Source organism: Streptomyces alfalfae (genome assembly GCF_004127445.1).
Taxonomy (GTDB): domain Bacteria; phylum Actinomycetota; class Actinomycetes; order Streptomycetales; family Streptomycetaceae; genus Streptomyces; species Streptomyces alfalfae.
In genome coordinates this window covers 57,672-115,342 of sequence record NZ_QEXM01000015.1, presented here as the reverse complement: position 1 = coordinate 115,342, position 57,671 = coordinate 57,672, and the positions used below count along the sequence as shown (strand labels likewise).

43 protein-coding genes, 1 tRNA gene and 1 pseudogene (2 of these 45 cut by a window edge) are annotated in these 57,671 nt (G+C 72.9%); 27 read left to right on the top strand and 18 right to left on the bottom strand.

The genetic code is table 11. The features are described from left to right. Both DCW30_RS05420 and DCW30_RS05415 read left to right on the top strand, forming a co-directional pair. Positions 1–72: the 3' end of a hypothetical protein gene (locus DCW30_RS05420; protein ID WP_062778209.1), read on the top strand. 336 nt of this gene lie to the left of the window's left edge; only the last 72 of its 408 coding nucleotides appear in the window; its start codon lies beyond the left edge, outside the window; its stop codon occupies positions 70–72. 176 nt (positions 73–248) lie between these two features. Continuing rightward, positions 249–1,691 (top strand): alpha/beta hydrolase family protein, encoded by a 1,443-nt coding sequence (locus DCW30_RS05415; protein WP_076686258.1) that lies wholly within the window; start codon positions 249–251, stop codon positions 1,689–1,691. Here DCW30_RS05415 and DCW30_RS05410 read toward each other — a convergent pair. From DCW30_RS05410 to DCW30_RS05400, 3 genes are all read right to left on the bottom strand, one after another. Next, positions 1,663–2,325 (bottom strand): hypothetical protein, encoded by a 663-nt coding sequence (locus tag DCW30_RS05410; RefSeq protein WP_237283435.1) that lies wholly within the window; start codon positions 2,323–2,325, stop codon positions 1,663–1,665. The genes DCW30_RS05415 and DCW30_RS05410 overlap by 29 nt on opposite strands. A 114-nt stretch (positions 2,326–2,439) precedes the next feature. Then, positions 2,440–4,209: a glycoside hydrolase family 3 protein gene (locus DCW30_RS05405; protein WP_079250405.1), complete on the bottom strand. Its 1,770-nt coding sequence runs from the start codon at positions 4,207–4,209 to the stop codon at positions 2,440–2,442. Between the two features lie 356 nt (positions 4,210–4,565). Next, on the bottom strand, positions 4,566–5,462 hold the full coding sequence (locus tag DCW30_RS05400; protein ID WP_076686261.1) for a LysR family transcriptional regulator: 897 nt from the start codon (positions 5,460–5,462) through the stop codon (positions 4,566–4,568). 135 nt (positions 5,463–5,597) lie between these two features. Here DCW30_RS05400 and DCW30_RS05395 point away from each other — a divergent pair, with 135 nt between their 5' ends. Further along, complete coding sequence (locus tag DCW30_RS05395; RefSeq protein WP_076686262.1) at positions 5,598–6,590, top strand: EamA family transporter; 993 nt, start codon at positions 5,598–5,600, stop codon at positions 6,588–6,590. On the opposite strand, the pseudogene DCW30_RS05390 reads toward DCW30_RS05395, so the two are convergent. From DCW30_RS05390 to DCW30_RS05380, 3 genes and pseudogenes are all read right to left on the bottom strand, one after another. Further along, positions 6,571–7,257 (bottom strand): annotated as a pseudogene (locus DCW30_RS05390) (sugar phosphate isomerase/epimerase family protein); the annotation flags it as partial. The gene DCW30_RS05395 and the pseudogene DCW30_RS05390 overlap by 20 nt on opposite strands. A gap of 47 nt (positions 7,258–7,304) precedes the next feature. After that, positions 7,305–8,282: a bifunctional helix-turn-helix transcriptional regulator/GNAT family N-acetyltransferase gene (locus DCW30_RS05385; protein ID WP_076686264.1), complete on the bottom strand. Its 978-nt coding sequence runs from the start codon at positions 8,280–8,282 to the stop codon at positions 7,305–7,307. Positions 8,283–8,357: 75 nt separating this feature from the next. Then, complete coding sequence (locus DCW30_RS05380) at positions 8,358–8,957, bottom strand: LysE family translocator (RefSeq protein WP_076686265.1); 600 nt, start codon at positions 8,955–8,957, stop codon at positions 8,358–8,360. Between the two features lie 28 nt (positions 8,958–8,985). Here DCW30_RS05380 and pdxR point away from each other — a divergent pair, with 28 nt between their 5' ends. Next, the gene (gene pdxR / locus DCW30_RS05375; RefSeq protein ID WP_076686266.1) at positions 8,986–10,662 is read left to right on the top strand and encodes a MocR-like pyridoxine biosynthesis transcription factor PdxR; all 1,677 of its coding nucleotides are present in this window, start codon (positions 8,986–8,988) and stop codon (positions 10,660–10,662) included. Positions 10,663–10,695: 33 nt separating this feature from the next. On the opposite strand, the gene DCW30_RS05370 is transcribed toward pdxR, so the two are convergent. Next, positions 10,696–11,739: a LacI family DNA-binding transcriptional regulator gene (locus DCW30_RS05370; RefSeq protein WP_076686267.1), complete on the bottom strand. Its 1,044-nt coding sequence runs from the start codon at positions 11,737–11,739 to the stop codon at positions 10,696–10,698. A 184-nt stretch (positions 11,740–11,923) separates the two neighbouring features. On the opposite strand from DCW30_RS05370, the gene DCW30_RS05365 reads away from it, so the two are divergent. The 5 genes from DCW30_RS05365 to DCW30_RS05345 all read left to right on the top strand — a co-directional run bounded on the left by DCW30_RS05365 (position 11,924) and on the right by DCW30_RS05345 (position 19,044). Next, the gene (locus tag DCW30_RS05365) at positions 11,924–13,075 is read left to right on the top strand and encodes a Gfo/Idh/MocA family protein (RefSeq protein ID WP_076686268.1); all 1,152 of its coding nucleotides are present in this window, start codon (positions 11,924–11,926) and stop codon (positions 13,073–13,075) included. After that, positions 13,072–14,232: a dihydrodipicolinate synthase family protein gene (locus DCW30_RS05360; protein WP_076686269.1), complete on the top strand. Its 1,161-nt coding sequence runs from the start codon at positions 13,072–13,074 to the stop codon at positions 14,230–14,232. Before DCW30_RS05365 ends, DCW30_RS05360 begins: the two co-directional genes overlap by 4 nt. Further along, on the top strand, positions 14,229–15,065 hold the full coding sequence (locus DCW30_RS05355; RefSeq protein ID WP_076686270.1) for a sugar phosphate isomerase/epimerase family protein: 837 nt from the start codon (positions 14,229–14,231) through the stop codon (positions 15,063–15,065). Before DCW30_RS05360 ends, DCW30_RS05355 begins: the two co-directional genes overlap by 4 nt. Positions 15,066–15,305: 240 nt before the next feature. Further along, a complete protein-coding gene (gene recD2, locus DCW30_RS05350) occupies positions 15,306–17,543 on the top strand; it encodes an SF1B family DNA helicase RecD2 (RefSeq protein ID WP_076686271.1) in 2,238 nt (745 codons plus the stop codon). A 202-nt stretch (positions 17,544–17,745) separates the two neighbouring features. Next, complete coding sequence (locus DCW30_RS05345) at positions 17,746–19,044, top strand: citrate synthase (protein ID WP_062778233.1); 1,299 nt, start codon at positions 17,746–17,748, stop codon at positions 19,042–19,044. Positions 19,045–19,494: 450 nt separating this feature from the next. On the opposite strand, the gene DCW30_RS05340 is transcribed toward DCW30_RS05345, so the two are convergent. The 4 genes from DCW30_RS05340 to DCW30_RS05325 all read right to left on the bottom strand — a co-directional run bounded on the left by DCW30_RS05340 (position 19,495) and on the right by DCW30_RS05325 (position 23,803). Next, complete coding sequence (locus DCW30_RS05340; protein WP_237283571.1) at positions 19,495–21,732, bottom strand: heavy metal translocating P-type ATPase; 2,238 nt, start codon at positions 21,730–21,732, stop codon at positions 19,495–19,497. Between the two features lie 223 nt (positions 21,733–21,955). Then, positions 21,956–22,285, bottom strand: coding sequence for a heavy-metal-associated domain-containing protein (locus DCW30_RS05335; RefSeq protein WP_076686274.1), 330 nt, complete (start codon positions 22,283–22,285; stop codon positions 21,956–21,958). Between the two features lie 145 nt (positions 22,286–22,430). Next, the gene (locus DCW30_RS05330) at positions 22,431–22,628 is read right to left on the bottom strand and encodes a MerR family transcriptional regulator (protein ID WP_062778237.1); all 198 of its coding nucleotides are present in this window, start codon (positions 22,626–22,628) and stop codon (positions 22,431–22,433) included. 275 nt (positions 22,629–22,903) lie between these two features. Beyond that, positions 22,904–23,803 carry a sugar phosphate isomerase/epimerase family protein gene (locus tag DCW30_RS05325; protein ID WP_076686275.1) on the bottom strand — a complete coding sequence of 300 codons (900 nt, stop codon included), beginning with the start codon at positions 23,801–23,803 and terminating at the stop codon, positions 22,904–22,906. Between the two features lie 137 nt (positions 23,804–23,940). On the opposite strand from DCW30_RS05325, the gene iolC reads away from it, so the two are divergent. The 6 genes from iolC to DCW30_RS05295 all read left to right on the top strand — a co-directional run bounded on the left by iolC (position 23,941) and on the right by DCW30_RS05295 (position 31,970). Further along, on the top strand, positions 23,941–24,894 hold the full coding sequence (iolC, locus tag DCW30_RS05320) for a 5-dehydro-2-deoxygluconokinase (RefSeq protein ID WP_257788607.1): 954 nt from the start codon (positions 23,941–23,943) through the stop codon (positions 24,892–24,894). Between the two features lie 107 nt (positions 24,895–25,001). Beyond that, positions 25,002–25,925 carry a Cgl0159 family (beta/alpha)8-fold protein gene (locus DCW30_RS05315; RefSeq protein WP_076686276.1) on the top strand — a complete coding sequence of 308 codons (924 nt, stop codon included), beginning with the start codon at positions 25,002–25,004 and terminating at the stop codon, positions 25,923–25,925. A 27-nt stretch (positions 25,926–25,952) separates the two neighbouring features. After that, complete coding sequence (gene iolB / locus DCW30_RS05310) at positions 25,953–26,765, top strand: 5-deoxy-glucuronate isomerase (protein ID WP_062778243.1); 813 nt, start codon at positions 25,953–25,955, stop codon at positions 26,763–26,765. Then, on the top strand, positions 26,762–28,651 hold the full coding sequence (iolD, locus tag DCW30_RS05305; RefSeq protein WP_076686277.1) for a 3D-(3,5/4)-trihydroxycyclohexane-1,2-dione acylhydrolase (decyclizing): 1,890 nt from the start codon (positions 26,762–26,764) through the stop codon (positions 28,649–28,651). The genes iolB and iolD overlap by 4 nt, the downstream gene beginning before the upstream one ends. 17 nt (positions 28,652–28,668) lie before the next feature. After that, complete coding sequence (gene mmsA, locus DCW30_RS05300) at positions 28,669–30,171, top strand: CoA-acylating methylmalonate-semialdehyde dehydrogenase (protein WP_076686278.1); 1,503 nt, start codon at positions 28,669–28,671, stop codon at positions 30,169–30,171. A 383-nt stretch (positions 30,172–30,554) separates the two neighbouring features. Continuing rightward, positions 30,555–31,970, top strand: a complete 1,416-nt coding sequence (locus DCW30_RS05295) for an APC family permease (protein ID WP_076686279.1) — start codon at positions 30,555–30,557, stop codon at positions 31,968–31,970. A 44-nt stretch (positions 31,971–32,014) separates the two neighbouring features. On the opposite strand, the gene DCW30_RS05290 is transcribed toward DCW30_RS05295, so the two are convergent. After that, on the bottom strand, positions 32,015–33,244 hold the full coding sequence (locus DCW30_RS05290) for a threonine synthase (protein ID WP_076686280.1): 1,230 nt from the start codon (positions 33,242–33,244) through the stop codon (positions 32,015–32,017). 149 nt (positions 33,245–33,393) lie between these two features. Here DCW30_RS05290 and DCW30_RS05285 point away from each other — a divergent pair, with 149 nt between their 5' ends. The 3 genes from DCW30_RS05285 (at position 33,394) to DCW30_RS05275 (ending at position 38,669) form a co-directional block, all read left to right on the top strand. Beyond that, a complete protein-coding gene (locus DCW30_RS05285) occupies positions 33,394–36,081 on the top strand; it encodes an alpha/beta fold hydrolase (protein ID WP_079250135.1) in 2,688 nt (895 codons plus the stop codon). Continuing rightward, entirely contained in the window at positions 36,078–36,947 is an 870-nt protein-coding gene (locus tag DCW30_RS05280) for an ABC transporter permease (protein ID WP_062778254.1), read from the top strand. Before DCW30_RS05285 ends, DCW30_RS05280 begins: the two co-directional genes overlap by 4 nt. Before the next feature lie 138 nt (positions 36,948–37,085). Further along, entirely contained in the window at positions 37,086–38,669 is a 1,584-nt protein-coding gene (locus DCW30_RS05275; RefSeq protein ID WP_076686281.1) for a vWA domain-containing protein, read from the top strand. Positions 38,670–38,804: 135 nt separating this feature from the next. Here DCW30_RS05275 and lacZ read toward each other — a convergent pair whose 3' ends face one another. The 3 genes from lacZ to DCW30_RS05260 all read right to left on the bottom strand — a co-directional run bounded on the left by lacZ (position 38,805) and on the right by DCW30_RS05260 (position 44,577). Then, entirely contained in the window at positions 38,805–42,029 is a 3,225-nt protein-coding gene (gene lacZ / locus DCW30_RS05270; protein ID WP_076686282.1) for a beta-galactosidase, LacZ type, read from the bottom strand. A gap of 140 nt (positions 42,030–42,169) precedes the next feature. Then, positions 42,170–43,987: an arabinofuranosyltransferase AftB family protein gene (locus DCW30_RS05265; protein WP_079250136.1), complete on the bottom strand. Its 1,818-nt coding sequence runs from the start codon at positions 43,985–43,987 to the stop codon at positions 42,170–42,172. 113 nt (positions 43,988–44,100) lie between these two features. Beyond that, complete coding sequence (locus DCW30_RS05260; RefSeq protein ID WP_076686283.1) at positions 44,101–44,577, bottom strand: SCP2 sterol-binding domain-containing protein; 477 nt, start codon at positions 44,575–44,577, stop codon at positions 44,101–44,103. Between the two features lie 158 nt (positions 44,578–44,735). Here DCW30_RS05260 and DCW30_RS05255 point away from each other — a divergent pair, with 158 nt between their 5' ends. Further along, entirely contained in the window at positions 44,736–46,658 is a 1,923-nt protein-coding gene (locus DCW30_RS05255) for an AMP-dependent synthetase/ligase (protein ID WP_076686284.1), read from the top strand. A gap of 78 nt (positions 46,659–46,736) precedes the next feature. Here DCW30_RS05255 and DCW30_RS05250 read toward each other — a convergent pair whose 3' ends face one another. Continuing rightward, on the bottom strand, positions 46,737–47,171 hold the full coding sequence (locus DCW30_RS05250) for a VOC family protein (protein ID WP_103557481.1): 435 nt from the start codon (positions 47,169–47,171) through the stop codon (positions 46,737–46,739). A 288-nt stretch (positions 47,172–47,459) separates the two neighbouring features. On the opposite strand from DCW30_RS05250, the gene DCW30_RS05245 reads away from it, so the two are divergent. Continuing rightward, positions 47,460–47,993 (top strand): hypothetical protein, encoded by a 534-nt coding sequence (locus DCW30_RS05245; RefSeq protein ID WP_241743509.1) that lies wholly within the window; start codon positions 47,460–47,462, stop codon positions 47,991–47,993. 58 nt (positions 47,994–48,051) lie between these two features. Here the strand turns inward: DCW30_RS05245 and DCW30_RS05240 are convergent. Then, positions 48,052–48,124, bottom strand: a tRNA-Arg gene (locus DCW30_RS05240). A gap of 270 nt (positions 48,125–48,394) precedes the next feature. On the opposite strand from DCW30_RS05240, the gene DCW30_RS05235 reads away from it, so the two are divergent. The 7 genes from DCW30_RS05235 (at position 48,395) to DCW30_RS05205 (ending at position 57,293) form a co-directional block, all read left to right on the top strand. Beyond that, positions 48,395–50,104: a dynamin family protein gene (locus DCW30_RS05235; RefSeq protein ID WP_076686287.1), complete on the top strand. Its 1,710-nt coding sequence runs from the start codon at positions 48,395–48,397 to the stop codon at positions 50,102–50,104. Between the two features lie 4 nt (positions 50,105–50,108). Continuing rightward, entirely contained in the window at positions 50,109–51,911 is a 1,803-nt protein-coding gene (locus DCW30_RS05230; RefSeq protein ID WP_076686288.1) for a YfjP family GTPase, read from the top strand. 192 nt (positions 51,912–52,103) lie between these two features. Next, positions 52,104–52,526: a single-stranded DNA-binding protein gene (locus tag DCW30_RS05225; protein ID WP_076686289.1), complete on the top strand. Its 423-nt coding sequence runs from the start codon at positions 52,104–52,106 to the stop codon at positions 52,524–52,526. A 374-nt stretch (positions 52,527–52,900) separates the two neighbouring features. After that, positions 52,901–54,364, top strand: coding sequence for a TQXA domain-containing protein (locus tag DCW30_RS05220; protein ID WP_373569094.1), 1,464 nt, complete (start codon positions 52,901–52,903; stop codon positions 54,362–54,364). Between the two features lie 133 nt (positions 54,365–54,497). Beyond that, the gene (ettA, locus tag DCW30_RS05215) at positions 54,498–56,162 is read left to right on the top strand and encodes an energy-dependent translational throttle protein EttA (RefSeq protein ID WP_076686291.1); all 1,665 of its coding nucleotides are present in this window, start codon (positions 54,498–54,500) and stop codon (positions 56,160–56,162) included. Between the two features lie 7 nt (positions 56,163–56,169). Further along, positions 56,170–56,610 carry an acyl-CoA thioesterase gene (locus DCW30_RS05210; RefSeq protein ID WP_076686292.1) on the top strand — a complete coding sequence of 147 codons (441 nt, stop codon included), beginning with the start codon at positions 56,170–56,172 and terminating at the stop codon, positions 56,608–56,610. Continuing rightward, positions 56,607–57,293 (top strand): DUF8010 domain-containing protein, encoded by a 687-nt coding sequence (locus tag DCW30_RS05205; protein ID WP_076686294.1) that lies wholly within the window; start codon positions 56,607–56,609, stop codon positions 57,291–57,293. Before DCW30_RS05210 ends, DCW30_RS05205 begins: the two co-directional genes overlap by 4 nt. A gap of 45 nt (positions 57,294–57,338) precedes the next feature. Here DCW30_RS05205 and DCW30_RS05200 read toward each other — a convergent pair whose 3' ends face one another. After that, positions 57,339–57,671, bottom strand: the 3' portion of a protein-coding gene (locus tag DCW30_RS05200) for a globin (protein WP_103557483.1). Its footprint extends 81 nt past the window's final position; 333 of the gene's 414 nt are visible here — the last part of the coding sequence; its start codon lies beyond the right edge, outside the window; its stop codon occupies positions 57,339–57,341.

The window sequence follows — 57,671 nt, the reverse complement described above, 5'->3', positions numbered from 1 at the left end:
GGGCACCGCTGCGTGCGCGTGACGGGGAAGATCAGCGGGCGGGGCGTCACCTCGGGGTGGATTCTCTGCTGACCGCGCCGCGTCCGCTCCTGACGCACCTGACGCACCTGACACATCCGACCCACCTGAGACCTTTGACGCACCTGTCGCATCCTCCGCGGCGCGTGAGCCGCGCCTGACGGCCTCTGGTGCGGGCCCAGTCGCTCCGTTAGGTTCCGGGGCACTGCTGTGTCGACAGGGGAGGGTGCATGCGCAAGGCGCTCAGATGGCTGGTGTCACTCGTCGTGCTGATAGGCACGGTGGGCGCGGCCGGAGCGACGTCCGGGGCGGCCACCGCCGCCGACCGGACCACCACCGGCGAGCGGCCCACCACCGCCGAACCGGACATCAAGGACCGACTGCTCGCCATACCCGGCATGAGCCTCATCGAGGAGAAGCCGTACCCCGGCTACCGCTTCTTCGTCCTGAACTACACCCAGCCGGTGGACCACCGCCGCCCCTCCAAGGGCACGTTCAAGCAGCGCCTGACGGTCCTGCACAAGGACACCGGCCGCCCCACGGTCTACTACACCAGCGGCTACAGCGTCTCCACGAACCCCAGCCGCCGTGAGCCCACGCAGATCGTCGACGGCAACCAGATCTCCATGGAGTACCGCTTCTTCTCGCCCTCGCGCCCCGACCCGGCCGACTGGTCCAAGCTCGACATCTGGCAGGCCGCCACCGACCAGCACCGCGTCTACCGGGCGCTGAAGCCGATCTACGGCAAGAAGTGGCTGGCCACGGGCATCTCCAAGGGCGGCATGACGGCGACGTACTACGAGCGCTTCTACCCCCGCGACATGGCCGGCGTCGTCTCCTACGTCGCGCCCAACGACGTGGTGGACAAGGAGGACTCGGCGTACGACGCGTTCCTGGCGAACGTCGGCACCGAGGAGTGCCGCGAGCGCATCCAGGCCGTGCAGCGCGAGGCGCTGGAGCGCAGGGAGCCGCTGTCGAAGAAGCTCGCGGCCCTCGCCGCCGCGGAGAACCGCACCTTCAGGACCGTCGGCTCCCTGGACAAGGCCTTCGAGGCGGTCGTCCTCGACCTGACGTGGGGCTTCTGGCAGTACCAGCCGGCGGCGACCGCCTGCGGCGAGATCCCGGACGCCGCCACCGTGTCCGACCAGGACCTCTTCGACTACGTCGACGCCGTGGGCGGCTGGTCCTCCTACACCGACCAGGGCCTGGAACCGTACACGCCGTACTACTACCAGGCGGGCACGGAACTCGGCTCGCCCACCATCAGCCAGCCCTGGCTCGGCGACTTGAGCCGCTACGGCTACCAGCCGCCGCGGAACTTCGTGCCCCGTGACATCCCGATGACGTTCCGGCCGGGCGCGATGCGGGACGTCGACCGCTGGGTGCGGCATCACGCGCACCGGATGATGTACGTCTACGGCGAGTACGACCCGTACGGCGCCGAGCGGTTCCGTCCCGCGCGGGGCGCCAAGCACGACTCGTACGTCTTCACGGCCCCCGGCGCGAACCACGGGGCGACGGTCGCGCAGCTCGTCCCGGCCCAGAAGGCGAAGGCCACGCAGCGGATCAAGGCGTGGGCGGGTGTCTCGACCGCCACGTCGAAGCCGCTGGCCGAGTACGACGCGCGGCTCGACCGCGGGGACGTCAAGAAGGAGATGACGTTGCGGCCCTGACCGGCTCGGCGCATCCGACGGGCCGGGACCCGCCGAGGGTGACGTACAGCGCGGTCGCGGGACCGCACCGGGCACGGCTCCGCACCGCCGAGGCCACCCGGTACTCGGGGGTGCGCTCGCCGCTGCCGTCGCAGGCGGTCTCCCGGACCTCGCGCCGCCCCGCGGAGTAGACGCAGTCACCCACGACGGTCCTGGGACCGCCGCCGCCCCCGGGGTCACCGGGGTGCGGCGGTTCGAGGTTGCGCATGCAGGCGTGGCCCCGGGGCACCGCCCCGTCGCCGTCCTCGTCCTTGGCGGGCCTGCTCTCGCTGATGTGCAGCACGAAGTCGGTGCGCGCCGGACAGGAGGGGCCCTGCCCCGCCTCGCCGTGGTGCCGCGCGAGCACGCGCGCCGCCGCCCGCTCGCTGGTGCACGGCACCTCCGAGAACCCCGTGCGCCCCCGGGAACTGCACTCGTCGACGGCGAGGAACACCTCGCCGTGGCCCGAGGGGCGCGAGGCCACCGACGTGCGGGCGTCCGAGCCCTCCGCCCCGCCGGACGCCTGGCAGCCCGTCAGCAGGGCCGCCGCCGCGGCGAGCAGCAGCGCGCAGCGCGTCCCCATGGCCGCGCGCGGCTCGGCGTGGCAGGCAAGCATGGCGTTCCCCCCGATACGTGCGCTCCAGCGTGACGCGGGGGAGCGGGGGCGGGCCAGGCGTGGAGGGGGCTTTGCGGCGATCGGCGGTGCGGCGCCCGCGGACCGGCGTAGGCGTCAGTACGTCAGCCCGTGGCCGACCGGGTACAGCACCTGCGCCGGGTCGTCCGCCCGCCGCACCGGCACCGGAAGCCGCCCGCGCGGCGTGACGCGGCCCGCGATCACCCGGGCGGCGGCGCGCAGTTCGACATCGGTCCAGGAGTACGAGGCGAGCGCCGCGTCGACGTGGGGGAGCCGGGCCACGTCGTAGGGGTTGCGGATCGCGAGGGCGACGACGGGCACGCCGGTCGCCTTGAGCGCGGCCACCAGGGCGGCCTGGCCGTCCGGCGCGCCCGCCTCCCCGGTGGGCAGCGCCGCGAACAGCGCGGCGTTCGCGGCCTGGGTGTGGTCCCGGGCCGTGGCCGCGTGGGTCGCGACGTTGTACGTCGCCACCAGGACCGCGTCCACGCCCTCCGCGGCGGCCACCGCCTTCTCGATCAGCGCCGCGTCCGGCGAGGCGCCCGTCGACAGGGCGGTGGCGGTGAAGCCGAGGCCGGTCAGGGTGTCCGCGAGGACGGACGTGGGCGGGCCCGTCGTGCCCGAGGGCGAACGCGGGTCGGCGCCGACCACCAGGACGTCGCGGTGCGTGCGGGGCGACAGCGGCAGCGTGGCGTCGTCGTTGCTCAGCAGCGTCGTCGTGGCCTCCGCGATGCGGTCGGCCGCCGCCAGGTGCGCGGCGCCGCCCACGGCGGGCTCCGTCTCGGCCATGAGGTCCGGTGCCGCCGTGCCGTCCTCGGTGATGAGGCCGACCCCGGCCTTCATGCGCAGGACGCGCAGCACGGACGCGTCGACGCGGTCCTCGCTCAGCTCGCCGTCGGCGACCGCCTGGAGCACCGCGTCCCACGCGACCTGCGGCTGCGGCGGGTTGAGGAGCTGGTCCACGCCCGCCTTGAGCGCCAGCACCGCCACACGGCCGTCGCCGTACTTCGTCCGCACGCCCCGCATCGCCAGCGAGTCCGTGGCGACCACGCCGTCATAGCCCAGCTCCTCGCGCAGGACGCCCGTCACGATCGGGTGCGAGAGCGTCGCCGGGTCGCCCGACGGGTCGAGGGCGGGCACCACGATGTGGGCCGTCATCACGGAGTCCACGCCCGCGGCGACCGCCGCGCGGAAGGGCGGCGCGTCGTACCTCTCCCACTCCTCACGGGTGTGGTCGATGCGCGGCAGCTCGGTGTGGCTGTCGTCCGTCGTGTCGCCGTGCCCGGGGAAGTGCTTGGCCGCGGTCGCCACGCCCGCGCTCCGGTAGCCCTCGATCTGCGCCGTCACGAAGCCGGCGACCGCCTCCGGGTCGGAGCCGAAGGAGCGGACGCCGATGACTGGGTTGGCCGGGTTGACGTTCACGTCGGCGTCCGGGGCGTGGTCCTGGCGGATGCCGAGGGCGCGCAGCTCGACGCCCGCGATCCGGGCCGCCTCGCGGGCGTGCTCGTGCGAACCGGACGCCCCCAGCGCCATCGCGCCGGGCAGGAGCGTCGCCGGGGCGCCGACGCGGGCCACGGCCCCGTGCTCCTGGTCCACGGAGATCAGTACGGGGATGCCCGAGGGCAGCGCTCGCGCCGCCGCCTGCTGGATGCCCCGGGAGAGGGCGGCGATCTGGTGCGGGGTGCGGGTGTTGTGGGCCCAGCCGAAGTAGATGATGCCGCCGAGGTGGTAGCGCGCGATCAGGGCGGCCGCGTCGTCGACGCCGAGCTCCTTGCGGTTGGTCTCGACGTCCCGCTGGTCGGGGGCGGTGGCCGTGTGCCCGTACACATGCATCACGAAGAGCTGGCCGACCTTCTCCTCCAGGCTCATCTTCGCGATGAGGGCGCGGAGCGTGTGGTCGTCGGGCTGGGGCACGGGCGCTCCTGCGGGCCGAAGGAAACTTTCAGGAGCTACGGATATCCCGAAGATTTCTGCCGGTCAAGGGCCGGCCGGGCGTGAGGGGCCGTCACCGGCGCTGTGTGGAAGGGGGCGCGCCGGTGACGGCGGGCTGCCGGCCGCGGGCGGCGGAGAGGGTGGTCAGCGTTCGCAGCCAGCAGCGATGCCGACACCGCCCTGCGGAGACTCACCGGCAGTGTGCCGGTTGGACGGCCGGGGCCCGGCGCGGGTTCCCGGTTTCCGCGAAGTGGTGCGGGGCGCGCCCTGTCGTGCCCCGGTGCTCCCAGGGGCTACGGGGTCCAGTGGGACCGCAGGGAGTGGACCGTCGCGGTGATGGCGGGCCGGCGTGCGGCCCCGGTGCGCCAGAGCGCGTACAGCCGCCGCACCGGCAGCGGGTCGAGGCGGGCCGTGACCGCCCCTTCCGGCAGCGGTCCGCGGCCGAGGCGGGGGATCAGGGCGATGCCGAGCCCCGCGGCGACGAGGGCCACCAGCGTGGGGTTCTCCTCCGCCGTATGGGCGATGTCGGGCTCGCAGCCCGCCTCCCGGAGCGTCCGCACGAGCCAGTCGTGACAGACGAGCCCCGGCGGCTGCGCGATCCAGCGCTCGCCCCGCAGCTCCTCCCGCCGCACCGCGGGACGGCCCGCGAGCCGGTGCCCGACCGGCACGACGAGGTCGCACAGGTCGTCGCCGATGACGGCCTGCTCCACCCCCGGCGGCGCCGGCAGCGGAGCGATGTCCCAGTCGTGGGCCACCGCCAGGTCGACCGCCCCCTTGGCCACCAGGTCCACGGAGAGATGCGGGTCCACCTCCGACATCCGCGCGTCGAGCGCCGGATGCCGCTCCGCGAGGTCCGCGAGGACCCGCGGCATGAGCCCCCGCGCCGCCGAGGCGAACGCGGCGATGGCCAGCCGCCCCGCGGGCACCCCGCGCCGCTCCTCCAGATCGGTCTCCGCCCGCTCGACGAGGGACATCAACTGCCCCGCCGTCTCGACGAGACGCAGCGCCTCGTCGGTGAGCGCGACCCCCCGGCCGCGCCGTTCGAGGAGCGTGGTCCGCGTCTCCCGCTCCAGCTTCGCGATCTGCTGGGAGACCGCCGACGGGGTGTAGCCGAGCGCGGTGGCCGCCGCGCCCACCGTCCCGTGCACGGAGACGGCGTGCAGCGCGCGCAGCCTGGCGAGATCGAGCATGGGCCCTCCACACATCGGCTCGAACGTCAGCTCTCGCATCGGCCCGAACGACACCTCATACGTAAGCGTTGCTTCATCCAACCATGCAGAGATCCGTGCTGGTGCTACACGGTCCGGCCAGGTGATCCTCGACGCATGCGACCCGTACATGTCTGCCTGGCCGTCCTCGTCGCCGCCCTGTGGGGCGTCAACTTCGTCGTCATCGAAGTGGGGCTCGACCACTTCCCGCCGCTGCTCTTCTCCGCCCTGCGCTTCCTCGCCGCGGCCCTGCCCGCCGTCTTCTTCGTGGGGCGCCCCAAGGTCGCGTGGAAGTGGATCGTGGGGGTGGGACTCACCCTCGGCGTGGCCAAGTTCGGGCTGCTCTTCGTCGGCATGGACGCCGGGATGCCCGCCGGGCTCTCCTCGCTCGTCCTCCAGATCCAGGCCGTCTTCACCGCCCTCTTCGCCGCCGTGGCGCTGAGCGAAAGGCCCGGACGCGTACGGGTCATCGGCATGGCCGTCGCCCTCGCCGGGATCGGCGTCGCGGCCGTCGACGAGGGGGAGACCGGGCCGCTCACCGCCTTCGCGGTGGTCATCGGCGCGGCGGCGTGCTGGGGCGTCTCCAACGTCCTGACCCGCAAGGCGTCGCCGTCGGACTCGCTGAACTTCATGGTGTGGGTGAGCACCGTCCCCGTCCTGCCGCTGCTCGGCCTCTCCCTCCTCTTCGAGGGACCCGGGCGGGACGCGGAGGCCCTGCGCTCCCTCGACTGGTCGGGCGCGGGCATCATCGCCTACGTCGCCTGGGTCACGACCGTCTTCGGGTTCGGCGCCTGGGGGTTCCTGCTGCGCCGCTACCCCGCGTCCACGGTCGCCCCGTTCTCGCTCCTCGTGCCGGTCTTCGGCATGTCGTCGGCGGCCCTCGTCCTCGGCGAGCCGGTGAGCGGCCTGCGCTGGTGCGCGGCGGCCCTGCTGGTGGGCGGCGTGGCGCTCACCTCGTTCGCCGGCTCCGGCGGCGTCAGGCCGAGCGGCTCAGCAGGCGCGACAGATACTCCCGCCCCGGGCCGAGCAGTCGCGGCAGGGGCGCCGCGCCCTCGTACCAGCGCTTCTCGTACTCCCAGCACAGCCAGCCGTCCCAGCCCTCCGCGCTGAGCAGCGCCACGGTCTCGGCGAGCGGCAGCGTGCCGGCGCCCAGGGCCAGCGGGGTCGTGTCGTGCGGGGACGCGACGTCCTTGACCTGGACGTAGCCGAGGTAGGGGGAGAGGGCGGCGAAGCTGTCGGCGACGGACTCGCCGCCGAGCAGGGTGTGCATGACGTCCCACAGCGCGCCGACCCCGCGGTGCCCGACCGTGCCGAGGACCCGGGTGGCGTCCGCTCCCGTGCGGTGCGAGTCATGGGTCTCGAGGAGGATGCGCACACCGGCGTCGGCGGCGTGCCCCGCGGCGGCGCCGAGCCGCCTCGCGGCCGTCGCGTCGGCCTCTTCGGCGCTCTGCCCGGCGTCGCCGCCGGGGAAGACGCGGACGAAGGGGGCGCCGACGTCACGGGCGAGGGCGACGAGGGAGCGCACCTCGTCGAGGACCGGTCCGTCGTCGCCGGGCGCGGCCACGCGCGCGTACCCGGCGACGCCGAGGATGTCCACGCCGGCCGCCGTGAACTCGGCGGCGACGTCCGCCCGCTCGACGAGGCCGAGCCCGGGGTGCACGGGCTCCTCGGGGTGCGCGCGCAGCTCGACGCCCTGGTAGCCGTGGTCGGTGGCGAGCCGCAGCACGTCGGCGACCGGCAGGCCGGGCACGCCGAGGGTGGAGAAGGCGAGTTTCATGGTCCCGACAGTAGGCGGCGGGTGGGCCCGGTCACGCCCTCCGCCGCTCAGGCGGGCCTGTCGCCGAGGGACAGCCGCCAGTCCTGTCCGACGAGGTCGGCGCCGAAGGCGCGGTGCGGCTTCTCCCCGGCGAGGACGAAGCCGTGGCGCCGGTAGATCACGCGGGCGGCGGCGAGCACGTCGACGGTCCAGAGCACCATGTCCCGGTACCCCGCCTCGCGCGCGAAGCCGACGCAGGCGCTCACGAGCTCGTCCCCGATCCCGAGGCCGCGCGCGTCCGGCTCGACCAGCAGGAGGCGCAGCCGTGCCGTGCCGGGCTCCCCGTCGCGCACGCACATCACGCTCCCCACCGGGCGTCCGTCCAGCTCGGCGATCCACACCCGCTCCAGGCGCGGGTCGTGGTCCTGGGTGAAGTCCGCGACGATGCGGGCGACCAGCCCTTCGTACGCGGTGTTCCACCCGTGCTCGGCGGCGTACAGCTCGCCGTGGCGCTGCACGATCCATCCGAGGTCGCCCGCCCGCGACTCCCGGAGCCGCACGCCCGCGCGCCGCCGGCCGGTGCGTTCGAGGATGCTCCGCACGGTGCGCATGGCCGCCGTGAGGCGGGCCCGGTCGGCGGCCGGCACCTCGGCGACGAGCGAGCCGACGGCCTCCCGCGACCGCTCGTCGAGCAGGTCGGCGGCGTCGCGCCCCCGCGCGGTCAGCGTGATCCGCTGCCGTCGCGGATCGGGTGCGGACGGCGTCCGCTCCACGAGGCCGTCCCGCTCGAACTTGGCGAGCAGCCGGCTCAGGTAGCCCGCGTCGAGGGAGAGCGCGACCCGCAGGTCGGCCGCGTCGGTGTGGGGCGAGTGCGCCAGCTCGTACAGGACGCGCGACTCGGTGAGCGTGTACGGCACGTACAGATGGCGGCTGTAGTCGAGGGCGCCGATGAGGTTGGTGTAGAAGCGGTTGAAGGCCCGCATCTCCTGGATGGGCGCGCCCACGGCCGACGGCGCCTGAGCGGTCTTCTCCAGCGGTTTCGTCATGAGATCACCCGACCTGGCTTTGACTGAGTCAACAGTAAGCCGGGCCGCGCGTCGGCGGAAGCCCGCTGCCGCCGTTCAGAGGAACGCCAGGCGCGCGCCCAGCGCCGCGAAGGCCGCGGCGAACGTGCGGCGCATCCAGCCGACGACCCGGGGCCGGGCGATGACGTGGTGGCGCATGGCCGCGGCGAAGCGCCCGTAGGCCAGGAAGACCACGAACGTCATCAGCATGAAGTAGGCGCCGAGTTCGGTCATGCGCAGCAGGGCGTACGGCTCGCCGGGGGTCACGAACTGCGGCAGGAACGCGAAGAAGAACAGGGTCAGCTTCGGATTGAGGACGTTGATCAGCACGGCCGTCAGGATCGTGCGGCCCGCCGACCGCGGCTCCGGCTCCCGCTCGGCGGTCAGGTCGCTCTTGTCCCGCAGCGTGCTCCACGCCATGGAGAGCAGATAGGCCACGCCGAGGTACTTCAGGGTCTCGAACGCGACCGCGCTGGCGTTGAGCAGCGCCGCGAGGCCCGTGACCGCCGCGACCAGGTGCGGGACGACGCCCAGCGTGCAGCCGACGGACGCGATGACGGCGGCCCGGGCGCCCCGCGACAGACCCGCCGCGATCGTGAACAGCGCCCCGGTGCCGGGCGTCACGCAGACGACGAGGGAGGTGAGGAAGAATTCCATGCCCCGACCCTGTCGCCACAATGGCTCCATGAACAGGTCCAAAGGATCTCCCACGGACAGGACCATAACGGCCCCGGAGCCCGAGGAGCCGGGCCCGCATCCGCCGCCCCGCAGGCGGCCCGCCGACCGGCACACGGCCTCCGCGACGCCCGCGGTGTCGGCCACGTCCGACTTCCTCCAGCTGGACCCCCGTACCGCCCCCAAGGGCGGGCTCGCGAACTGGCTGGCGCGGGAGATCCGCTCCGCCATCGCGGACGGGCGGCTGGCCACCGGCAGCCGCCTGCCCGCCACCCGCACCCTCGCCGAGGAACTCCGCCTCTCGCGCGGCGTGGTGACCGAGGCCTACCGGCGGCTCGGCGAGGACGGCCACGTGGCGGGCCGGGGGCGCGGCGGGACCGTCGTCCTCGCCGTGCCGCACCGCCCCGCGCCCGCCCCGGCGGCGACCCCCGAGCCGCCCGCCGCCCCGGCCGGCCGGCTCTTCACCGCACCCACCGGCCTGGGCGTCTTCGAGGCCCTGCGCGCCGCCCCCGCCCGCATCGACCTCACCCCCGGCCGGCCCGACCTCGCGGCCTTTCCCCGCACGGCCTGGCTGCGCGCCGAACGCGCCGCCCTCGCGGAGCTGACCCCCTCCGCCTTCGGATACGGGGACCCGCGCGGCACCCCGGCCCTGCGCGCCGCCGTCGCGCGCTGGCTCTCCCGCAACCGCGGGATCAACGCCGACCCCGACGACGTGATGATCGTCAACGGCACGGCCCAGGCGCTGCGGCTCCTGGTCGACGTGCTGCACGCGGAGGGCGTCGACCGTGTGGCCGTGGAGGACCCGGGCTCCCTGGGCGTCCGCCAGCACCTGCACCCGCTGCCCACCCCTCCGGTCCCGGTCGACGCGCAGGGCGTCCGCGTCGACGCCCTGCGCGCCACCGGCGCCGCCGCCGTCCTGCTCACACCCGCCCACCAGTTCCCCACCGGCGTCGTGCTCGGCGGCGAGCGCCGCCGCGCGCTGCTGGGGTGGGCCCGCGAGGGCGGCCTGATCATCGAGGACGACTACGACGCCGAACACCGCTACGACCGCCCGGCCGTCCCCGCCCTCCGCGCCCAGCTCCCCGACCACGTCTGCTACACCGGCAGCATCTCCAAGCTCCTCGCCCCCGCTCTGCGCATCGGCTGGCTGCTCGCCCCGGCCAGGTACCGCCCCGCCCTCGTGGACGCCAGGCGCCTGGCCGACCTCGGCAACGCCGCGCTCCCGCAGGCGGCCCTGGCCCACCTGATGGAGAGCGGCGCGCTGGAACGCCACCTGCGCCTGATCCGCGGCCACCACCGCCGCCGCAGGGACGCGATGATCGAGGGCATCCGCACCCACCTGCCCGGGGCGACGGCGCACGGCGCGGCGGCGGGCCTGCACCTGACGCTGACGTGGCCCGACGCGACGGCCACGGGCGCGGCAACGGAAACGGACGAGCACGCGGACACGCCCCCGGCCACGGGCGCCGAGGCGGACACGGCCCTGGCCGCTGCGGCCCTGCACCGCGGCGTCAAGGTCCACCCGCTGTCCTGGCACGCCCAGCGCCCCCACGCCCCGGGCCTGGTCCTGGGCTACGCCGCCGTACCCCCCGCGCAGATCACGGAGGCGATGGCGGAGCTGGGCCGGCTGGCGCGGCGGCTGGGCATCGGGGGGTCGCGGGAAAGTCCCGGCGCCGCCATGGGGTGACGGGGGTGATTCGGGCGGGACTTCTCCGCGGCGCTACCGAGGAACCCCCGTCGACTTCCGGACCACCAGCTCGCCGCGCACCGTCGCCACGTCGCCCGGCGGCGGCTCCTCCTTGCCCATGGCGACGCGGCCCGCCCGGGCGCCCGCCTCGTACAGCGGGAGGCGGACGGTCGTCAGCGCGGGGACGGCGTCCCCGCTGAACGGCAGATCGTCGAAGCCCGCCACGGAGACGTCGTCCGGGATGCGCAGCCCCGCGCCGCGCAGCGCCGCGCAGGCGCCGATCGCCACCGTGTCGTTGGCGGCGACCACGGCGGTCAGGGAGGGGTCGCGGCGCAGGAGTTCGACGGTGCCGTCGTGGCCGGAGCGGCGGTCGTAGCGGCCGTGGACGGTGAGCGCCGGGTCGTCCTCGACGCCGTGTGCGGCCAGCGCTTCCCGGTGGCCCTCCAGGCGGTGGCGGGTGGTGGTGCGTTCCTGCGGGCCCGCGATATAGCCGATGCGGCGGTGGCCGAGGGAGATGAGGTGCTCGGTGATCCGCCGGCCGCCGCCGCGGTTGTCGAAGGTGAGCGCCACGGCGTCGGTGCCGGGGGCGGGCGGCCTGCCGCAGAGCACCACCCGTGAGCCCGCGTCCGCGAGGCGCCGCAGCTTTCCCGCCACCGCGGCGGCGTGCTCCGCGTCCTCGACCGCGCCGCCGGTGAGGACCACGGCGGCGGCGCGCTGGCGCTGGAGGAGCGTGAGGTAGGTCAACTCGCGCTCGGGGGAGCCGCCGGTGTTGCAGACCACGGCCAGCCGCTCGCCGCCCGCGCGCCCGCCGGGGCCGCCGATCTCGGACTGCACCGCGCTCGCCATGATCCCGAAGAAGGGGTCCGCGATGTCGTTGACCAGGATGCCGACCAGGTCGGACGTGGCCGCGGCGAGGGCGCTCGCGGGGCCGTTCAAGACGTAGTCGAGGTCGTCGACCGCGCGCAGGACGCGCTCGCGGGTGGCCGCCGCCACCGGGTAGTTGCCGTTCAGCACGCGGGAGACGGTGGCGGGGGAGACCTGCGCGCGGGCCGCCACGTCCGCCAGGGTCACGGTCATCTCGTCGTCCTTTGGTCACTGCCGTGGCCCGAAGCCCTTGTCCGAACCTTGTGCGGCAGGCTAGCTTCTGTCTAGATAGAAAGCGCTTACTACGGTGGTCGGTCGTCGGCCGCCGAGTGACGGCCGTCTCCTGGCGGCTGCCTGCCGCGAGCGCTCACCACGCCGCCCTTACGGAGGGACTTTCGTGACACGCAAGACGGTGCGGATCGCCATGAACGGCGTCACGGGACGCATGGGCCACCGCCAGCACCTGGTCCGCTCGATCCTGGCCCTCCGCGAACAGGGCGGCCTCGACATCGGCGAGGGCGCGGTGCTGTGGCCGGAGCCGGTCCTGGTCGGCCGCAGGGAGGACGCGCTGCGCGCCCTGGCCGGGCAGTACGGCCTGGAGCACTTCTCCACCGACCTCGACGCCGTCCTCGCCGACCCGTCCGTCGACATCTACTTCGACGCGCAGGTCACCTCCGCCCGCGAGGACGCCCTCAAGCGGGCCATCGCCGCGGGCAAGCACGTCTACACCGAGAAGCCGTCCGCCACCGGCCTCGCCGGGGCCCTGGACCTCGCCCGCCTGGCCGAGGAGGCCGGCGTCAAGCACGGCGTCGTCCAGGACAAGCTCTTCCTGCCGGGGCTGCTCAAACTGAAGCGGCTCATCGACGGCGGCTTCTTCGGCCGCGTCCTGTCGGTGCGCGGCGAGTTCGGCTACTGGGTCTTCGAAGGGGACTGGCAGCCCGCCCAGCGCCCGTCGTGGAACTACCGCGCGCAGGACGGCGGCGGCATCGTCGTCGACATGTTCCCGCACTGGGAGTACGTCCTGCACGAGCTGTTCGGCCGCGTGCGCACCGTCCAGGCGCTCACCGCCACGCACGTCCCGCAGCGCTGGGACGAGCGGGACAAGCCCTACGACGCCACCGCCGACGACGCCGCGTACGGCGTCTTCGAGCTGGACGGCGGCGTCGTCGCGCAGATCAACTCCTCCTGGGCGGTGCGCGTCAACCGCGACGAACTGGTCGAGTTCCAGGTCGACGGCACCGAGGGCTCCGCCGTCGCGGGCCTGCGCAACTGCCGCGTGCAGCACCGCAGCGCCACGCCGAAGCCCGTCTGGAACCCCGACCTGCCCGCCACCCACTCCTTCCGCGACCAGTGGCAGGAGGTGCCCGACAACGGCGAGTTCGACAACGGCTTCAAGGCCCAGTGGGAGCTGTTCCTCAAGCACGTCTACGCCGACGCCCCCTACCGCTGGGACCTCCTCGCGGGCGCGCGCGGCGTGCAGCTCGCCGAGCTGGGCCTGAAGTCCTCGGCCGAGGGCCGCCGCGTCGACGTGCCGGAGATCGCGCTGTGACCACCCTCCTGCTCCCCGTCGCGGGCGGCGGCACGCGCGCGTACACCCCGCGCGCCGAGCCGGCGCGGTTGACGGCGGGCGGCCCGCCGCTCACCTCGCGCACCGTCTTCTCCGCCGCCCACGTCGTCGCCGACCCGTTCGCCGACGTCTCCCCGGACGGCCCCGCCGCCGTCGACTGGGATGCCACGCTCGCCTTCCGCCGCCACCTCTGGTCGCACGGCCTCGGCGTCGCGGAGGCCATGGACACCGCCCAGCGCGGCATGGGCCTGGACTGGCAGGGGGCGGCCGAGCTGATCCGCCGCTCGGCCGGGGAGGCGAAGGCGGCCGGCGGCCGCATCGCCTGCGGCGTCGGCACCGACCAGCTGACCGTGCCCGCCACGCTCCCGCAGGTCGTCCGGGCGTACGAGGAGCAGCTCGCCCTCGTCGAGGAGGCCGGCGCCCAGGTGATCCTGATGGCCTCGCGGGCCCTCGCGGCGGCGGCCGCCTCACCGGACGACTACCTGGAGACGTACGGCCACCTCCTGCGCCAGGCGAGCGAGCCGGTGATCCTGCACTGGCTCGGTCCCATGTTCGACCCGGCCCTTGAGGGCTACTGGGGCTCGGCGGACCTGGACGCCGCGACGGAGACGTTCCTCGCGGTCATCGCCGCCCACCCCGACAAGGTCGACGGCATCAAGGTCTCGCTCCTCGACGCCGGGCGCGAGGTCGCCCTGCGCCGCCGCCTGCCGCGGGGCGTGCGCTGCTACACCGGCGACGACTTCCACTACCCCGAACTGATCGCGGGCGACGACCACGGCTTCAGCCACGCCCTGCTGGGCATCTTCGACCCGCTGGGGCCGCTGGCCGCCGAGGCGGTGCGGATGCTCGACACGGGGGACGTGACGGCCTTCCGCGGGCTCCTCGACCCCACCGTCGAGCTGTCGCGCCACCTGTTCCAGGCGCCCACCCGCTACTACAAGACCGGCGTGGTGCTCCTCGCCTGGCTGGCCGGGCACCAGACACACTTCTCCATGGTGGGCGGCCTCCAGTCGGCCCGCTCCCTGCCGCACCTGGCCCGCGCCTACGAACTCGCCGACGGACTCGGCCTGTTCCCCGACCCGTCCCTCGCCGCCGCCCGCATGCGGGCCCTGCTGACCGTCCACGGAGTACCGCGATGAGCGCCGCCCCGCCCCTGTCCCGGCTCAGCGTCAACCAGGAGACCATCAAGCAGTGGTCCCTGCCCGAACTGGCCGAGGGCTGCGCGAAGGAGGGCGTCACCTCGGTCGGCCTCTGGCGCGCACCCGTCCAGGCGTACGGGGTCGAGCGCGCCGCCCGGCTCATGCGCGAGTCGGGCCTCGCGGTCACCAGCCTGTGCCGGGGCGGCTTCCTCACGGACACCGCGGGGGCGGCACGCGCGCGTGCCCTCGACGACAACCGCGCGGCGATCGACGAGGCCGCGGCGCTCGGCGCCGACACGCTGGTCCTGGTCTCCGGCGGACTGCCGCCCGGCAGCAAGGACCTCGCGGGGGCCCGGGAGCGCATCGCGGACGGCCTCGCGCTCCTCGGCCCCTATGCCGAGGAGCGGAGCGTGCGCCTCGCCATCGAGCCGCTGCACCCGATGTTCGCCTCGGACCGCTGCGTCGTCTCCACCCTCGGCCAGGCGCTCGACCTCGCGGAACGCTTTCCGGCGCGGCAGGTGGGCGTGGTCGTGGACACGTACCACGTCTGGTGGGACGACCAGGCGCCCGCGCAGATCGCGCGGGCGGGCGCGGGCGGGCGCCTGCACGCCTTCCAGCTCGCGGACTGGATCACTCCGCTGCCCGCGGGCGTCCTGCTCGGCCGCGGGCAACTGGGCGACGGATGCGTCGACTTCAGGGCCTTCCGCGACCTGGTGGACGCCGCCGGGTACGACGGCCCGATCGAGGTCGAGATCTTCAACGAGGCGCTGTGGGAGCGGGACGGCGGCGAAGTGCTGCGGGAGACGGCCGAACGCTTCCGCACGCACGCGTGAGCCGAAAACATTCCTCCGCGACGGCGTGCAACCCTCCGGCCACGAACCGTGTCGTACTTTGCGTCAGGACTTCCAGGGGGGATCTGGGGGGATCCGGGGGGACACGGAATTTCTGGCATTCGGGGGAGGGAGCGAAGGGGCCCGGTCGACGGACCGGGTCCCTTCGGAGTTCCGGCGACCGGGCGCCTGCGGGGCCCGGGCGGCGTGCCGCCTGTCAGTGCCGGGCTGTAGCGTCGGACCATGTCGAGTCCAGCAGCGGCCGCCGCGGTGCTAGAGGGGGTCCTCGAACGCATCACGTATGCCAACGAGGAGACGGGTTACACCGTGGCGCGCGTCGACACCGGGCGCGGCGGGGGAGACCTGCTGACCGTCGTCGGCTCGCTGCTCGGCGCGCAGGTCGGCGAATCCCTGCGGATGCAGGGCCGCTGGGGCTCCCACCCGCAGTACGGCAAGCAGTTCACCGTGGAGAACTACACGACGGTGCTGCCCGCCACCATCCAGGGCATCCGCCGCTATCTGGGCTCCGGGCTCATCAAGGGCATCGGCCCCGTCATGGCCGACCGCATCACCACCCACTTCGGCGTCGACACCCTCGACGTCATCGAGACCGAGCCGAAGCGGCTCGTGGAGGTGCCGGGCCTCGGCCCCAAGCGGACCAGGATGATCGCCGCCGCCTGGGAGGAGCAGAAGGCCATCAAGGAGGTCATGGTCTTCCTCCAGGGAGTGGGCGTCTCCACCTCCATCGCCGTGCGGATCTACAAGAAGTACGGCGACGCCTCCATCTCCGTGGTGAGGAACGAGCCGTACCGCCTCGCGGCCGACGTCTGGGGCATCGGCTTCCTGACCGCCGACCGCATCGCCCAGGCGGTCGGCATCCCGCACGACAGTCCCGACCGCGTCAAGGCGGGCCTTCAGTACGCCCTTTCGCAATCGACCGACCAGGGCAACTGCTACCTCCCGGAGGAGCGCCTCATCGCCGACGCGGTGAAGCTCCTCCAGGTCGACACCGGCCTCGTCATCGACTGCCTGGCCGATCTCGCGCGGGAAGAGGAGGGCGTCGTGCGCGAGACGCTCCCGGCCCCGGACGGCGGCGACGACGTCACCGCCGTCTATCTCGTCCCCTTCCACCGCGCCGAACTCTCCCTCGCCGCCCAGCTCCTGCGGCTGCTCAAGACGCCGGACGACCGCATGCCCGCCTTCCGCGACGTCGACTGGGACAGGGCTCTGGCGTGGCTCGCGAAGCGCACGGGCGCCCAGCTCGCCCCCGAGCAGCAGGAGGCCGTGCGGCTCGCGCTGACGCGGAAGGTGGCCGTCCTGACCGGCGGGCCCGGCTGCGGCAAGTCCTTCACGGTCCGTTCCGTCGTCGAGCTGGCCCGCGCCAAGAAGGCCAAGGTCGTCCTCGCCGCCCCCACCGGACGCGCCGCCAAGCGCCTCGCCGAGCTGACGGGCGCGGAGGCCTCCACCGTGCACCGCCTGCTGGAACTGCGGCCCGGGGGAGACGCGGCGTATGACAAGGAGCGTCCGCTCGACGCCGATCTGGTCGTGGTCGACGAGGCCTCGATGCTCGATCTGCTCCTCGCCAACAAGCTGGTCAAGGCCGTGCCGCCCGGCGCGCACCTGCTCTTCGTGGGCGACGTCGACCAGCTCCCGAGCGTCGGCGCCGGCGAGGTCCTGCGGGACATGCTCGCCGACGGCAGCCCCGTGCCCGCCGTCCGGCTGACCCGGATCTTCCGCCAGGCGCAGGAGTCCGGCGTCGTCACCAACGCCCACCGCATCAACTCCGGGGTGCCGCCGCTCACCCAGGGCCTGAAGGACTTCTTCCTCTTCGTCGAGGAGGAGACCGAGGACGCGGGCCGCGTCACGGTGGACGTCGCCGCGCACCGCATCCCGCGCAAGTTCGGCCTCGACCCCCGCAGGGACGTCCAGGTCCTCGCGCCCATGCACCGGGGCCCCGCGGGCGCGGGCGCCCTCAACGGCCTCCTCCAGCAGGCCGTCACGCCCGCCCGCCCCGGCCTGCCCGAGAAGCGGTTCGGCGGCCGGGTCTTCCGCGTCGGCGACAAGGTCACCCAGATCCGCAACAACTACGAGAAGGGGCGCAACGGCGTCTTCAACGGCACGGTGGGCGTCGTCACCGCCCTCGACCCGGACGAGCAGCGGCTCACCGTCCTGACCGACGAGGATGAGGAGGTTCCGTACGACTTCGACGAGCTGGACGAGCTGGCGCACGCTTACGCGGTCACGATCCACCGCTCCCAGGGCAGCGAGTATCCGGCGGTGGTGATCCCCGTCACCACGGGCGCGTGGATGATGCTCCAGCGCAATCTGCTCTACACCGCGGTGACACGCGCGAAAAGGCTGGTCGTCCTCGTCGGATCGCGCAAGGCTCTTGGACAGGCCGTGCGCACGGTCTCTGCGGGCAGGCGCTGCACGGCCCTGGATTTCCGGCTCGCGGGCCGCCGGTTCCCGGCTCAGGGATGATTTGATCGATCAAACGAGTCGGAAACGTCACACAGCACTTTCGCAACCGGGGCGAAGGGGGCAGGATGAGCAGGTTGGCGGCACTGAGTGCCGTCAATAGGCCCAATGGTCGACCCCGAGTGCACTCTCCAGGGCCAAATGGGGGATGGTAGAGACAGTCAGGGCACCTCGAAGAAGAGGCACAACGTCGGTGAGGGATGACGTGAGCGAGAACGGTAACAACGCTGTAGTACTGCGGTACGGCGATGGCGAGTACACCTACCCGGTGATCGATTCGACCGTCGGCGACAAGGGCTTCGACATCGGGAAGCTCCGCGCCCAGACCGGTCTGGTGACCCTGGACAGCGGCTATGGCAACACCGCCGCCTATAAATCCGCCATCACCTATCTCGACGGCGAACAGGGCATCCTCCGGTACCGCGGCTACCCGATCGAGCAGCTGGCCGAGCGCTCCACCTTCACCGAGGTGGCGTACCTGCTGATCAACGGCGAACTGCCGAAGGTCGACGAGCTGGCCTCGTTCAAGAACGAGATCACGCAGCACACCCTGCTGCACGAGGACGTCAAGCGGTTCTACGACGGCTTCCCGCGAGACGCCCACCCGATGGCCATGCTGTCGTCCGTGGTCAGCGCGCTGTCGACGTTCTACCAGGACAGCCACAACCCGTTCGACGAGAAGCAGCGCCACCTCTCGACGATCCGCCTGCTCGCCAAGCTTCCGACGATCGCCGCCTACGCGTACAAGAAGTCGCAGGGCCACCCGGTCGTCTACCCGCGCAACGACCTCGGCTACGTCGAGAACTTCCTGCGCATGACCTTCTCGGTGCCCGCCGCCGAGTACGAGCTGGACCCGGTCGTGGTCTCCGCGCTCGACAAGCTGCTCATCCTGCACGCGGACCACGAGCAGAACTGCTCGACCTCCACCGTGCGCCTGGTCGGCTCCTCGCAGGCGAACATGTTCGCCTCGATCTCGGCCGGCATCTCGGCCCTGTGGGGCCCGCTGCACGGCGGCGCCAACCAGTCGGTCCTGGAGATGCTGGAAGGCATCCAGGCCACCGGCGGCGACGTCGACACCTTCATCCGCAAGGTGAAGAACAAGGAAGACGGCGTGAAGCTCATGGGCTTCGGGCACCGCGTCTACAAGAACTTCGACCCCCGGGCGAAGATCATCAAGGCGGCGGCGCACGACGTCCTCTCGGCGCTCGGCAAGTCCGACGAGCTGCTCGACATCGCGCTGAAGCTGGAGGAGCACGCGCTGGCCGACGACTACTTCGTCGAGCGCAAGCTCTACCCCAACGTGGACTTCTACACGGGCCTCATCTACCGCGCCATGGGCTTCCCGACCGAGATGTTCACGGTCCTCTTCGCCCTCGGCCGCCTGCCGGGCTGGATCGCCCAGTGGCACGAGATGATCAAGGAGCCCGGATCGCGCATCGGCCGTCCGCGCCAGATCTACACCGGTGAGGTCCTGCGCGACTTCGTTCCGGTCGAGGGCCGCTGACCGGCACATCCCGGCTCTGAGGCGTCCGCACAAGCGGAAAGCGCCCCGCCGTCGATCCCCCCACGGGTCGACGGTCGGGGCGCTTCCCTTTTTCCCGGTGCGGATTCCCCCCACGGGATCCGGCCGGGCGTTCGGTGGGCCCTGCGGTCCGCCGGGACGCGTACTGACGGGAGGGCCGCTCAAAGCTCCCCGACGCACGTGCCCCGGCCAACAACACACTCCGAGAACATCCCCCAAGATGTCCTCCGATGTCGGAAGACGTCCCCCAAGACATCTTCTGGCATCGTCCCATTAGACTCGCGACCCCCCAAGATGGTTACGTTCAGATCAATGTGATCTGCGTCTCTTGCATATGTCCTGTCTGTCGGCAAAGCGTGAAATGTAGATGCGCCCAAGGGTGTGAAGGTGCGGAAACGGACATGTGAAGGGGTCATGAGAATCTGCGATGGATCATGAAAAAGTCCGCAGGCGCAGGCTGTTGGTGACGACGAACACCGAAGAGAAGGCCATCGCGGCCCCCGCGATCATCGGATTGAGAAGCCCGGCCGCGGCGAGCGGCAGCGCGGCGACGTTGTAGCCGAAGGCCCAGAACAGATTGCCCTTGATCGTGGCGAGGGTCTTCCTGGCGAGCCGGATGGCGTCCGCCGCGACCCGCAGGTCCCCGCGCGCCAGCGTCAGATCACTCGCCTCGATCGCCGCGTCCGTGCCCGTGCCCATCGCGAGCCCCAGATCGGCGGCGGCCAGCGCCGCCGCGTCGTTCACCCCGTCGCCGACCATCGCCACCACCCGGCCCTCGCCCCGCAGCCGCGTCACGACGTCCACCTTGTCCTGCGGCAGCACCTCCGCGTACACCGCTTCCGGCGCGATGCCCACCCGCTCGGCCACCGCGTCGGCCACCGCCTTGTTGTCGCCGGTGAGCAGCACCGGTTCCAGACCCAGCGCGCGCAGCTCGCGCACCGCCTCCGCGCTGGTCTCCCGCACGGCGTCGGCGACGGTGAGCACACCGCGCGCGGCCCCGTCCCAGGCGACGAGCACGGCCGTGCGCCCGGCGGCCCGCGCCCGCTCCCCGGCGGCCGTCAGCGCCTCCAGGCCCGTCACCCCGGCCTCCGCGAGGAGCCGCTCCCGCCCCGCGAGGACCTCGTGACCGTCCACGGCGCCCCGCACCCCGAGCCCGGGGACGTTCTCGAAGCGCTCGGGGGCGGGCAGTTCCCCGGCGCCGAGGCCGAGCCGGCCGGCCGCGCCCGCCGCGAGGGCGCGGGCCACCGGGTGCTCGGAGGCGTGCTCCAGCGCGCCGGTCAGACGCAGGAGCTGCTTCTCGTCCGTGTCCCCCGCGGCGTACACGTCCTCCAGTTCCATGCGGCCCGTGGTGACGGTGCCGGTCTTGTCCAGGACGACGGTGTCGACGCGGCGCGTGGACTCCAGGACCTCGGGACCCTTGATCAGGATGCCGAGCTGGGCGCCGCGCCCGGTGCCGACCATGAGGGCGGTCGGGGTGGCGAGGCCCAGCGCGCAGGGGCAGGCGATGATCAGGACGGCGACGGCGGCGGTGAAGGCGGTGGTCACGTCACCCGTGGCGCCCAGCCAGCCCGCGAGCGTGCCGGCCGCGATGAGCAGGACCACCGGCACGAAGACCCCGGCGATCCGGTCGGCGAGGCGCTGCACCCGGGCCTTGCCGGTCTGGGCGTCCTCCACGAGCCGCGCGATCCGGGCGAGCTGGGTGTCGGAGCCGACGCGGGTGGCGCGGACGACGAGGCGGCCCGAGGTGTTCACCGTCGCGCCCGTGACGGCGTCGCCCACGCCCACGTCGACCGGCACGGACTCGCCGGTCAGCATCGAGGCGTCGACCGCCGACGCGCCGTCGACGACGGTGCCGTCGGTGGCGACCGTCTCGCCGGGCCGTACGAGGAAACGGTCGCCGACGGTCAGGCGGCCGACCGGGACGCGCTCCTCGGAGCCGGACCGCAGGACCGTCACGTCCTTGGCGCCCAGTTCGAGCAGGGCGCGCAGGGCCGCGCCCGCCTTCCGCTTGGAGCGGGCCTCCAGCCAGCGGCCGAGGAGGATGAAGGTGACGACGCCCGCGGCGACTTCGAGGTAGATCGTCGACGCGCCGTCCCCCGGCTCTGCCGTGAACGCGAAGCCGTGCCGCATCCCCGGCATCCCGGCGTCCCCGACGAACAGCGCCCACAGGGACCAGCCGAAGGCGGCGAGCGTGCCGATGGAGACGAGCGTGTCCATGGTCGCCGCGCCGTGCCGGAGGTTGGTGGCCGCCGCGCGGTGGAAGGGCAGGCCGCCCCAGACGACGACCGGCGCGGCGAGGGTCAGCGAGAGCCACTGCCAGTTGTCGAACTGGAGGGCGGGGATCATCGCGAGCAGCACGACGGGCAGGGAGAGCAGCGCGGAGACGACGAGGCGCCGGCGCAGCGTGTCGGGCTCGGTGATGTCCGCGGTGGTCGGCGGCGGGGCGTGACCGGACGACGGCTCGGACTCCCGGTCCGGCTCCGGCGGCGGCGGAACGATCTCCTCCGCCGAGTAGCCCAGCTTCTCGACCAGGGCGATCAGGTCGGCGACCGTGACCCCTTCGGCGTACTCGACCCGAGCTTTCTCCGTCGCGAGGTTGACCGAGGCGGTCACGCCCTCCATGCGGTTCAGCTTCTTCTCGATGCGGGACGAGCAGGACGCACAGGTCATCCCGCCGACGGCGAGCTCGACCGCGGAGACGTCGGGGGCCTGTGAGGCTGCGGAGGCATGGGAGGCGTCGGGGGTCGCGGACGCCGCGGGGACTTCGGACATGGCTCTCTCGTCCTGCTTCTTCGGTGCGGGGACGGCCGCGGGCCCTGTGGTGTCGGGGTGACACCGCAGGGCCCGGGTTCCCGGCGGGGGGCCGGTCAGACGGGGTTCGGTCGGGTCCTGGTCAGGCCTTGACGCCGACGAGCTCGTACCCCGCCTCGTCCACCGCGGCGCGGACCGCTTCCTCGTCCAGCGGGGCGGCGGAGACCACGGTCACGAGACCCGTGGCGGCCACGGCCTCGACGGAGCCGACGCCCGCGATCTCCGAGATCTCGGAGCTGACGGCGCCTTCGCAGTGCCCACAGGTCATCCCCGTCACCTCGTACACCGTGGTGACGGCGCCCTGCGGCGTCTCCGCGGCGGCGTCTCCGCCGCCGTGGCAGGAACCGCTGGGGGAGCAGCAGGAGCCGGTCGTCTCGGACGCGGCCTGCGGGAGCTCGGTCTGGGCGCTCATGTCGTTCTCCTCGGGATGCGTGTACGTGTGCGGCGTAACGTGCCAAGGGGGACCCCGCAGTCCCGGGGGCCTCCTCACACTCCGAAGACTATACCCCTAGGGGGTACTTCTCAACGAGACGGGGACGCCGCACGGCAGGGGGGCTTCAGTCTCTGCGTCCTCTGTTGCGGGGGCGGGCGGCGACCCAGGCGCGGACCGTGTCCGCGTACCAGTAGGGCTTGCCGCCCTCCACGTGGTCGGGGTCGGGCAGCAGTCCGTGCTTCCGGTAGGAGCGCACGGTGTCGGGCTGCACCTTGATGTGCGCGGCGATCTCCTTGTACGACCAGAGCCTGCGGTCGGTCATGGCGACACCTCCCTGCGCGCGTCCGGGGCGGCCGGGTGTGGCCGACGGGGGAACCGGGCGCGGCGCGCGGCGATCACTCAGCCTCTGCCCGGCGAATGGCGCCCTGTTACCGGGAGTGCGTGGTTGTTGACCGCCTGTCACACATGTCTCGCACATGCGAGACATGTGTGACAGGAAAGGGATCTTTGTGGCAGAAGTGACGCAAGGCCCGTGGGCCGGTCCGCGTTTACGTGCCGGAGGGGCGTCGGCCGATGCGCCCGCAGGAGCGTCGTCCCTTACGCGCCGCAGGAGCGGAGGAAGGCGCGGGTGCGGCGGGCGATCGGCAGGGGCTTGTCCGGCGGGCAGGGGTACATGTCCTGCTCCACGATCGCGAACAGCTCGACGCCGAGCTTCTGGGCCGCGGCGAGCACGGGTTCGAGGGCGGGCACCCCGGCGGGCGGCTCGCACATCACTCCGCGGGCCACGGCGGGCCCGAACGGCACCTCCTCGGCGCGCACGCCGGCCAGGATCTCGGGGTCGACCTGCTTGAGGTGGAGGTAGCCGACGCGCTCGCCGTAGGTCTCGATGAGCTTGACGCTGTCGCCGCCGCAGTACGCGTAGTGGCCGGTGTCCAGGCAGAGCGAGACGAGGTCCGGGTCGGTGGCGTCCAGGAAGCGGGTGACGTTCTCCTCGGTGTCGATGTGCGTGTCCGCGTGCGGGTGGACCACGACGCGCAGGCCGTAGCGCTCGCGGACCTCGTGGGCCAGGCGCTCGGTCTGGGTGGTCAGTTCGCGCCATTGTCCGGGCGTCAGGACGCGGTCCTCCAGGACCGTGCCGGTCTTGTCGTCGCGCCAGAAGGAGGGGATGACGACGAGGTGCCCCGCGCCCATCGCCCGGGCGAGGGCGGCGTTGTCCGCGACGTGCGCCCACGTCTTCTCCCAGACCGCGGGGCCGTGGTGCAGGCCCGTGAAGACCGTGCCCGCCGACACCTTGAGGCCGCGGCGGCCCGTCTCCTCGGCCAGGACGGCCGGGTCGGTGGGCAGATAGCCGTACGGGCCGAGCTCGATCCACTCGTACCCGGAAGCGGCGACCTCGTCGAGGAAGCGGCGCCAGGGGACCTGGCGCGGGTCCTCGGGAAACCACACGCCCCACGAGTCGGGCGCCGAACCGATCCGGATGCGAGACAGCGTCGTCATGTCGGCCAGCCTCCAGGCGGCTTCGGAACAGTGTCAAGGAGTGGTCCGAATGTAAGGACAAAATGTTGACAGGGCTCCGTGAGCGGGATTAGACCTGGGGGCACACGACCGACCGGCCCGGCGAAGGGACGCACAGGGTGAGTGATCCGTACGACGTCATCACCATGGGCCGGATCGGGGTGGACCTCTATCCGCTGCAGACGGGGGTGCCGCTCGACGAGGTCACCTCGTTCGGGAAGTTCCTCGGCGGCTCCGCGAGCAACGTCGCGGTGGCCGCGGCGCGACTGGGCCGCCGCGTCGCCGTCGTCACGCGCACGGGCGAGGACCCCTTCGGGGCGTATCTGCACCGGGCGCTGCGGGAGTTCGGCGTCGACGACCGCTGGGTGAGAGCCGTCCCCGGGCTGCCGACACCCGTGACGTTCTGCGAGGTCTTCCCGCCGGACGACTTCCCGCTGTACTTCTACCGGCTGCCCAAGGCGCCCGACCTGGAGATGTGCGAGAGCGAGCTGGACCTCGACGCCATCGCCGCCGCCCGGATCTTCTGGATGACGGGTACGGGGCTGTGCGCGGAGCCCAGCAGATCGGCCACGCTGGCGGCGCTCGGCGCGCGGACCGCGGGGACCACGGTGTTCGACCTTGACTGGCGGCCCATGTTCTGGGGCGACCCCGCCGAGGCCCGGCCGCACTACACCGCCGCCCTCGCGCACGCCACGGTCGCCGTCGGCAACACCGACGAGGTCGAGATCGCCACGGGGTGCCGGGAACCGGCCGCCGCGGCGCGGGCGCTGCTCGACGCCGGGGTCGAACTCGCCGTGGTCAAGCAGGGCCCCGAGGGGGTGCTCGCGATGAACCGGGCCGGTGACGTCGCCGAGGTGCCGCCGCTGCCCGTGACGGTGCTGAACGGTCTGGGCGCCGGGGACGCGTTCGGCGGGGCGGTGTGCCACGGGCTGCTCAGCGGCTGGGAGTTGGAGCGGGTCATGCGGTACGCCAATGCCGCGGGGGCGATCGTGGCGTCCCGGCTCGAGTGCTCCTCCGCCATGCCTTTTCCCGGCGAGGTCGCCTCGGTTCTGGATGCCGGGGGTGTCCTGTGACCGCCGCTCGTGGCGGCCGTCCTCGGGGCTCCGCCCCGGACCCCGCTCCTCAAACGCCGGAGGGGCTGGGCATGACCGCCGTCTCTCCTGTGGCGGAGGGGTTGGACATGGCCGCTGTTTCTCCTGTGGCGAAGAGGCTGGGCTCCGTCGATGTCGGGGGTCTCGCGCGCACGCGGGCCCGGCGCCCCGAAGCCGTCGCCGAGGCCGCTGCTCGGCGGGGGCGGCGGCCGCTGGTCGGGGGGAGCGGGCGCCTGATGATCGTCGCCGCCGATCATCCCGCCCGGGGGTCCCTCGCCGCCGGAGGCGATCCGCTCGCCATGGCCCACCGCGGCGACCTGCTCGCGCGGCTCTGCCTGGCCCTGTCCCGGCCCGGGGTCGACGGGGTGCTCGCCACCGCCGACATCCTGGACGACCTGCTGCTGCTCGGCGCGCTCGACGGCAAGGTCGTCATGGGGTCGATGAACCGCGGCGGGCTCGCGGGAGCCGCCTTCGAGATGGACGACCGGTTCACCGGGTACCGCCCGGAGGACCTGGCGCGACTCGGTTTCGACGCGGGCAAGCTGCTGCTCCGCGTCGACTACGACGACCCGGGGTCGCTGCGCACCCTGCACTCCGCCGCGCGCACGGTCGACGCGATGGCGGAGCGGGAACTTCCGGTGTTCGTCGAGCCGTTCCTCAGTCGACGGGAGGGACCGGGGCCGGTCCGCAACGACCTGAGCGCCGAGGCCGTGTCGCGGGCCATCGCCATCGCCTCCGGGCTCGGGGGCTCCTCCGCGTACACCTGGCTGAAGGTCCCCGTCACGGAGAACCCCGACGACATGGCCCGGGTCATGGAGACGTCGACCCTGCCGGCGGTGCTGCTCGGCGGCGACGTGGGGCACGGCGCCGGGGACGCGGACGCCGCCTTCGAGAAGTGGCGCGGCGCGCTGCGGCTGCCCACCGTGCAGGGGCTCGTCGTCGGCAGGGCGCTGCTCTATCCGCCGGACGGCGATGTGGCGGGGGCGGTCGACACCGCCGTAGGACTGCTCTGACGGACGGAAGTGGCTCGGGAGGCCCCTATGACGTACGTACCGAAAGGGAGTGCGAGCGATGGTCCGTACGCCCTCGCCATCGACCCGAAGACGGCGGGTTGGGCCTACTCAGCGCTGCGCGTCGTCGAGATTCCGCCCGGTGGATCGCACGACTTCGCCACCGGTGAGAGTGAATGGATCGTGCTGCCGCTGACCGGCGGCTGTACGGTGCACACGGAAGGCGGGATCATCGAACTCCTGGGCCGGGAGAGCGTGTTCAGCGGAGTCTCCGACTTCGCTTACGTGCCCCGCGAGGCCCGGATCCAGATCGCCTCCGGCGCGGGAGGCCGCTTCGCCCTGGCAGGAGCGAAGTGCGAGCGTCGACTCCCCGCCCGCTACGGCTCCGCGCCGGAGGTACCCGTCGAGAGCCGCGGCAGCGGCGCCTGCGCCCGCGAGGTCAGGAACTTCGCGTCCGCGGACGCCTTCGACTGCGACCGCCTCATCGCGGTCGAGGTGATCACGCCCGGCGGCAACTGGTCCTCGTACCCGCCCCACAAGCACGACGAGCACCGTCCGGGCGTCGAGGCCGAGCTCGAGGAGATCTACTACTTCGAGATCGAGGCGAGCGGGGGCCGGGAGGGCTTCGGCTATCAGCGGGTCTTCCCCTCCCGCGCGGGTGGCGCCGACGTTCTCGCCGAGGTCCGCACCGGCGACGCGGTGCTGGTGCCCGACGGCTGGCACGGCCCGTCCGTCGCCCAGCCGGGGCACCGGATGTACTACCTGAACGTGATGGCCGGACCCGGCGACGAGAGGGAGTGGAGGATCTGCTTCCACCCCGACCACACGGAGGGATACCGATGACGACGACCCCGGCGGGCAGCATCCGGCTGACCACCGCGCAGGCGCTCGTGCGCTTCCTGTCCCGGCAGCACACCGAGCGGGACGGCACCCGGCGGCGGCTCATCGGCGCGACCTGGGGCATCTTCGGGCACGGCAACGTGGCGGGGATCGGCCAGGCGCTCGTGGAGCACGCCGAGGAGATGCCCTTCCACCAGGGCCGCAACGAACAGGCGATGGTGCACGCCGCCGTGGGCTATGCCCGCCAGTCCGGCCGGCTCGCCACCCACGCCGTCACCACGTCCATCGGGCCCGGCGCCACCAACCTCGTCACCGGCGCGGCCCTCGCCACCGTCAACCGCCTGCCGGTGCTCCTCCTGCCCGGCGACACCTTCGCCGCCCGGCCCGCCGACCCGGTGCTCCAGCAGCTCGAAGTGCCCTACGCGGGCGACGTCTCCGTCAACGACTGCCTGCGCCCCGTCTCACGGTACTTCGACCGCGTGACCCGCCCCGAGGCCCTGGTCCCGGCCGCCCTCGCCGCGATGCGGGTGCTCACCGACCCCGCCGACACCGGCGCCGTCACGCTCGCGCTGCCGCAGGACGTGCAGGCGGAGGCGTACGACTGGCCGGAGGAGTTCTTCGCCGAGCGGGTGTGGACCGTCCGCAGGCAGGCCCCCGACCCGCGGGAGCTGGCCGCGGCCGCCGGCCTGGTGCGCGCGGCGCGGCGGCCCCTGATCGTGGCGGGCGGCGGCGTCCACCACAGCGCCGCCGAGGACGCCCTCGCCCGCCTCGCGGACGCCACCGGAATCCCCGTGGCCTCCACCCAGGCGGGCAAGGGCTCGCTGCGCTTCGACCACCCGGCGGACGTCGGCGGCATCGGGCACACCGGCACCGCGCCCGCGAACGAACTGGCCCGCGCCGCCGACCTGGTGATCGGCGTCGGCACCCGCTACAGCGACTTCACCACGGCCTCGGGCACCCTCTTCGAGGCGCCGGGGGTGCGCTTCCTGAACCTGAACATCGCGCCCTTCGACGGGCACAAGATGGCGGGCGCCACCCTGATCGCCGACGCGCGCGCCGGGCTCGAAGCGCTCACCGCGGAACTGGAGGGGCACCGCGTCGAGCCCTCCTTCACCCTCGACTACCGCGGTGACAAGGCGCGCTGGGAGCAGCGCGTCGACGCCGCCTATGCGACGGACGAGCCGGACGTGCGCCCCAGCCAGACGCAGGTGCTCGGGGTGCTCGACGAGGTGGTGACCGAGGACGACATTGTCATCAACGCCGCCGGGTCGCTCCCCGGCGACCTGCACAAACTCTGGCGGACCCGGTCGGCGCGGCAGTACCACGTCGAGTACGGCTACTCCTGCATGGGCTATGAGATCCCGGCGTCGATCGGCGTGGCGCTCGCGGCGCCGGGGCGGCCGGTGTGGGCGCTGGTCGGCGACGGCACGTATCTGATGAACCCGACCGAGATCGTCACGGCCGTCCAGGAGGGCATCCCGGTCAAGGTCGTCATCCTGCAGAACCACGGCTATGCCTCGATCGGCGGGCTCTCGGCCTCGGTGGGCGGCGAGCGCTTCGGGACGGCCTACCGCTTCCGGGCGGACGACGGCGGGTACACCGGGGCGCCGCTGCCGGTCGACCTGGCCGCGAACGCCGCCTCGCTCGGCATGCGCGTCCTGCGCGCGAAGACCGTCCGTGAGCTGCGGGAGGCGCTGCGCGAGGCGCGCGGGGCAGACCGTCCCACATGTGTCTATGTGGAGACGGAAACGGCAGACACAGTGTCGGGCCCGCCCCCCGCACAGGCGTGGTGGGATGTGCCCGTGGCCGAGACGGCGACCCGGGCGTCCGCGGTCAAGGCCAGGGAAGAGTACGACCGGCACGTCGCAGCCCGGCGCCGCCACCTGTGAGAGTAGGGATGCTTGTCATGACGAAGACGGTCAATCACTGGATCGGCGGGAAGGCCGTCGAGGGGGCCTCGGGTACGTTCGGCCCGGTCACCGACCCGGCGACCGGCGTCGTCACGACGCAGGTCGCCTACGCGAGCGCCGACGAGGTGGACGCGGCGGTCGCGGCGGCCCGCGAGGCCTTCACGACCTGGGGCGCCTCCTCGCTCGCCAAGCGCACCGCCGTGCTCTTCGCGTTCCGCGCGCTGCTCGACGCCAACCGCGACGCGATCGCCGAGCTGATCGTCGCCGAGCACGGCAAGGTGCACTCCGACGCGCTCGGCGAGGTCGCCCGCGGCCTGGAGATCGTCGACCTGGCCTGCGGCATCACCGTGCAGCTCAAGGGCGAGCTGTCCACGGAGGTCGCCTCGCGCGTGGACGTGGCGTCCATCCGCCAGCCGCTGGGCGTCGTCGCGGGCATCACGCCGTTCAACTTCCCGGCCATGGTGCCGATGTGGATGTTCCCGCTGGCCATCGCGTGCGGCAACACCTTCGTGCTCAAGCCGAGCGAGAAGGACCCCTCCGCGTCGATGAAGATCGCGGAACTGCTCGCCGAGGCCGGTCTCCCCGACGGCGTCTTCAACGTCGTGCACGGCGACAAGGTGGCCGTCGACCGCCTCCTCGAACACCCGGACGTGGCGGCCGTCTCCTTCGTGGGCTCCACGCCCATCGCCCGCCACATCCACGCCACCGCCTCCGCCAACGGCAAGCGCGTGCAGGCGCTCGGCGGCGCCAAGAACCACATGCTGGTCCTGCCCGACGCGGACCTGGACGCGGCGGCCGACGCCGCCGTCTCGGCCGCCTACGGCTCCGCCGGCGAGCGCTGCATGGCCATCTCGGCCGTCGTCGCGGTCGGCTCGATCGCGGACGAGCTGGTCGCCAAGATCAAGGAGCGCGCCGAGAAGATCAAGATCGGTCCGGGCAACGACCCCGCGTCCGAGATGGGCCCGCTGATCACCGCCGCCCACCGCGACAAGGTCGCCTCGTACGTCGCGGGCGCCGCGGCCGAGGGCTGCGAGGTCGTCCTCGACGGCACCGGATACACGGTCGAGGGCCACGAGAACGGCCACTGGATCGGCCTCTCCCTGCTCGACCGCGTCCCCACGACCGCCAAGGCCTACCGGGACGAGATCTTCGGCCCGGTCCTGTGCGTGCTGCGCGTCGACACGTACGAGGAGGGCGTCGCCCTCATGAACGCCTCGCCGTTCGGCAACGGCACCGCGATCTTCACCCGTGACGGCGGCGCGGCCCGCCGCTTCCAGCTGGAGATCGAGGCGGGCATGGTCGGCGTGAACGTGCCGATCCCGGTGCCGGTGGGCTACCACTCCTTCGGCGGCTGGAAGGACTCCCTCTTCGGGGACCACCACATCTACGGCAACGACGGCACGCACTTCTACACGCGCGGCAAGGTCGTCACCACGCGCTGGCCCGACCCGTCGGACGCGCCGGCCGGGGTCGACCTGGGCTTCCCGCGCAACCACTGAGTCACCGGCGCGTCACCACGCGTAGAGGGCGGCCGTCCGGATTCCGGACGGCCGCCCATATTTTTTAACGCTGTCTTTGCGGTTCCCGTGCACACGGTGCAATCCGGGCAGCGAAGGTGTCTGCATGGATATGCCTGCGAAGGCAAGGTCAACATTGCCGGATGGCTACTCATTGCCACCCACTGGCGCAAACTCTTGGGAAAGCCAGGCGACTTGGGTCGGTGTGACGCTGCGGATTCCGTAGGTAAATGACCGTTGACGTTCCGGTTATCGCCGGGGTTCGATGACGCGCCGGGAGCCACTGGAAGACGCTCGACTGCCTTCGGAGGCGATAGGGCTCCCGCCGCAGCATCTGCCGCACGAGTCGATCGGAACCGCGCTGTATGACCGATACGCTTCGCCCGCCCACGCCCGCTTCCGCGGCCGACGCCCCTCCGGCGCCGGTGGCCGTGCCGGGTGATCCCCAGAAGCTCAAGCGCTCCATCGGCGTCGTGGGAGGCACCCTCCTCACGCTGTCCTGCGTGACACCCGCCTCCACGCTCTTCGTGGTCGTCCCCGACCTCTTCTCCTCGCTCGGCACCGCGACCGCGCTCACCATCGCCATCGGCTCGCTGCTCTGCGTCGGCGTGGCGTTCTGCTACTCCGAGCTGGGCACGCTCATCCCCAGCGCCGGCGGCGAGTACGCGATGGTCTCCACGATGGCGGGACGCCTGGCCGGCTGGCTGGTCTTCGTCCTGTCCCTGCTCGTCGTGATGATCGTGCCGCCCGTGATCGCCATGGGCACCGCCGACTACCTGGCGCCGGTCCTCGACCTCGATCCGGCCTACGCGGGCGCGGGCGTCATGATCCTCGCCACCCTCGCGGGCCTGCTCGACCTGCGCGCCAACGCCTGGATCACCGGCATCTTCCTCGTCCTGGAGGTCATCGCCGCGGGCGTCGTCGCCGTCCTCGGCTTCGCGCACGCCGAGCGGGGCGCGGGCAGCCTGGTGGACCTCTCGGTCGCGGGCTCCGGTCCCGGCGGCGTCGACACCGTCACGGCCATGCTGATCGTCTCGGGCCTCGCGATCGCCCTCTTCGTCACGCAGGGCTTCTCGACGGCCGTGTACCTCTCCGAGGAGCTGGAGAACCCGCGCCGCAACGTCGCGCGCACCGTCCTCGCCACCCTCGCCATCTCCTCCGTCATCATCCTGGTGCCGGTCATCGCGATCACCATGGGCGCGAAGAGCCTGACGGCCCTCACCGAGGGCGACATCAGCGCCATGGTGACGGCCTGGTCCAACTCGGCCGTCGGCACGTTCGTCAGCCTCTGCGTGGCCCTCGCGATCATCAACGCGGGCATCGTCATGGTCATCCAGAACTCCCGCGTCCTCTTCGCCTCGGCCCGCGACAAGGCCTGGCCCGCACCGGTGAACAAGGCCCTGTCGAAGCTCGGCGCCTCGGGCGCGCCCTGGGTGGCCACGCTCCTCGTGGGCGTCCCGGGCGCCCTGCTCTGCTTCGTCAACCTCGACACCCTGTACGGGGTGACCGGGGTCTCCGTGACCGGCATGTACCTGCTGGTGGCGGTGGCCGCGCTGCTCGCGCGGCGGGGCGGACACGGCCACCGCTCGGCCTGGCGGATGCCGCTGTGGCCCGCGGTCCCCGTGGTGCTCATCGCGGTCCTCGCCTACGTGCTCAGCCGGCAGGAGTTGTCCTACCTCGGGTGGACCGGGGGGATCGTCGTGGCGGCCACGCTGTACTTCGTGCTCTACCTGCGGCCCCGGCGGGAGACCCGGTGGCTGGTGAGCGTGCCGGAGGAGTAGGGCCCGGCGCCCGGACCAGGGCGGCCGGAGGGCGCCTTCGTGGATCAGGCCGTCGCGCCGACCCGTCGCTCCACCTCCGCCCAGTCCTCCGGGTCGACCTCGGTGGAGCGGCCCCCGGCCAGCAGGTCGCGGTCCTTGAAGCCGCTGGACGTGGACACGCAGACCACGGGCCCCTCGACCGCGGGGCCGAGCTGCCGGTACCCCGCGAGCCCCGCGGCGGCGGACAGCTCGGCCCACAGGCCCGACCCGGCCAGCTCCGCGCGCGCCGCCGCCATCTCCGCGTCGGAGACCAGCAGGGCCGCGCCCCCGCTCTCCCGCACCGCCACGACCCCCCGGTAGCCGCCGACCGGTGAGCCGATCGCGTAGGCGGCGGTCTCTCCGACGGGGACCCGGGTGGCGGGCACCCCGTCCCGCAGCGCGGCGGCGAGCGGCCCGCCGGCGGCCGGCTCGCAGGAGTAGAGGCGCGGCACCCGGTCGGCGAGCCCGAGGGCGACCAGCTCCGCGAAGCCCTTCCAGACGCCGAAGAGCAGTTCCCCGTACCCCGTGGGCAGGAACACGGCCCCCGGCACGCCGAGCTCCGTGAAGATCTCGTAGGCCAGGGTCTTGTACCCCTCGGGTCCGAACGCGTGCCCGGTGTGCGTGGGCGTCACGTTGCTGACGGGGTGGTAGCCGAACCGCTCGACGATCCTGCGCAGCAGCGGCCACCGCGCGTCCACGGGCACGGACAGCACCACGGCTCCGTACGCCCGCAGGAACGCCTCCACCGCGGGCGGTGTCTCCGTCGAGCCGATCACGACGCACCGCAGGCCCGCCCGTGCCGCGTACGCCGCGGCCGAGGCGCCGTGGTTGCCCGACGAGGCGACGACGACGCCCTCCGCGCCCGCGCCGACGGCGGCGCTGACCGTGACGCGGTTGATGCGGTCCTTGTGGCTCCAGGTCGGATTGCGGGACTCGTCCTTGATCCAGAGGCCGTCGCCGAGGGGGACGAGGGGCGTGCCGCCCTCCCCGAGCCCCGGCGCGCGCAGCGGCGGCAGGAGCGGGGCCCACCGGTCGTGGCCGCGCGGCTGCCCGGCCGCGCCGGTGAAGAGGCCGGCCGGAACCTCGTCGTAGGCGTAGTCCACCTCTACGGGGTACGAGACGTTCTCCGTGCTGGTCACCGGGCAACCGGCGGTGAGCGGCGGCCACAGCGGGAAACGGACGGAGGGGTCACCGAGTGAGCGCTGGCCGATGGCGAGGGAATCGCGGGAGGTCACGGATGCGGACGGGGATGTCATGGGTGCAGACTCTATTCACCCCTGACACCCCGCGGCCACGCGTACCGCGGCGGCGGTACGCCGGGCGCGAAGCCTACTCCCCCGGGAGGTCACGCAGTTCAGTCCGGCGGCTGCCCCGGTCGTCGGTGCTCGCCCGTACGGTTGACGTCATGGATCTACGACTGCCCTGGCCCGGACGAGGGACGGGGCCCGCGAGCGGGCCCGGGCGCACCAGGGGCCGGCCGCGCCGGCTGGCAGCCGCCGCGGCCGGCGTCGTGCTGCTCGCGGGCGCCGGCACCTGGACGGCCGTCGCCTCGGACGAGGGACCGGCGGTGCACAGGACCGACGGCACGCTCGACGCCGACGGCGCGCGGATCGACACCTCGTACTTCACGGCGGGCGACCCCGGGCACAAGCGCCCCGCGGTCCTCATCGGCCACGGCTTCGGCGGCAGCAAGAACGACGTGCGGGAGCAGGCGGAGAAGCTGGCCCAGGAGGGGTACGCGGTCCTGACCTGGTCGGCCCGCGGCTTCGGCAGGTCCACCGGCAAGATCGGCCTGAACGACCCCCGGGGTGAGGTCGCCGACGTCTCGAAGATGATCGACTGGCTGGCGAAGCGGCCCGAGGTGCGGCTCGACGGGGACGGCGACCCGCGCGTGGGCGTCACCGGTTCCTCGTACGGAGGAGCGGTGTCGCTGCTCGCGGCCGGGCACGACGAGCGGGTGGACGCGATCGCCCCCCAGATCACGTACTGGAACCTCGCGGACGCCCTCTTCCCCGGCGGCGTCTTCAAGAAGCTCTGGGCGGGCACGTTCATCAACGCCGGGGGCGGCTGCGACCGCTTCGAGAAGCGGCTGTGCGACATGTACGAACGGGTCGCGGTCGCCGGGAAGCCGGACGACGCGGCGCGGAAGCTGCTCACCGAGCGCAGCCCGGCCGCCGTCGGCGACCGCATCAAGGTGCCGACGCTGCTCGCCCAGGGGCAGACCGACTCCCTCTTCCCGCTCGGCCAGGGCGACGCCATCGCCCACGCGATCCGCGCCAACCACGCGCCCGTGAAGGTGGACTGGATCGCGGGCGGCCACGACGGGGGCGACCGCGAGCGCGGGCGCGTCGAGCAGCGCGTCACCTCGTGGTTCGACCGCTATCTGAAGGACGACGAGGGCGCCGACACCGGCCCCGCGTTCCGCGTCACCCGCACCGGGGGCATGGACTCCACCGACGGGGCGGCGAAGCAGCGCGGCGCGAGCTCCGACCGCTACCCGGGCCTGGAGAGCGACCCGCGCGCCGTGCCGCTCGGCGGCCGCGAGCAGACCTTCGACAACCCCGCGGGCGCCAACCCGCCCGCCATCTCCGGCCTGCCGGGCCTCGGCGCGGGCAACCTCAGCCAGATGTCCTCGCTCGGCGTCGGCGTCTCCCTCGACGTCCCCGGGCAGTACGCGAAGTTCGACTCGGAGCCGCTGCGGGAAGACCTCCGGATCACCGGGGCCCCGACCGCGCGCGTGCACGTGAAGTCCTCCAGCGAGGACGCCGTGCTCTTCGCGAAGGTCTACGACGTCGGACCCGGCGGCAAGCAGCGCGTCCTGCCCTCCCAACTGGTCGCGCCGATACGGGTCGAGGGCGCCAGGGCCGGCAAGGACGTCACGCTGCGGCTGCCCGCCGTCGACCACGAGGCGCGCAAGGGCCACCGCCTGCGCCTCGTGCTCGCCTCCACCGACCTCGGATACGCCTCGCCCGCCGAGCCCGCCGAGTACACCGTCTCGCTCAAGGGCGACCTGGAGGCGCCGACGGCGGCCGGCGTGCGGACCGCCGCCGCGCCGATGCCCGCCTGGGTGTGGTGGCTGCCCGTCGCCGGAGCCGTGCTCACCCTCGCCCTCCTGGTCACCGGGCGGCGCCGCACGACGGCGCCCGCACCCGACCCGGACCTCGCCGAGGTGCCGCTGCAGATCACGGACCTGAGCAAGCGGTACGCGAAGTCCAGCGACCGGTACGCCGTGCGGGACGTCTCCTTCCGCGTCGAGAAGGGCCAGGTCCTCGGCCTCCTCGGACCGAACGGCGCGGGCAAGACGACGACCCTGCGCATGCTCATGGGCCTGATCCGGCCCGACGCGGGCGAGATCCGCGTCTTCGGGCAGGCGATCAGGCCGGGCGCGCCGGTCCTCTCCCGGGTCGGCGCCTTCGTCGAGGGCGCCGGCTTCCTGCCGCACCTCTCGGGCCGGGAGAACCTGGAGCTGTACTGGAAGGCCACCGGGCGCCCCGCCGAGGACGCCCACCTGGACGAGGCCCTCGAGATCGCCGGGCTCGGCACCGCGCTGGCCCGCGCCGTGCGGACGTACTCCCAGGGCATGCGGCAGCGCCTGGCCATCGCCCAGGCCATGCTCGGCCTGCCCGACCTGCTGATCCTCGACGAGCCGACCAACGGCCTCGACCCGCCGCAGATCCGCGAGATGCGCGAGGTCATGATCCGGTACGCGCGCGGCGGGCGCACCGTCATCGTCTCCAGCCACCTCCTCGCCGAGGTCGAGCAGTCCTGCACGCACCTCGTCGTCATGGACCGCGGCCGCCTCGTCCAGGCCGGACCCGTCACCGAGATCGTCGGCTCGGGGGACACGCTCCTGGTCGGCCTCGCGCAGGACGTCTCCGACCCGCTCGTCGAGAAGGTCGCCGCCCTGCCCGGCGTCGCCTCGGCGGTCCGCGCGGACGACGGCCTGCTCGTGCGGCTCGACGGCACCGAGGCGGGCGCCGCCGCGCGGCTCCTGCCCGAACTGGTGCGCCTGGAGGTGCCCGTGGAGTCCATGGGCCCGCACCGCCGCCTGGAAGACGCGTTCCTGACCCTGATCGGAGGAGGCGCCGCATGACCGCCACCGCACCCCCGGAGCGCGCCACGGCCCCCGGCTACCGCGCGGGCCGCACCCTGCCCCTGCGGGTCGAGGCGGTCCGCCAGCTCAAGCGGCGCCGCACCCTCGTCATGGGCGCCGTCATGGCGCTCCTGCCCGTGGTGCTCGTCATCGCCTTCGCCGTCGCGGGCGGCTCGCCCGAGTCCCGCAGCGGACGGGTGACGCTGATGGACACCGCCACGTCGTCCGGCGCGAACTTCACGGCGACCGCGCTGTTCGTCTCGGCGGGCTTCCTCCTCGTGATCCCCGTGGCGCTGTTCTGCGGGGACACGGTCGCCTCCGAGGCGAGCTGGTCGTCCCTGCGCTATCTCCTCGCGGCGCCCGTGCCGCGGTCCCGGCTGCTGTGGTCCAAGCTCGCCGTCGCGCTCGGCCTCAGCGCCGCCGCGATGATCCTGCTGCCGCTGGTCGCGCTGGCGATCGGCACGGCGGCGTACGGCTGGGGGCCGCTGGAGATACCGACCGGCGGCGCGCTGCCCGCGGGCACGGCGGTGCGGCGCCTGCTGGTGGCCGTCGCGTTCATCTTCGTCTCCCAACTGGTCACCGCGGGGCTCGCGTTCTGGCTGTCCACGCGGACCGACGCGCCGTTGGGCGCGGTCGGCGGCGCGGTCGGCCTGACCATCGTCGGCAACGTCCTCGACGCCGTCACGGCTCTCGGCCACTGGCGGGACTTCCTCCCCGCCCACTGGCAGTTCGCCTGGGCCGACGCCTTCCAGCCGACGCCCGAGTGGGGCGGCATGATCCAGGGCTCGGCGGTGTCGGTGACGTACGCGCTGGTGCTGTTCGCGCTGGCCTTCCGGGGGTTCGCGCGGAAGGACGTGGTGTCGTAGCGGGTGGCGTGGCGGCGGCGTGAGCCCCCCGCCGGGCCGGCCGTGGCCGCATCGAGACCCATCCGCAATCTCCCGTGCCGATCGTCCGAAGGGCCTTCCGCGTCACAGTCAGGAAGACCGACGACGCGAGGGGGACAGATGCGGAACCGGAAGACACGGCACGGGCTGCTCGCCGTGGCGCTGGCGGGCGGGCTCCTGCTGACCGGCTGCAACAGCGGCGGCTCCGCCGGGATCGACCGCGCGGCCGACGGGAAGGGCAGGCAGCGGGCCGACGGCGCCGCACCCCTCCCCGCCCCGGCCCCCGACTCGCCCGAAGGCGGCAAGGGCGACGCGGCCACCCCCGGCGGCCGGGACGACCCCCCGGCCGCGCCCGACCACCTCTCCACCTTCGCCCTCGACGTCGACACCGCCTCGTACGGCTACGCGCGCCGCACCCTCGCCGAGGGACGCCTGCCCGACCCGGCGACGGTCCGCCCCGAGGAGTTCGTCAACAGCTTCCGCCAGGACTACCCCCGGCCCGACGGCGACGGCTTCTCGGTCAGCGTGGACGGCGCCCGCGCCGGGGACGACGGCTGGTCCCTGCTGCGCGTCGGCCTCACCACCAGGGGCGATGACGGGGAGTCCGCACGACCGCCCGCCGCCCTGACCTTCGTCATCGACGTCTCCGGGTCCATGGCGGAGCCCGGCCGCCTCGACCTCGTCAAGGAGTCGCTCGGCATCATGACCGACCGGCTGCGCCCCGACGACTCCGTCGCCCTCGTCACCTTCAGCGACACCGCCGAGACGGTCCTGCCGATGACCCGCCTCGGCGACACCGGGGCCGGCCGGAGCCGCGTCCACACGGCGATCAGCGGCCTTGAGCCCACGCAGTCCACCAACCTCGAAGCGGGCATCACCACCGGCTACGCCACCGCCGTGGCGGGCAAGGAGCGCGGCGCGACCAACCGCGTCGTGCTGCTCTCCGACGCCCTCGCCAACACGGGCGAGACCAGCGCCGACGGCATCCTCGACCGCATCTCCGACGCCCGCCGCGAGCACGGCATCACCCTCTTCGGGGTCGGGGTCGGCAGCGAGTACGGCGACGCCCTGATGGAGCGGCTCGCCGACAAGGGCGACGGCCACACCACGTACGTGTCGGACCCGGAGGAGGCCCGCGAGGTCTTCTGCGAGCAGCTGCCCGCCCATGTCGAGCTGCGGGCCAGGGACGCGAAGGCGCAGGTCGCCTTCGACCCGGAGACCGTGGAGCGGTTCCGCCTCATCGGCTACGAGAACCGCGCGGTCGCCGACGAGGACTTCCGCGACGACTCCGTGGACGGCGGCGAGATCGGCCCCGGCCACACGGTGACCGCGCTGTACGCGGTCCGCGCGAAGCCGGGGGCCGAGGGGCATCTCGCCACGGCGCGCGTGCGCTGGCTCGATCCGGAGAGCCGGGCCCCGCGCGAGGCGTCCGGGCGGGTCAGGGCGGCCGACCTGGAGGGGACGCTGTGGCGGGCGGACGGCGGCCTTCGAACGGCCGCCGTCGCCGCGTACTTCGCGGACGCGCTGCGGGCTCGCGGGGGCGGTGCGCACAGCTCGGCCGGGGGCGCCGCCCCGCTGCCGGGGGCGCCGTCGCTGGCCGAGCTGGCGCGGCGCGCGGACGCGTTGCCGGGCGGGGGCGAGCAGGTGCGGGGTCTGGCCGACGCCGTGGACCGGGCTGTCCGGCTCACCGGCGGAGCCGGGTGACCGCATCCGGTCAACCTCCGCCCGCCTCCGTCCTCCGCCGTCCGTCCCCGTCCGCCTCTGCCCGCCTCCGCCCGCCGGTCCTTCGTGGCCGGGCGCGCAGTTCCCCGCGCCCCTTGCGGGGCCCGGCTGCCCCTCCTAGCGGGGGCCGGCCGGGCGCAGGCGGTAGGCGTACGTGTACGTGCGGCCCGCGTGGAGCAGGTACTTCTCCTCCGGGGGCGCTCCCCAGGAGTCGTTGCCGCCCACGCCCATCTGGCGGTGGTTGACGGCCAGAGAGGTCTCCGCCCGGCGCGTCACCTCGTGCGGGTGGGCCGGTCCCTCCAGGTCGGCGGGGGTGTGGTGCAGGGCGCTGAACTCCAGGAACGGCTCCCCTTCCGCCGGGTCGGCGCGGACGTCGAGGCCGTCGCCGGAGCGGTCGGTGAGCGTGACGCGGCGTACGTCGGTCTTGTTGCCGGTCTCCTGGGGCCGCAGGTAGGGAGCGACCTGCTCGTCGACGGTCGAGCGGTAGCGGCCGATCAGGGCCCCGGACTTGCGGTCCTGGTAGTTTTCGTGCGGCCCGCGCCCGAGCCAGTCCAGGCGCTCGAACCCCTTCGGCAGCGTGAGCAGCGCCCCCACCACCGGCAGGTCGGGCAGCCCGTCGGCGGCCTCCAGGGTGTGCCGGACCCGCACCTCGCCGTCGCCGCGGACGGTGAACACGGTGCGCCAGGCGGACGCCTTCGGCGCGGTCGGCAGCGTGGCGCGCACCTCGACGGTGATCTCGCCGGGCGCGGGCTGCGCCGTCTCGACCCCGGTGATCTTCGCCTTGGCGCCCGCCTCGCGCCAGGTCGCGGCCTGCTGCGGGTACTTGCGGCCGATGTCGTTGTCGGTCGGCGCACGCCACAGATGCGGCACGGGCCCGCCCGCGAGCAGCAGCCGCCCCTTGACCTTGTACGAGGAGAGGGTCCCCGTGGCCTTGGAGAGCACCAGCTCCAGTGCGCGCCCGGTGACCCGCACCTCCTTGTCGTCCTCGTGCAGGTCGAGGCGGGGGAGCGTGCCGGGGGCCGGATCGGCGGGGGCGGGCGCGTGCGGGTCCAGGGCGAACTGCTCCACCGCCACGGTGTGCCCCGCCGGCGCCCAGTTGGCCTTCTTCCGCAGCACGAGGGCGACGTTCAGCCAGTACTCGGCTCCGGGCTCCGGGCGCGCGGGCTCGTCGTACGGGACGCGGACCGTGCCGGAGGCGCCGGGCGCCACGTCAGGCGCGGCCAGGGTCCCGTGCTGGATCTCCTCGCCGTCCCGCGTGACGGCCCAGCGCAGCTCGTAGGCGTCAAGCGCGGTGAAGAGGTGCTTGTTGGTGACGCGGACCGACCCGGCGGCGAGGTCGTCCGCGGCGAAGGCGACCGGCTGGTACACCTTCTTGATCTCCATGATGCCCGGGTGGAGCGCACGGGTGGAGGCGACGAGTCCGTTGCCGCAGAAGTTGCCGTCGGTGGGGTAGCCCGGCTTCCAGTCCTCGCCGTAGGAGAGGTAGGTGCGCTTGCGGTCGCCTGGTATGGGGAGCCGGATGTTCTGGTCGCACCAGTCCCAGACGAACGCGCCGTGCAGGTTCGGGTACTTCTCGAAGATCTCCCAGTACTCGGGGAGGTTGCCGCTGCTGTTGCCCATGGAGTGGCAGTACTCGCAGAGCATGAACGGCTTGGGCTCCCCCGACCTGCCGTACTTCTCGACGCCCGCCGGCTTGGTGTACATCTCGCTGTGCACGTCGGCGACGGAGTTCATGCCCTCGTAGTGCACGGGCCGTGAGGCGTCGCGGGCGCGCACCCAGTCGGCCATGGCCTCGAAGTTGCCGCCCTGCCCCGCCTCGTTGCCGAGCGACCAGATCACGACGCTCGGGTGGTTCTTGTCCCGCTCGACCATGGACCGGACGCGGTCCACGCAGTTGTCCGTCCATTCGGGCAGCGAGCCGGGGAGCCGGTCGCGCACCCCGTGCGTCTCCAGGTTGGTCTCGTCGATGACGTAGAGGCCGTACTCGTCGCAGAGCTCCAGCCAGCGCGGGTGGTTCGGGTAGTGCGAGGTGCGTACGGCGTTGATGTTGTGCCGCTTCATCAGCAGCACGTCCTGGAGCATCACGGACTCCGGGACCGCCTGCCCGTGGTCGGGGTGGGACTCGTGCCGGTTGGTGCCGCGGAACATCACGGGGCGGCCGTTGACCGTCAGCTTGCCGGGGCCGAAGTCCACCTGCCGGAAGCCGACGCGGGTCCGCTGCACGTCGACGGCCCTGCCGGAGTCGTCCCGCAGGGTGACGACGAGGGTGTACAGGTGCGGCTGCTCGGCCGACCAGAGCGCGGGCCTCTTGACGTCGGCCGTGAGGCGCAGGGGTTCGCCGGGCACGGCGTCGCCGCGCAACCGCCCGCCCGGCACGACCCGGCCCCGGGCGTCGTGCAGCACGGCGTCGACCCGGTGCGCCCGCTCCTTGGCGCGCCGCTCGCCGCCCCGGTCCCGCACGGTGACGGCGACCGACAGCACGGCGTCGCGGAACGCCCCGTCGAGGTCGGTCCGCACCTCCAGGTCCTGCACGTGCGCTTGCGGCACGGAGTACACGTACACGTCACGGAAGATCCCGGACAGGTCGATCATGTCCTGGTCCTCGAGCCAGCTCCCGTCGGACCAGCGGTAGACCTCCACCGCCAGGGAGTTGGCGCCGGAGCGCAGGTGCTCGGTGACGTCGAACTCGGCGGGGGTGTAGCTGTCCTCGCTGTAGCCGACCTTCTCGCCGTTGACCCAGACGAAGAAGGCGGACTTCACGCCCTGGAAGGAGAGCAGCGTGCGGCGCCCGCGCCAGTCGCGCGGCACGGTGAAGGCGCGGCGGTAGGAGCCGACGGGGTTGAAGCCCCGCGGCACGTCGGGGAAGTCGGGCTTGTCGTAGCCCTCCCACGGATACGTGATGTTCAGGTAGATCGGGTGCGGGTAGCCCTCGATCTCCCAGTTCGACGGGACGGTGATCCGGTCCCAGCCGCTCACGTCGTAGTCGTCGGCCTCGAAGCCGGCCGGCCGCTTCTCCGGGTTCTCGGCCCAGTGGAAGGCCCACCGCCCGTTCAGCGAGCGGTAGTAGGGCGACTTCGTCAGCTCGCCGCGCAGGGCGTCGGCGGTGGAGGCATACGGGACGAGGCGGGCGCGGGCGGGTTCCCTGTTGACCTGGAAGACGCGGGGGTTGGCGTTCCACTCGGGCTTCTGCGCGGCTCCGGGTGCGGCGGCCGGGGCGGCGGCCGCACCGGTGGCTCTCCCGTGCGCGGCGAAGGCCTGTTTCTGCGCGGCGAAGGCGGCCCAGCCCGCCAGCGCGGTACCGGTGACGAGGAGGGAGCGGCGGCTCGGACGGTGTTCGCTCATGCGGCAACTCCGAACGGAAGGCAACAAGAACCATCAGCATCAGACGCAATCGCGCACAGCACAAGACCCGTGCAAGCCATGCGGAACGCCTGCGGAGCACTCCCTCGGCAGGGGTGTCTCCGCGGCCGGGTGGCCTTCGGTCAGCCCCGCGGCCCGCACGCCTGCCGTTCCGCGCGCACCGGATCGTTGGAGAACCGGAAGGACGTGCGCTCCACGGCCCCCGTCAGATTCCGCCAGAACCGCCCCGCCGTCATCGGCGCCCGCGTGGCCGCCCGCAGCTCCGCGAACGGCCCGCAGCGCAGGGCCCGCCGGGCGGCGTCGACGCGGGCGGGGTCCATCCCCGGGGGCAGCGCGCCGGGCACGCCGCGCTCGGCGACGATCCACTCGTCGGGGAGCCGCTTGTCGTGGCCCACGCGGCCGTCGAAGCTCTCGGAGTGGGCGGCGAGGGGATAGGCGAGCCCGATCGGGTCGAGCGCCGCGCCGGAGAGGGGGATGACGGTGCCGCTGAAGCCGAGGGTGTTGTAGACGCCCGTCACACCGGGCCGCGCGGCCGGCACGGCGGTGTGGGCGAGGAGCAGCGCGCGCTCGCCGGTGAGATCGCCCCGCCGCGCGCTCTCGCGGACCAGCCGGGCGTACGCCATGTTGCCCGGCTGCCCGGCGAAGTCGTGGCGCACGGGATGGGCCGCGGCGTTCTGGCGGACGTACACGCCGCGTTCGTCCGCGATCCCCTGCGGGCCGATCCGCCCCTCGTAGGGCACCCGCAGGAGCGCCGCGCAGGCCACGGCCCAGATCGCGACCCCGGCCGCCGCGATCGTCCACGCGCGCGTGAGGGGCACGAGGAAGACGGGCAGCAGCATCAGGAACAGCCCCGGCAGGAACATTCGCCCGTGCATGAAGTCGCCGCCCACCTTGATGACGTACAGCCAGCACAGGGCGCCCGCGGCCAGCGGCGCGGCCACCGGCACGAGCTGCCCGGCGCGGGCGGCGGCCAGCCGGGCGATGGCCCCCCGCCCGCGCGCCGAGAGGCGGACGGCGGGCCCCCGCCCGCGCACGGGCAACCGGACGGCGGGACCTCGCCCGTGCGCCGGAAGGTAGGTCAGCGCCGCCGCGACGATGATCAGCAGCGGCAGCCACAGGACGTAGGGCCCGGCGAAGTCCCGGAGGTAGTCGAGGCCCCGTCCCCACAGGCTCCGGGACGCCTCCTTGGTGACGCCGGGCAGCGGCATCAGATGCCCGTAGTACCCCATGCGGAAGACCTCGTACGCGACGGGGAGCGCCCCCGCGGCCCCCGCGCCCGCGCACACGCCCCGCCACGAGGGGCGCGCGATCACCCACTGTCCCGCGAGGAAGACCGCGGACACCAGCGCCAGGTCGGGCCGCACGAGCGGCCCGAGGCCGAGCACGGCGCACGTCACCAGGGACCGGGGCCGCGCGACGAGCGCGAGCCAGGCCCCGGCGATCCAGCAGGTGGCGAGGCCGGTCTCCAGGCCGGAGGTGGCGAAGTCCCACACGGGCGGCAGCGCGAGCGGCACCAGCGCCCCGCAGGGCAGCAGCAGGCGGGCCCCGCCGTGCAGCCGGAGCGCCGCGAGACCGGCGAGCGCGAAGCCGGCGGCGGTGAGCAGCAGCCCGCCGTACACGGCCGACGCGGCGATGTCGGCGCCGGGCGCACCGGCCACCACGAGCAGCCACTGCCACAGGGTCCCGGTGGACGACTCGGCGCGCTCCCCGGCGTTGAAGACGGGCCCGTTGCCGGCGAGGACCTGCCGGACGGTACGCACGTAGATGTGCCCGTCGTCCGACATCCACCGCCGCTGGAACCCGGCGACGGCGACGACGAGGGCGGGCAGCAGGCAGAGCCCGACGCGCGCGACCCCACGCCACCGCGAGCGCCCCGCATCCCCGGGGCGCTCGGCGGCGAACCGCGCTGGACGGACACCGGAGGAGTACGTAGACGTCATGCACGCTACATCGGCGCAGGTCAGTCGCGGCTTGAGTCGACGGGGCCGGGGGCCGGGGCCGGGGCCGGGGGAGCGGAGGCCGGGGGAGTCCGCCCGCGCCTTCGGTCGGTCGCCTACGCCTTCGGTATGTCGAAGTACCGGGTGAGGCAGGCGGCGAGCGCGACGTCCCCCACGATCTTGACCTTGCGGAGCATGAAGAGCTTGACGGGCCCGACGTTCCCGGAGACCAGCTTCAGGAACTCGGGGTCGGCGAGGACGAGCGTGAGGCGCGGATCGGCGTCCGAGCGCCCCTCGCGAACGGCGCAGGCGCCGTCGGCTATCGCCGTCTCGTACACGGCGTCCTCGTTGTCACCGCTGCCCGTGATCCGCCAGCGGATCAGCGCCTTGAGCGAGCCGGCCGCGTCCGGCCTGAACTGCCGCTCCACGCGGCCGAAGACCTCGCGCAGGACGCGGGGGCGCAGTGCGCCGTCACGGGCGATCGCGGCGATCTCCTTGTCGGAGAGCTTCTTCACGAGGCGGGCGAACTCCTCGGGGGTGACGCTCGCGAAGTCGAGCCCAGCGATCTTGCGGACGCCGTCTGTCACGGCCATCTCCTCACTCGAAGGTCAACCTGCTGTTGAACCTGCCCCGGCCCATTGAACCGGCACCGACCGGACCCATTGAACTTTCCTTACGGGTGAGTAAGTTGACCCTTGAGTAAGTACCCGGGGCCCGCCGGGAGTCGAAGAACCGCATATCGGGAGCCGTCATGGGCGTACGCAAGGATCTGCGCAGGGCACAGCGGCACGGCGGTCTCGCCGAGCGCGCGAAGGCGGAGCTGGTCAGGGACGGGGACGGCGCCGTACGCGAGGTCCGCGTCCCGGCCCTGGCGACCGGTGCGACGACGGGCAGCGTCGCCGACATCCCGTTCACCAACGCGTTCGAGGCGCCGGACGCCGTGGTGCTCCGCCGCAAACTGGGCGGCCAGTGGCATCCGGTGACGGCGGCGGCCTTCGCGCGCGAGGTGACCGAGGTGGCGAACGGCCTGGTGGCGACGGGCCTCGAACCGGGCGGCAGGGTCGCGCTGATGTCGCGTACGCGCTACGAGTGGGCGGTCGTCGACTTCGCGATATGGGCGGCGGGCGGAGTGACCGTGCCGGTCTACGCCACGTCGTCGGCGGAGCAGATCGAGTGGATCGTCCGCGACTCGGGCGCCGCCGTGCTCATCGCGGAGACCAGGGAGAACGCGGTCACGGCGGAGGAGGCCTGCGCCGCCCTCGACGCCCCGCCACGCGTCCGCTGCCTCGACGGCGGCGCGATGACGGAACTGACGGAGGCGGGCCGGGGGATTCCCGACGAGGAGGTGGCGAAGCGTCGCGACGCGCTGACGGCGGACTCCGTGGCGACGCTCTGCTACACCTCCGGGACCACGGGCCGCCCCAAGGGCTGCGTCCTCACCCACGGCAACCTGCACGCGGAGGCCGCCAACACGGTCGAACTGCTGCACCCCGTCTTCAAGGAGATCACCGGCCAGGTGGCCTCCACGCTCCTCTTCCTGCCGCTGGCGCACATCCTGGGCCGCTCGATCCAGATCGCCTGCCTGCTGGCCCGCATAGAGCTGGGCCACTGTCCGAGCGTCAGGCCGGACGAACTCCGCCCGGAGCTGCGCGCTTTCCGGCCCACGTTCGTGGTCGGCGTGCCGTACCTCTTCGAGAAGATCCACGACACGGGGCGCGCGACGGCGGAGAAGATCGGCCGGGGCGCGTCCTTCGACCGGGCGGAACGGGTGGCGGTGCGGTTCGGCGAGGCGCAGCTGCACAGGCTCCTGTCCAGGGACGCGCCGGGCCCGTCCCTCGGCCTCCGGCTCGGCTGGGCGCTGTACGAACTCCTCGTCTACCGCCGTATCCGCAAGGAGGTCGGGGGCCGGCTGCGCTACGCCATCAGCGGCGGCTCGCCCCTCGACCGCGACCTGAACCTCTTCTTCTACGCCGCAGGAATTGTCATCTACGAGGGCTACGGCCTCACCGAGACCTCGGCGGCGGCCACCGTCACACCACCGCTGGGGCCGCGCCCCGGCACGGTCGGCCTTCCGGTGCCGGGCACGGCCGTGCGCATCGCGGACGACGGCGAGGTGCTGATCAAGGGCGACACGGTCTTCACCGCCTACTGGAACAACCCGGAGGCGACGGACGCCGTGCTGCGCGACGCGTGGTTCGCCACCGGGGACATCGGCGTCCTGGACGACGACGGCTACCTCATGATCACCGGCCGCAAGAAGGACATCATCGTCACGTCGGGCGGCAAGAACGTCTCGCCCGCGGTCCTGGAGGACCGTCTGCGCAGCCGGGCCCTGGTGGGCCAGTGCATCGTGGTGGGCGACAACCGTTCGCACGTGGCCGCGCTCGTCACGCTGGACCCGGAGGCGGTCGCCCACTGGCTGACGGTCCGCAAGCGTCCGAGCGACACCCCGCCGGCGGAACTCGCGCGGGACCCGGAGGTGCGGGCGGAGATCCAGAAGGCGGTGGACCACGCGAACGCGGCGGTCTCGCGGGCGGAGTCCATCCGCGCCTTCGCCATCGTCGACGGCGACTTCACCGAGGCCAACGGCCTCCTGACCCCCTCCCTGAAGATCAAGCGCCATGCGGTGACGGAGGCGTACGCGCGGGAGATCGAGGAGCTCTACGGACGGTGAGAGGGGCTCTGGCGGCGACGAGACGAGCTCCAGGGGCGGCGAGACGAGCCCTACGGGCGGGGAGCGGGCGGCGCGGGCTCAGTCAATGCAGAACTCGTTCCCCTCGATGTCCAGCATCGGGATGCACGACTCGTTCTCGTCATCGGCGTACAGCGTGCGCACGTGAACCGCGCCGAGTGCGACCAGCCGCGCGCACTCGGCCTCGAGCGCGGCGAGACGTTCGTCCCCCACGAGCCCGGTGCCGACCCGTACGTCGAGATGCACCCGGTTCTTGGCGGACTTGCCCTCGGGGACGCGCTGGAAGAACAGCCGCGGGCCCGCACCGGAGGGATCACTGCAGGCGAACCACGCGTCCCGCTGCTCGGGCGGCTGCGAGCTGTTGAAGTCGTCCCACGTGGCGAACCCCTCCGGGGGCGGCGGCGCGACGTACCCGAGCACCTCGCACCAGAAGCGCGCGAGGCGCTCGGGTTCGGCGCAGTCGAAGGTGACTTGGAACTTCTTGATCGACATCACCCGGTCACCGTATCGGCGCCCGCCGCTGACGGAAACTCCCGGGACGCGGCCCGTCCGGCGCCGGACTTCACGGCCCAGCCACTGTCATGTCACGAACGTGTCTTGAACACGATCAAGGCGCAACGGGAGTGATCATTTCCGCCATCTGGGAGGACAGAAAGCAACACGGGTGAGCCGGCGGACGCACTTCCGCCCGGCTCTCACCCACCGCCCGCTCCCCACGAGCGAGAGCCCCACGCAGAGGACAGAGGCAACAGCATGCGCACTCGGAAGATCTCGGTACTGACCATGACGGCAGTGGCCCTCGGCCTGGCCCTGACGGCATGTGGCAACGACGGCGGCGCCGACACGTCCTCCTCCTCTGCGAGCAGCTCGTCGTCGGCGGCGAAGAACCCGTCGAAGTCCGACGCCGCGGAGGGCAAGTCCTCGGGCACGTCCGCCGAGTCCGACACGAAGTGCACGGACCAGCGCGACTACGCGGGCGACGCGCGCTCCAACGCCGAGATCAACTCCATCGGCGAGAACACCGGCACGTGCCCGCCGGTCCAGAAGGCGCCGTCCGACACGAAGCCGTCCGAGACGAAGTGCACGGACCAGCGCGACTACGTGGGGGACGCGCGCTCCAACGCCGAGATCAACTCCATCGGCGAGGAGTCCGGCACCTGCCCGCCGGTCCAGAAGTCCGGCGAGGCGTCGGGCACGCCGAAGGACCCCGGCACGAAGTGCACGGACCAGCTCGACTACGCCGGCGACGCGCGCCCGAACGCCGAGATCAACTCCATCGGCGAGAACACGGGCACGTGCCCGCCGGTCAAGAAGTGACGCGGGGCCCCGGACGAAGCACGAGAGGCCGACGTCACCGCGGGTGAGAGGCGGTTTGCGCCCCCGGCAGGACTCGAACCTGCGGCCAAGCGCTTAGAAGGCGCCTGCTCTATCCACTGAGCTACGGGGGCCTGGTGTGGCCGGGTGGCGAAGGGGATGGATGTGGGGGGCATCCGTGACCTTGCCGGGGACAAGGATAGGGGTTTCGAGTCCGTGTCCCTGGTGCTCCGCCTCCGCGCCACGATGTGGAGGTTCAGTGAAGCGGTCCTGATAATCGCAGGCAGGTGCGAATCTCGCATCGCTTTTGGCGTCTCGCGCCACGGGTGTTGTGCACTCGTTATGCCTGCGCCCCGGCCGCCCCTTCCGTCACCCGTGTTCGATCGGCGCGCAGAGCGGGCCATATGCTTCAGAAACCCGATAAAATTGGGCATTCTTCGCATGTGGTGACCTTGGACGTACGGCCTCAATTGCTTGACGCACTCTCCGCCCTGCGCGAGCGTGTCGCCGCCGCACGCTTTCCGCTCCCCCTGGCGGGGGCGCCACGCGCGCGTGCCAACCGTGACGAGCTGCTCGCACAGCTCGACGACTATCTGGTGCCCCGGCTCAAGGCACCCGAAGCCCCCCTGCTCGCCGTCATCGGCGGTTCCACCGGCGCCGGCAAGTCCACACTGGTGAACTCCCTGGTCGGACGGCGGGTCAGCGAGGCGGGCGTGCTGCGGCCCACGACGCGTACACCGGTGCTCGTCTGCCATCCGGACGACCACCTCTGGTTCGCCGGGATGCGCGTCCTGCCCGACCTCACGCGCGTGTGGGTGCCGCAGCGCGACCCCATGGACCCCGGCGTGAACGGCGTGAACGGCGAGAACCGTGAGGAGGACGACGAGGACGACGCCGTACTGGCCCTCGCGGCCGAGGACGAGCGCGCCCTGCGCATCGAGACGGCGCCCAGCCTGCCGCGCGGACTGGCCCTGCTCGACGCGCCCGACATCGACTCCCTCCTCGCGAACAACCGCGTACTGGCGGCGGAGCTGCTCTCCGCCGCCGACGTCTGGGTCCTGGTGACCACCGCGTCCCGCTACGCCGACGCGGTGCCCTGGCACCTGCTCCGCACCGCCAAGGAGTACGACGCCACCCTCGTCACCGTCCTGGACCGCGTGCCCCACCAGGTCGTGACCGAGGTGTCACGGCAGTACGCGGCGCTCCTGACGAAGGCGGGCCTCGGCGACGTGCCGCGCTTCACCGTGCCCGAGCTGCCCGAGTCCGCGGGCGGCGGCGGACTCCTGCCCGCCACCGCCGTCGCGCCCCTGCGCGCCTGGCTCACGCACCGGGTACAGGACCCCGAGGCCCGCGCGCGGGCCCTCACCCGTACGGCGAACGGGGTACTCGCCTCGCTCGACACCCGCATGCCCGAACTCGCCGGCGCGGTGGCCGCCCAGCACGCCGCCGCGCTGCGGCTCACCTCCGCCGTGGACGAGGCGTACGACGCCGAGCACGCACGCGTGCGTGGCCGGTTGCGGGCCGGGGCCGTGCTCGCGGGAGGCGCCCTGAAGCGGTGGCGCAGCTACCCTCTGGACTGCCGGGCGGACGAACTGCTCGACGCCATCTGCGAGAGCCTGGAGGCACTCCTGCTCTGCGCGGTGACCGCCGCCGACGAGCGCGTCGACGAGGCCTGGCGGCGCGAGCCCGCCGCGGGCGCCCCCGGCCTCGCCGACCGCGACCCGTCGATGGAGAACGCCGAGCACCGCATCGGAATGGCCGTCCGCAGATGGCGACGCGTCCTCGAGGAGTACGCCGAGGACGAGGTCCGCGTCCTCCAGAGCGTGGAGAGGAACGCGCTCCCCGACCCCGAGACCATCGCCGCGCTGCTCGCCACCGCCCTCCTCGGCGGCCACCGCGCGCGCGTGGCCGGTGAAGTGCTCGCCGAGCGGATCGGCGCCCAGACCGCGGTGCGGCTGCGCGACCGGGGCGCGCACCTGCTCATCGGCTACCTGGACCGGGTCCTCGCCATCGAGCGGGAGCGCCGGCTCGCCCCCCTGGACGCCCTCGCGGTGCACCCCGAACCCCAGGCGGCGCTGATCGCCGCCCTGTCCGTACTGCAGAAGGAGAGGTGACGCGATGACCGCCGTCACTGATCACACCGAGCACGACGAGCGGGGCGAGCGTTCCGGGAGCCCCGACCGGTTCGCCGAAGGCCCCGAGGAGGCCTGGGACGACGGCCTCATCGCCCGGCGTGTCGCCGAGGGACGGCAGCAGCGGCTCGCGGAGACCGCGGTACGCGCGTACGCCCCCTCCCGGCAGCCCCCCGCCTCGTACGAGGGACCGCTGTGCGACCGGCTCGACGCGCTGCGGGAACTGGTCGGGCTCTCCCGCACCCGCCTCGACGCCGACACTCTCGCCGAGGCGGGCCGTGTCCTCGACGAGTCCGCCGCCCGGCGCGAACTGTCGGGACGGCACACGGTCGTCGCCATCGCGGGCGCCACCGGCAGCGGCAAGTCGACGCTCTTCAACGCCCTCGCCGGCGTGATGATCTCCGACACGGGCGTACGCAGGCCGACGACCGCCGCGCCCCTCGGGTGCAGCTGGACGGACGGCGCGGCGGGCCTCCTCGACCGGCTCGGCATCCCCGGACGGCTGCGCCGCCGCCCGCTCCAGGGGCCCGGCGCGGACGAGCTCAAGGGCCTCGTGCTGATCGACCTGCCGGACCATGACTCGGCGGCCGTCGAGCACCGCGAGCACGTCGACCGCATCCTGGGGCTCGTCGACGCCGTCATCTGGGTCGTCGACCCGGAGAAGTACGCCGACGCGATGCTCCACGAGCGCTATCTGCGGCCCATGGCAGGGCACGCCGAGGTCATGTTCGTGGTGCTCAACCAGATCGACCGGCTGCCCGGCGACGCCGCCGACCAGGTCCTCGACGACCTGCGCCGGCTCCTCGACGAGGACGGCCTCGCGCTCGGCGAGCACGGCGAACCGGGCGCCACGGTCCTCGCGCTCTCCGCGCTCACCGGCCAGGGCATGGAGGAACTGCGCGAGTCGCTGAGCCAGTTCACCCGGGCGCGGTCCGCGGCGGCCCGGCGCATCGCCGCCGACCTGGACGCCGCCGCGGAACGACTGCGTCCGGTGTACGTGGCCGGGGCGTCCACGGGCCGCAACCGGGGGCGCATCGGGCTCAGCGAGGAGGCGCGCGAGGAGTTCACCGACCGCCTCGCCGAGGCCGTGGGCGCCGCCACCGCGGGCGAGGCCGCCGAACGGGCCTGGTGCAGGAACGCGGTCAAGGCGTGCGGTGACCCCTGGCTGCACCTGTGGCGCTGGTACGAGGCGCGGCGCTCGGCCGAGGGCTCGACCGCGCCCCTCGCGCCGGGCCCCGTGGACGAGGAGGTGACGGCTCGCCAGCGCGTGGAGCACGCGGTGCGCGCGGTGGCCGACGAGGCGGCGGCAGGGCTGCCCCAGCCCTGGGGACAGGCCGTGCGCGAGGCCGCGGTGCGCGGCGCCGAGGGGCTGCCCGAGACGCTCGACCTCCTCGCGGTACGGGCGGGCGTGCCCTCGGGACGGCCGCCGAGGCCCAACTGGTGGCCCGCCGCGGTGCTCGCCCAGGCGGCGATGAGCCTGCTCCAGGTGATCGGCGGCCTCTGGCTCCTGGCCCAGGTCATCGGCATCGCCACGCCGAACCTGGGCGTCCCGGTGCTCCTGATGCTGACCGGCATCCTGGGCGGCCCCTGCGTGGAGTGGACGAGCCGCCTCGCGGCACGCGGACCCGCCAGACGGTTCGGGCGCGAGGCGGAACGGCGGCTACGGGAGGCGGCCGCCGGGTGCGGCCGGGCCCGGGTCCTCGACCCGGTGGCGGCGGAGCTGCTGCGCTACCGGGAGGTGCGGGAGCAGTACGTGCGGGTGACGGGGGCGCGGGCGCCCCTGTGGTGACCTCCGGGCGGCAGCCGGCCGGGGAGCCCGCAAGGTGGCCTCTGCCGGCCGGAGCCCCGCAAGGGTGACGCAGTTTTCCACAACCAGTGGGTAGCCCACAGGCCCCAGCGGGATCGGCCCGGCCGGTGCAGTCTGAGAACGCAGCCGCGGAAGGCGCGGCGGAGGCAGCAGCGGACGCACGGGGAGAGCGCGATGAACGAGACGACGGTCACGGTGGTGGGGAACGTGGCGACGACGCCGGTGTACAGGGAGTTGCCGTCGGGACCGGTGGCGCGGTTCCGGCTGGCGGTGACGGCGCGGCACTTCGACGCGGTGAAGAACACCTGGAACGACGGGCACACGAACTTCTTCACGGTGTGGGCCAGGCGCACGCTCGGCGCGAACGTGCAGGCCTCGCTCGCGGTCGACGAACCGGTCATCGTGCAGGGCCGGTTGAAGGTGCGCGACGAGGAACGCGGCGGCCAGCACTGGACGTCGGCCGACATCGACGCGCAGACCATCGGCCATGACCTGTCGCGCGGCACCGCGGCGTTCCGGCGGGTGCTCAAGGGCGACGGGTCGCTGACACAAGCCGCGTCGGCACGCGAGCAGCCGGAGTCGGAGCCGGTGGGGTGACCCGTGGGGTGACCGCCATCCGACGGACCGCGATCCGACGGCCCGTCGGCCAACGAACCGTCGGCCGACGGACCGACCCCCAGCCGACGAACCGTCAGTCGGCGGCCGATGTGCGGCTTATCGGCATTTGCTTGCCATTGATTTGTCGATAAGCCCAGCTCGGAAAGGGTGTTGCGATAACGATTCCGAGTCGGATCGGCCATCGGACGGTATGACCGGGGGGTGCGGTGGGCCCTTTACTTAGGATGCCGAACGTAACTCACGGGGCAGTTGGCAGGAGAGGCCACGCAGGTGGCAGGAGTTCCTGTCTCTTTCAATCTGCTGGCGGGACCACCCCCCTCGTTCTGAACGGGTCCCGCACGGAGGGGAATTCAGTGTTTTCTGCGCGGTCCATACGTAGCGCCTTCGGCAGTGCCGCACACGGCGTCATACGGGGCAGAGGCGTCGCCCGCCTCGCCGCGGTGGCCGCGGCGTCCGGGCTCGTCGCCACGGGCGCGCTGGTCACCGCAGGACCGGCCGCGGCGGAAGGGGCGCCGCAGCACCGGGGCGGGGCGACCGCCACGCTGGGCGGACTGCAGACCTATGACCAGGCCGTCATCCGTGAGAACGGCAGCTCCCAGCGGGTGCCCGCGGGCCTCTTCGAGATGCCCGTCGAGGACGGCGGCACCCTGCAGACCTACTCCGTGGACCTCCACAACCCCACGCGCAAGGACGCCAGTTACCAGGAGACCCCCTGGAGCGGCACCTCGTTGCAGGGCAACCGTGACGCGGGGAAGATCCGCTGGATCCTGCAGCACTCCTACCCCCAGGTGAACGACCTCGCGGCGCTCGCCGAGAAGGCCGGCGCGAAGTCCCTCACCGAGCAGACCGCCGCGGCGGGCACCCAGGTGGCCATCTGGCGGTACTCGGACCGGACCGAGGTCGAGGCCGTCGACCCGCAGGCCGAGAAGCTCGCCGATCACCTGGAGCGGAGCGCGCGCCACAGCGCCGAGCCGAGGGCCTCGCTCACTCTCGAACCGCCCGCCGTGTCCGGTCACCCGGGGGAGCGGCTCGGCCCCGTCACCGTGCGGACCGACGCGGAGGCGGTGACCGTGACGCCGCCCGCGGACTCCGTGACGAGCGGGGTGAAGATCGTCGGCAAGGACGGCAAGCCCGTGAAGTCCGCGGGCAACGGCACCCGGCTCTACTTCGAGGTGCCGAAGGACGCCCCGGACGGCACGGCCGCGCTCTCCGTCCAGGCGTCGACCACCGTGCCGGTCGGCCGGGCGTTCACCTCCGAGTCCCGGAGCCAGACGCAGATCCTCGCCGGCTCCAGCGAGTCGACCGTGTCGGCCTCGGCGACGGCCGACTGGGCCACCGAGGGCGCGATACCCGCGCTGTCGGCGGTGAAGAACTGCGCCAAGAGCGGCGTGGACATCACGGCGAGCAACAAGGGCGACCAGCCCTTCACCTTCCACCTCATGGAGGCCGAGCACACGATCGAAGCGGGCACGTCGCAGACCGTGACGATCCCGCTCCAGGAGGACCAGGCGTACGACTTCACGATCCAGGGCCCCAGCGGCTTCGAGAAGCGCTTCACGGGCATGCTCGACTGCAGGACCGAGGGCGCCGCGATCGACACCAAGGCCCACCCGGCCAACGAGCCGCGCCCCGCGTCGGCGGGCGGCACCACGGGCATGGGCGGCGGCGACCTGGCCGAGACCGGCAGCTCCGGCGACACGCCGCTGATGATCGGCGTCGCGGTGGCCTTCGTCGTCCTCGGCGGAGCGGTGGTGTTCCTCCTCCGCAAGAAGAAGGACCCGGCCGGGACGCCCGCACAGGGTTCCACCGAAAAGTAGACGCACAGTAGCCCCACGCACACCGTACGGAAGTGCGGCCCCCGGGCGGAGCCCTATCCGGTTTCCTCCGGGGGCCGGCCGTCAGGCAAGATGGGGTGTATCTGCCCACTCACTGATTGCCGGACGGTTTCTCTTGGCTGAGTACATCTACACCATGCGCAAGACGCGCAAGGCGCACGGCGACAAGGTGATCCTCGACGACGTCACCTTGAGCTTCCTTCCTGGCGCGAAGATCGGTGTCGTGGGCCCCAACGGCGCCGGCAAGTCCACGGTGCTCAAGATCATGGCCGGCCTCGAGCAGCCGTCCAACGGTGACGCGTTCCTCTCGCCCGGGTTCAGCGTCGGCATCCTCATGCAGGAGCCGCAGCTCGACGAGTCGAAGACCGTCCTGGAGAACGTGCAGGACGGCGCCGCCGAGATCATGGGCAAGCTCAAGCGCTTCAACGAGGTCGCCGAGCTGATGGCGACCGACTACTCCGACGCGCTGATGGAGGAGATGGGCAAGCTCCAGGAGGACCTGGACCACGCCAACGCCTGGGACCTCGACGCGCAGCTCGAACAGGCCATGGACGCGCTCGGCTGCCCGCCCGGCGACTGGCCCGTCACCACCCTCTCCGGAGGTGAGAAGCGCCGCGTCGCGCTCTGCAAGCTCCTCATCGAGGCGCCCGACCTGCTCCTCCTCGACGAGCCCACCAACCACCTCGACGCCGAGTCGGTGAACTGGCTGGAGCAGCACCTCTCCCAGTACTCCGGCGCCGTCGTGGCGGTCACCCACGACCGGTACTTCCTGGACAACGTCGCGCAGTGGATCCTCGAGCTCGACCGCGGCCGCGCCCACCCCTACGAGGGCAACTACTCCACGTACCTGGAGAAGAAGGCCGCGCGTCTCAAGGTCGAGGGCCAGAAGGACGCCAAGCGCGCCAAGCGCCTGAAGGAAGAGCTGGAGTGGGTGCGGTCGAACGCCAAGGGGCGTCAGGCCAAGTCCAAGGCGCGTCTGGCGCGCTACGAGGAGATGGCCGCCGAGGCGGACAAGATGCGGAAGCTGGACTTCGAGGAGATCCAGATCCCGCCGGGCCCGCGTCTGGGCTCGATCGTCGTCGAGGTCGAGAACCTCTCGAAGGCCTTCGGCGACAAGGTCCTGGTCGACGACCTCAGCTTCTCGCTGCCGCGCAACGGCATCGTGGGCATCATCGGTCCGAACGGCGCGGGCAAGACCACGCTGTTCAAGATGATCCAGGGCCTGGAGCAGCCGGACTCCGGCAAGATCAAGGTCGGCGACACGGTCAAGGTGTCGTACGTCGACCAGGGCCGCGCCAACATCGACCCCAAGAAGACGCTGTGGGCCGTCGTCTCGGACGAGCTGGACTACATCAACGTCGGCCAGGTCGAGATGCCCTCGCGGGCGTACGTCTCCGCCTTCGGCTTCAAGGGGCCGGACCAGCAGAAGCCGGCCGGGGTGCTCTCCGGTGGTGAGCGCAACCGCCTGAACCTGGCGCTGACCCTCAAGGAGGGCGGCAACCTGCTCCTCCTCGACGAGCCGACGAACGACCTGGACGTCGAGACCCTGTCGTCCCTGGAGAACGCGCTCCTGGAGTTCCCGGGCGCGGCCGTGGTCATCTCCCACGACCGCTGGTTCCTCGACCGGGTCGCCACGCACATCCTCGCCTACGAGGGTGACTCCAAGTGGTACTGGTTCGAGGGCAACTTCGAGTCGTACGAGAAGAACAAGATCGAGCGCCTCGGTCCGGACGCGGCCCGTCCGCACCGCGCCACCTACAAGAAGCTCACGCGAGGCTGAGGCGGCTGTGGCTCGACACGTATACCAGTGCCCGCTGCGCTGGTCGGACATGGACGCCTTCGGGCACGTCAACAACGTCGTCTTCCTGCGGTATCTGGAAGAGGCGCGGATCGACTTCATGTTCCGGCTCGCGCCCGGTGACGGGTCGCCGTCGTTCTCCGGCGGGTCCGTCGTGGCCCGCCACGAGATCGACTACGTACGGCCGCTGGTGCACCGGCACGAGCCGGTCACCGTCGAGTCGTGGGTGACGAAGTTGGGCGCGGCGTCGCTGACCATCGCGTACGAGATCAAGGACGCGGAACAGGTGTATGTGCGGGCCTCGACCGTGGTCGTGCCCTTCGACCTGGAGGCGCAGCGGCCCCGGCGGATCACCGCCGAGGAGAAGTCGTTCCTCCAGATGTACGTGGACGACGGTTCCGACAGCGGCTCGGGGGCGCTCGCCGCATGACCCAGCGGCTCCACTTCGCCGATGCCGGGGAGGCGGCGGACCTCGCCGCCTTCCTGGCCCGGCTGATCCACTACGACAAGGCGGCCGCCGTGCGGCTGCAGGCCGCCGGGGACACGCTCGCCGTGTTCGGGCGGCCGCCGTCGTTCGAGGTGCTCGCGATCCGTACGGCACGGCTCGCCGAGCCGTACGAACAGGGGCTCGACACCGTCCTCGACGTCACCGTCTCGGCGGGAGAGTTCCTGGAGTCCGTGGGCGGGGCCGCGCAGTCGGTCCGCGCGGCGGGCGAAGCCGCCGTGCCGGGGGCCGTCACCGGACCGCCCTGGGCGGGCGTCCTTCCGCCCCGCGGCGGCTGGCGGCCGGAACCGGGGCTTCCGGCCCCGGAGGCGGTGCGGGACCTGGTCCGGGTCGCCGTCACCGAATTCCGTACGCGCGTCGAGGAGTTGCCCGCCGAGCGGCGGGTCCGCGCCGAGCTGGACCGGGTGGGCCGGGAGATCTGGTCCAGGACCATCGGCGGCACGGGCCTGCCCGTGCGGGCCGCGCACGCCGCGCAGTCGCTCGGCTTCCTGCGGGGCGACGCGCTGACGCTGCTGTCCTCGGGGGCGTGGCTCCGGCTGCGTACGGCCTACGGCTCCGTCGCCGTACGCCGGGCGGGTGCGCCGGGGCTCTCCGTCACACCCGCCTGAGTCCGTCCGGGCCACGCCGGGGCGTCGAGGACGTCGACGCCCCTCTCAGCCCTCGGAGTTGACCATGGACGCCGCCGCGTACGTCAGGTAGTTCCACAGCGTCCGCTCGTGCTCCTCGGAGAGGCCGAGCTGGTCGACGGCCGTCCGCATGTGCTTCAGCCACGCGTCGTGCGCCGCCCGGTCGACGGTGAACGGGGCGTGCCGCATGCGCAGGCGCGGGTGGCCGCGGTTGTCGCTGTAGGTGCGCGGGCCGCCCCAGTACTGCATCAGGAAGAGCGCGAGGCGCTCCTCGGCGGGACCGAGGTCTTCTTCGGGGTACATCGGCCGGAGGAGCGGGTCCTCCGCGACCCCCTGGTAGAAGAGGTGCACCAGGCGCCG

What these genes read in the sequence shown, in the direction of transcription:
- DCW30_RS05415 (WP_076686258.1), top strand. Translation starts at nt 249, where the DNA reads ATGCGCAAGGCGCTCAGATGGCTGGTGTCACTCGTCGTGCTGATAGGC.
- DCW30_RS05410 (WP_237283435.1), bottom strand. Translation starts at nt 2,325, where the DNA reads ATGCTTGCCTGCCACGCCGAGCCGCGCGCGGCCATGGGGACGCGCTGC.
- DCW30_RS05405 (WP_079250405.1), bottom strand. Translation starts at nt 4,209, where the DNA reads ATGAGCCTGGAGGAGAAGGTCGGCCAGCTCTTCGTGATGCATGTGTAC.
- DCW30_RS05400 (WP_076686261.1), bottom strand. Translation starts at nt 5,462, where the DNA reads ATGCTCGATCTCGCCAGGCTGCGCGCGCTGCACGCCGTCTCCGTGCAC.
- DCW30_RS05395 (WP_076686262.1), top strand. Translation starts at nt 5,598, where the DNA reads ATGCGACCCGTACATGTCTGCCTGGCCGTCCTCGTCGCCGCCCTGTGG.
- DCW30_RS05385 (WP_076686264.1), bottom strand. Translation starts at nt 8,282, where the DNA reads ATGACGAAACCGCTGGAGAAGACCGCTCAGGCGCCGTCGGCCGTGGGC.
- DCW30_RS05380 (WP_076686265.1), bottom strand. Translation starts at nt 8,957, where the DNA reads ATGGAATTCTTCCTCACCTCCCTCGTCGTCTGCGTGACGCCCGGCACC.
- pdxR (WP_076686266.1), top strand. Translation starts at nt 8,986, where the DNA reads ATGAACAGGTCCAAAGGATCTCCCACGGACAGGACCATAACGGCCCCG.
- DCW30_RS05370 (WP_076686267.1), bottom strand. Translation starts at nt 11,739, where the DNA reads ATGACCGTGACCCTGGCGGACGTGGCGGCCCGCGCGCAGGTCTCCCCC.
- DCW30_RS05355 (WP_076686270.1), top strand. Translation starts at nt 14,229, where the DNA reads ATGAGCGCCGCCCCGCCCCTGTCCCGGCTCAGCGTCAACCAGGAGACC.
- recD2 (WP_076686271.1), top strand. Translation starts at nt 15,306, where the DNA reads ATGTCGAGTCCAGCAGCGGCCGCCGCGGTGCTAGAGGGGGTCCTCGAA.
- DCW30_RS05340 (WP_237283571.1), bottom strand. Translation starts at nt 21,732, where the DNA reads ATGACCTGTGCGTCCTGCTCGTCCCGCATCGAGAAGAAGCTGAACCGC.
- DCW30_RS05335 (WP_076686274.1), bottom strand. Translation starts at nt 22,285, where the DNA reads ATGAGCGCCCAGACCGAGCTCCCGCAGGCCGCGTCCGAGACGACCGGC.
- DCW30_RS05330 (WP_062778237.1), bottom strand. Translation starts at nt 22,628, where the DNA reads ATGACCGACCGCAGGCTCTGGTCGTACAAGGAGATCGCCGCGCACATC.
- DCW30_RS05325 (WP_076686275.1), bottom strand. Translation starts at nt 23,803, where the DNA reads ATGACGACGCTGTCTCGCATCCGGATCGGTTCGGCGCCCGACTCGTGG.
- DCW30_RS05315 (WP_076686276.1), top strand. Translation starts at nt 25,002, where the DNA reads ATGGCCGCTGTTTCTCCTGTGGCGAAGAGGCTGGGCTCCGTCGATGTC.
- iolB (WP_062778243.1), top strand. Translation starts at nt 25,953, where the DNA reads ATGACGTACGTACCGAAAGGGAGTGCGAGCGATGGTCCGTACGCCCTC.
- iolD (WP_076686277.1), top strand. Translation starts at nt 26,762, where the DNA reads ATGACGACGACCCCGGCGGGCAGCATCCGGCTGACCACCGCGCAGGCG.
- mmsA (WP_076686278.1), top strand. Translation starts at nt 28,669, where the DNA reads ATGACGAAGACGGTCAATCACTGGATCGGCGGGAAGGCCGTCGAGGGG.
- DCW30_RS05295 (WP_076686279.1), top strand. Translation starts at nt 30,555, where the DNA reads ATGACCGATACGCTTCGCCCGCCCACGCCCGCTTCCGCGGCCGACGCC.
- DCW30_RS05290 (WP_076686280.1), bottom strand. Translation starts at nt 33,244, where the DNA reads ATGACATCCCCGTCCGCATCCGTGACCTCCCGCGATTCCCTCGCCATC.
- DCW30_RS05285 (WP_079250135.1), top strand. Translation starts at nt 33,394, where the DNA reads ATGGATCTACGACTGCCCTGGCCCGGACGAGGGACGGGGCCCGCGAGC.
- DCW30_RS05280 (WP_062778254.1), top strand. Translation starts at nt 36,078, where the DNA reads ATGACCGCCACCGCACCCCCGGAGCGCGCCACGGCCCCCGGCTACCGC.
- DCW30_RS05275 (WP_076686281.1), top strand. Translation starts at nt 37,086, where the DNA reads ATGCGGAACCGGAAGACACGGCACGGGCTGCTCGCCGTGGCGCTGGCG.
- lacZ (WP_076686282.1), bottom strand. Translation starts at nt 42,029, where the DNA reads ATGAGCGAACACCGTCCGAGCCGCCGCTCCCTCCTCGTCACCGGTACC.
- DCW30_RS05265 (WP_079250136.1), bottom strand. Translation starts at nt 43,987, where the DNA reads ATGACGTCTACGTACTCCTCCGGTGTCCGTCCAGCGCGGTTCGCCGCC.
- DCW30_RS05260 (WP_076686283.1), bottom strand. Translation starts at nt 44,577, where the DNA reads ATGGCCGTGACAGACGGCGTCCGCAAGATCGCTGGGCTCGACTTCGCG.
- DCW30_RS05255 (WP_076686284.1), top strand. Translation starts at nt 44,736, where the DNA reads ATGGGCGTACGCAAGGATCTGCGCAGGGCACAGCGGCACGGCGGTCTC.
- DCW30_RS05245 (WP_241743509.1), top strand. Translation starts at nt 47,460, where the DNA reads ATGACGGCAGTGGCCCTCGGCCTGGCCCTGACGGCATGTGGCAACGAC.
- DCW30_RS05235 (WP_076686287.1), top strand. Translation starts at nt 48,395, where the DNA reads ATGCTTCAGAAACCCGATAAAATTGGGCATTCTTCGCATGTGGTGACC.
- DCW30_RS05230 (WP_076686288.1), top strand. Translation starts at nt 50,109, where the DNA reads ATGACCGCCGTCACTGATCACACCGAGCACGACGAGCGGGGCGAGCGT.
- DCW30_RS05225 (WP_076686289.1), top strand. Translation starts at nt 52,104, where the DNA reads ATGAACGAGACGACGGTCACGGTGGTGGGGAACGTGGCGACGACGCCG.
- DCW30_RS05205 (WP_076686294.1), top strand. Translation starts at nt 56,607, where the DNA reads ATGACCCAGCGGCTCCACTTCGCCGATGCCGGGGAGGCGGCGGACCTC.